The sequence below is a fragment of the Paeniglutamicibacter sp. MACA_103 genome, from assembly GCF_045798555.1.
GTDB lineage: Bacteria > Actinomycetota > Actinomycetes > Actinomycetales > Micrococcaceae > Paeniglutamicibacter.
Genome location: NZ_JBIXLN010000014.1, coordinates 54882 through 97862, shown reverse-complemented (window position 1 = coordinate 97862; position 42981 = coordinate 54882). Strand labels below are relative to the sequence as shown.

38 protein-coding genes (1 of these 38 cut by a window edge) are annotated in these 42981 nt (G+C 64.3%); 10 read left to right on the top strand and 28 right to left on the bottom strand.

All coding sequences use genetic code 11. The features are described 5' to 3' along the window. Positions 1-46 precede the first annotated feature (46 nt). The 16 genes from ACIPVK_RS08995 to ACIPVK_RS08920 form a co-directional block, all read right to left on the bottom strand. Positions 47-1912 carry a PEP-utilizing enzyme gene (locus ACIPVK_RS08995; protein WP_407611628.1) on the bottom strand — a complete coding sequence of 622 codons (1866 nt, stop codon included), beginning with the start codon at positions 1910-1912 and terminating at the stop codon, positions 47-49. A 63-nt stretch (positions 1913-1975) separates the two neighbouring features. Further along, positions 1976-3076, bottom strand: a complete 1101-nt coding sequence (locus ACIPVK_RS08990; RefSeq protein WP_407611627.1) for a PEP/pyruvate-binding domain-containing protein — start codon at positions 3074-3076, stop codon at positions 1976-1978. Beyond that, complete coding sequence (locus ACIPVK_RS08985; RefSeq protein ID WP_407611626.1) at positions 3073-4359, bottom strand: cytochrome P450; 1287 nt, start codon at positions 4357-4359, stop codon at positions 3073-3075. Before ACIPVK_RS08985 ends, ACIPVK_RS08990 begins: the two co-directional genes overlap by 4 nt. Positions 4360-4486: 127 nt before the next feature. Beyond that, positions 4487-5305 carry an IclR family transcriptional regulator gene (locus tag ACIPVK_RS08980; RefSeq protein WP_407611625.1) on the bottom strand — a complete coding sequence of 273 codons (819 nt, stop codon included), beginning with the start codon at positions 5303-5305 and terminating at the stop codon, positions 4487-4489. Between the two features lie 107 nt (positions 5306-5412). After that, a complete protein-coding gene (locus ACIPVK_RS08975) occupies positions 5413-6099 on the bottom strand; it encodes an HD domain-containing protein (protein ID WP_407611624.1) in 687 nt (228 codons plus the stop codon). Between the two features lie 615 nt (positions 6100-6714). Further along, positions 6715-8763, bottom strand: a complete 2049-nt coding sequence (locus ACIPVK_RS08970) for a beta-galactosidase (RefSeq protein ID WP_407611623.1) — start codon at positions 8761-8763, stop codon at positions 6715-6717. 123 nt (positions 8764-8886) lie between these two features. Then, positions 8887-10632 carry an amylo-alpha-1,6-glucosidase gene (locus ACIPVK_RS08965; RefSeq protein ID WP_407611622.1) on the bottom strand — a complete coding sequence of 582 codons (1746 nt, stop codon included), beginning with the start codon at positions 10630-10632 and terminating at the stop codon, positions 8887-8889. Positions 10633-10635: 3 nt separating this feature from the next. Next, the gene (locus ACIPVK_RS08960) at positions 10636-11538 is read right to left on the bottom strand and encodes a carbohydrate ABC transporter permease (protein ID WP_407611621.1); all 903 of its coding nucleotides are present in this window, start codon (positions 11536-11538) and stop codon (positions 10636-10638) included. Further along, a complete protein-coding gene (locus ACIPVK_RS08955; protein WP_407611620.1) occupies positions 11535-12506 on the bottom strand; it encodes a carbohydrate ABC transporter permease in 972 nt (323 codons plus the stop codon). The genes ACIPVK_RS08960 and ACIPVK_RS08955 overlap by 4 nt, the downstream gene beginning before the upstream one ends. After that, a complete protein-coding gene (locus ACIPVK_RS08950) occupies positions 12503-13819 on the bottom strand; it encodes an ABC transporter substrate-binding protein (RefSeq protein WP_407611619.1) in 1317 nt (438 codons plus the stop codon). The genes ACIPVK_RS08955 and ACIPVK_RS08950 overlap by 4 nt, the downstream gene beginning before the upstream one ends. Before the next feature lie 598 nt (positions 13820-14417). Continuing rightward, a complete protein-coding gene (locus ACIPVK_RS08945) occupies positions 14418-15173 on the bottom strand; it encodes an SDR family NAD(P)-dependent oxidoreductase (RefSeq protein ID WP_407611618.1) in 756 nt (251 codons plus the stop codon). A gap of 6 nt (positions 15174-15179) precedes the next feature. Further along, entirely contained in the window at positions 15180-15986 is an 807-nt protein-coding gene (locus ACIPVK_RS08940) for an amino acid ABC transporter ATP-binding protein (protein ID WP_407611617.1), read from the bottom strand. Further along, positions 15983-16957 (bottom strand): amino acid ABC transporter permease, encoded by a 975-nt coding sequence (locus ACIPVK_RS08935; RefSeq protein WP_407611616.1) that lies wholly within the window; start codon positions 16955-16957, stop codon positions 15983-15985. Before ACIPVK_RS08935 ends, ACIPVK_RS08940 begins: the two co-directional genes overlap by 4 nt. Positions 16958-16960: 3 nt before the next feature. Beyond that, a complete protein-coding gene (locus ACIPVK_RS08930; protein ID WP_407611615.1) occupies positions 16961-17917 on the bottom strand; it encodes an ABC transporter substrate-binding protein in 957 nt (318 codons plus the stop codon). A 15-nt stretch (positions 17918-17932) separates the two neighbouring features. Then, positions 17933-19522: an amidohydrolase gene (locus ACIPVK_RS08925; protein ID WP_407611614.1), complete on the bottom strand. Its 1590-nt coding sequence runs from the start codon at positions 19520-19522 to the stop codon at positions 17933-17935. 240 nt (positions 19523-19762) lie between these two features. Continuing rightward, complete coding sequence (locus ACIPVK_RS08920) at positions 19763-20428, bottom strand: GntR family transcriptional regulator (protein ID WP_407611613.1); 666 nt, start codon at positions 20426-20428, stop codon at positions 19763-19765. 107 nt (positions 20429-20535) lie between these two features. On the opposite strand from ACIPVK_RS08920, the gene ACIPVK_RS08915 reads away from it, so the two are divergent. Beyond that, positions 20536-21684 (top strand): ATP-NAD kinase family protein, encoded by a 1149-nt coding sequence (locus tag ACIPVK_RS08915; RefSeq protein ID WP_407611612.1) that lies wholly within the window; start codon positions 20536-20538, stop codon positions 21682-21684. A 20-nt stretch (positions 21685-21704) separates the two neighbouring features. Then, on the top strand, positions 21705-22463 hold the full coding sequence (locus ACIPVK_RS08910) for an SDR family NAD(P)-dependent oxidoreductase (RefSeq protein WP_407611611.1): 759 nt from the start codon (positions 21705-21707) through the stop codon (positions 22461-22463). A 149-nt stretch (positions 22464-22612) separates the two neighbouring features. On the opposite strand, the gene gcvPB is transcribed toward ACIPVK_RS08910, so the two are convergent. Then, positions 22613-24214 (bottom strand): aminomethyl-transferring glycine dehydrogenase subunit GcvPB, encoded by a 1602-nt coding sequence (gene gcvPB, locus ACIPVK_RS08905; RefSeq protein ID WP_407611610.1) that lies wholly within the window; start codon positions 24212-24214, stop codon positions 22613-22615. Between the two features lie 2 nt (positions 24215-24216). Next, positions 24217-25587 (bottom strand): aminomethyl-transferring glycine dehydrogenase subunit GcvPA, encoded by a 1371-nt coding sequence (gene gcvPA, locus ACIPVK_RS08900; RefSeq protein WP_407611609.1) that lies wholly within the window; start codon positions 25585-25587, stop codon positions 24217-24219. A 308-nt stretch (positions 25588-25895) separates the two neighbouring features. Between gcvPA and ACIPVK_RS08895 the strand changes: the two genes are divergently transcribed. Genes ACIPVK_RS08895 through ACIPVK_RS08885 form a run of 3 tightly spaced genes read left to right on the top strand, consistent with a single transcriptional unit; the run spans position 25896 to position 28965 of the window. Continuing rightward, positions 25896-27203, top strand: a complete 1308-nt coding sequence (locus ACIPVK_RS08895) for an ABC transporter substrate-binding protein (protein ID WP_407611608.1) — start codon at positions 25896-25898, stop codon at positions 27201-27203. 2 nt (positions 27204-27205) lie between these two features. Continuing rightward, positions 27206-28147 (top strand): carbohydrate ABC transporter permease, encoded by a 942-nt coding sequence (locus ACIPVK_RS08890; RefSeq protein WP_407611607.1) that lies wholly within the window; start codon positions 27206-27208, stop codon positions 28145-28147. Then, the gene (locus ACIPVK_RS08885; RefSeq protein ID WP_407611634.1) at positions 28147-28965 is read left to right on the top strand and encodes a carbohydrate ABC transporter permease; all 819 of its coding nucleotides are present in this window, start codon (positions 28147-28149) and stop codon (positions 28963-28965) included. Before ACIPVK_RS08890 ends, ACIPVK_RS08885 begins: the two co-directional genes overlap by 1 nt. Positions 28966-29031: 66 nt before the next feature. On the opposite strand, the gene ACIPVK_RS08880 is transcribed toward ACIPVK_RS08885, so the two are convergent. Then, on the bottom strand, positions 29032-30261 hold the full coding sequence (locus tag ACIPVK_RS08880; protein ID WP_407611633.1) for a CynX/NimT family MFS transporter: 1230 nt from the start codon (positions 30259-30261) through the stop codon (positions 29032-29034). Between the two features lie 223 nt (positions 30262-30484). Between ACIPVK_RS08880 and ACIPVK_RS08875 the strand changes: the two genes are divergently transcribed. Next, on the top strand, positions 30485-31018 hold the full coding sequence (locus tag ACIPVK_RS08875) for a VOC family protein (RefSeq protein WP_407611606.1): 534 nt from the start codon (positions 30485-30487) through the stop codon (positions 31016-31018). Positions 31019-31032: 14 nt separating this feature from the next. Here the strand turns inward: ACIPVK_RS08875 and ACIPVK_RS08870 are convergent, their stop codons facing one another. After that, a complete protein-coding gene (locus ACIPVK_RS08870; protein WP_407611605.1) occupies positions 31033-31851 on the bottom strand; it encodes a helix-turn-helix domain-containing protein in 819 nt (272 codons plus the stop codon). An 82-nt stretch (positions 31852-31933) separates the two neighbouring features. Here ACIPVK_RS08870 and ACIPVK_RS08865 point away from each other — a divergent pair, with 82 nt between their 5' ends. Further along, entirely contained in the window at positions 31934-32584 is a 651-nt protein-coding gene (locus ACIPVK_RS08865; RefSeq protein ID WP_407611604.1) for a hypothetical protein, read from the top strand. Between the two features lie 75 nt (positions 32585-32659). Here the strand turns inward: ACIPVK_RS08865 and ACIPVK_RS08860 are convergent, their stop codons facing one another. Beyond that, complete coding sequence (locus tag ACIPVK_RS08860) at positions 32660-34021, bottom strand: MFS transporter (protein ID WP_407611603.1); 1362 nt, start codon at positions 34019-34021, stop codon at positions 32660-32662. 166 nt (positions 34022-34187) lie between these two features. Here ACIPVK_RS08860 and ACIPVK_RS08855 point away from each other — a divergent pair, with 166 nt between their 5' ends. From ACIPVK_RS08855 to ACIPVK_RS08845, 3 genes are read left to right on the top strand one after another with little or no spacing between them, the layout of a single operon-like run. After that, a complete protein-coding gene (locus ACIPVK_RS08855; RefSeq protein ID WP_407611602.1) occupies positions 34188-35060 on the top strand; it encodes a shikimate dehydrogenase in 873 nt (290 codons plus the stop codon). Beyond that, positions 35060-36901: a bifunctional sugar phosphate isomerase/epimerase/4-hydroxyphenylpyruvate dioxygenase family protein gene (locus tag ACIPVK_RS08850; protein WP_407611601.1), complete on the top strand. Its 1842-nt coding sequence runs from the start codon at positions 35060-35062 to the stop codon at positions 36899-36901. Before ACIPVK_RS08855 ends, ACIPVK_RS08850 begins: the two co-directional genes overlap by 1 nt. Positions 36902-36926: 25 nt before the next feature. Then, positions 36927-37706, top strand: coding sequence for an IclR family transcriptional regulator C-terminal domain-containing protein (locus ACIPVK_RS08845; RefSeq protein WP_407611600.1), 780 nt, complete (start codon positions 36927-36929; stop codon positions 37704-37706). 52 nt (positions 37707-37758) lie between these two features. On the opposite strand, the gene ACIPVK_RS08840 is transcribed toward ACIPVK_RS08845, so the two are convergent. The 7 genes from ACIPVK_RS08840 to ACIPVK_RS08810 all read right to left on the bottom strand — a co-directional run. Next, positions 37759-38070 carry a flavodoxin gene (locus tag ACIPVK_RS08840; protein WP_407611599.1) on the bottom strand — a complete coding sequence of 104 codons (312 nt, stop codon included), beginning with the start codon at positions 38068-38070 and terminating at the stop codon, positions 37759-37761. Between the two features lie 2 nt (positions 38071-38072). Next, positions 38073-38843: an enoyl-CoA hydratase/isomerase family protein gene (locus ACIPVK_RS08835; RefSeq protein WP_407611598.1), complete on the bottom strand. Its 771-nt coding sequence runs from the start codon at positions 38841-38843 to the stop codon at positions 38073-38075. Positions 38844-38917: 74 nt separating this feature from the next. Then, positions 38918-40102 carry a thiolase family protein gene (locus ACIPVK_RS08830; RefSeq protein WP_407611597.1) on the bottom strand — a complete coding sequence of 395 codons (1185 nt, stop codon included), beginning with the start codon at positions 40100-40102 and terminating at the stop codon, positions 38918-38920. Between the two features lie 36 nt (positions 40103-40138). Next, a complete protein-coding gene (locus ACIPVK_RS08825) occupies positions 40139-41008 on the bottom strand; it encodes a cytochrome b/b6 domain-containing protein (protein ID WP_407611632.1) in 870 nt (289 codons plus the stop codon). 56 nt (positions 41009-41064) lie between these two features. Then, positions 41065-42036 (bottom strand): electron transfer flavoprotein subunit alpha/FixB family protein, encoded by a 972-nt coding sequence (locus ACIPVK_RS08820; RefSeq protein ID WP_407611596.1) that lies wholly within the window; start codon positions 42034-42036, stop codon positions 41065-41067. 17 nt (positions 42037-42053) lie between these two features. After that, positions 42054-42821 (bottom strand): electron transfer flavoprotein subunit beta/FixA family protein, encoded by a 768-nt coding sequence (locus ACIPVK_RS08815; RefSeq protein WP_407611595.1) that lies wholly within the window; start codon positions 42819-42821, stop codon positions 42054-42056. A 66-nt stretch (positions 42822-42887) separates the two neighbouring features. Next, a protein-coding gene (locus tag ACIPVK_RS08810) for an acyl-CoA dehydrogenase family protein (RefSeq protein WP_407611594.1) crosses the window boundary here: on the bottom strand, positions 42888-42981 show its 3' portion. The gene runs 1064 nt beyond the window's last position; 94 of the gene's 1158 nt are visible here — the last part of the coding sequence; its start codon lies off the right edge, out of view; the stop codon is at positions 42888-42890.

The window sequence follows — 42981 nt, the reverse complement described above, 5'->3', positions numbered from 1 at the left end:
CCCCCGCCCACCTTCGGATGTCTAGGACCGCTAGGGGGGAGCGGTCCTAGACGTGCGTGTGGGAGTGTGCCCCGGGTCCGGTGACCACGGGCGACTCCTCAAGGATTTCCACGGTGCCCTTGGTGCCATCCACGCGCAGCATCTGGCCGGTGCGGATGGTGGTGGAGGCGTTTCCGGTTCCGGTGACGGCCGGGAGCCCGTACTCGCGGCAGACAATGGCCGCGTGGCTCATCATCCCGCCGATGTCGGTGACGGTGGCCTTGATCTTGCCGAAGATCGGTCCCCAGCTCGGGGCGGTGATCGGGGCGACCAGGATCTCGCCGGCCTGCACGTCCGAGAGGTCATCGGCGTGCATGACGACGCGGGCCACGCCCTCGACCAGGCCCGGGGAGGCCGCCATGCCCTTGAGCACGCCCGACTCGCCTTCCTCGTCGCCGGCCAGCCACTGCTGGACCTGCTCGGTGGTGATGCCCCAGAGCATCCGGGTGAACGGTTCGGTGATGGCTGCGGGCGGGGTGTTCAGCGCCGGGGCCGGGCGGGCGGTCTTCAGGGCGTCGACGATGCCGCGGCGGCGCTCAATTTCCGCCGGCCACACCACGTTGCCGATCGGCGCGCCGGAGCCGACGCCCCAGGAGGTGACCAGGTCGAAGAGCACGTCGCGGACCTCGTTGCGGCCCAGATAGAGCATGTCCTCGGGCTCGTTCCACAGGCCCTGGGCGTGGAGCATGCGGCTCAGCTCGCGCACCTTGCGCCAGAACACGCCCATGGTCCAGTGCTCGATGTAGAAGTTGTGGTTCTCCACGTACGGGTAGGCGGTGGCGGCCAGGGTGCGCTTGGCATCGAAGATCTCCCGGACCTCGGGGTCCAACAGGTCCCGGTACTCCTCGACGATGCGGTCCTTCTCCGCGATCAGCTTCTCGGTGGGGCGCAGGATGTTGGCCCCGCCCTGCAGGCGGTGGATGTAGTCGGCGATGAAGCCGAGCGGGATCTCCTGGTGTTCGATCCAGTACTTGTCGTGCCCGTAGAAGCCGTTGCCGATGGTGAAGTTGAACCACGGGTCCTTGGCTTCCTCCCAGCGTGCCAGCCAGCGCTCCCCGGTGGGTGACGCCGCAATGGCCGCCAGCGTGGCCGCGGGGTCATCAGTGTTTGAGAACGCACCGGTAAGATCCAGCTCCACGGCCAGTGCGGCAAGCTCCTTGAGCTCGTCGTCGGGCTTGAACAATTCCATGTCCACGCCCTGGACCATGGTGGCGATCGACTGGTCGGGGATGTTGGGGAAGACTTCCTTGCAGAAGTTGAAGAAGTCCAGGTAGGCGATGTAGCCCAGGTTCAGGAACTCGAAGTGGTACTGCCAGTTTTGGTAGCAGAGCTGGATCAGCCGGTCGTAGTTTTCCAGCAGCACTTCGGAGCCGTCCTTGGCCTTGCCGGAGAGGATGTCTTCCATCGGCACCTGGTCGGGCAGGGCATTGAAGGTGAGGGTTTCCATTTCGGCAATGGTCCCCTTGACCTTCACGTGCCAGGCCTTCAGCAGCTCTTCCCAGTTGGCGAAGTAGTGCCCGATGCGGGCCTCGAAGTCCGGGACGCGTGCGGCGATCTGCTCGTCGGGCACCGGCAGCGGGGACATATAGAGGTAGCCCAGGTGGATGCGGAAATCGATGCCGTTGGCGTTGGGGATCATCAGGTGGCGGGCGTTGTACTGGCCCAGGCACTTGACGGCGAATTCCCCGCCGATGGTCTCAAACGGCTTGAAGACGGTGGGCCAGTGCTGCGAGTCGCAGAACCAGAACTTCTCGTCTTCCTCCTTCTTGAGGGCGTCCTGGAAGACCAGGTAGTACGGGTAGAGCTCCTCCCAGCCCTCGGCGCCCGGGGGAACCTGGAGATCGGAAGGCTTGGGAAAGGATTTCATGCTCATGGTGGTGGATGCCTTTCAGAAGTTGCTGCGGAGTTGGGAGAAGCGATGAAAAGGATGGATGTACTAGGAAGCGGTGTTCATCAGTGAGGAAGTGATGGAGGAGAAATTGAAGCCCGAGCCGGAGCCCAAGCCCAGGGACGAGGCGTACCCGCCTCCGGTCGGCTTGACGGTGGCCTTGGAGGAGTGCACGGTCTCCGGTCGGGACTGGAGCAGCAATAGGTTTTCGCCTGCGGGCAAATCCGCATCCAGCGCCCACTCGATGTCCTGCGGGCAGCCGTAGTGCTTCTCGGCGCGCTTGGCCAGCTGCGCGACCAGCGCCAGGTCGGCGTCGGAGAGGCACCGCACCGCGCGGCGCTCCTCGCTGACCTCGACCTCCACCAGGGAATTGGTGGCCGGATCCGGGATCAACTCGGCGTGCTTGGCTCCGATATGTTCGGTGATGACGGCCAAGGTGACTTTGTCCAGCTGGATGTTGTCCGGGGTGACGGTGCCCGAGACGACCATTTCGCCGACCCCATAGGAGGCATCGATGGTGATCTTGGAGCGGTCGCCATTGGTGGGATCCAGGGTCATGGCCACGCCCGAGGCCGCGGAGTTGACCATCTTCTGCACGACCACGGCCATGGACAGGCCCTCGTCGGGGATGTTGTTCTTCAACCGGTACAGGATGGCCCGCGAGGTGTAGAGCGAGGCCCAGCAGGCACGGATGTGTTCGGTGACCGAGTCGTAGCCGTTGAGCCACAGGTAGGTGTCTTGCTGCCCGGCGAACGATGCGTCGGGCAGGTCCTCGGCGGTGGCCGAGGAACGCACCGCCAACGGCACCTCCGCTGCGAAGTTGGCCTGCAGCGCGGCGAAGGCGTCGCGGGTGACTTCGCGCAGGGCAGCGGGCACCGGGCGCTGGGTGATCATCAGCCGGATCGAGGCGCTCGCCGCGTCCACCGCCTTGACGTCCTCGGGGTCGAGCTCGGTGAGCAGCGCGTTGATTTCGGCAGTGATGCCGCCGTCCATGAAGGCGTCGAACGCGGCAGTGGTGACGACGAAGCCGGGAGGCACCGGCATCCCCGCGGCGGTCATGGTGACCAGTGAGGCGCCCTTGCCTCCGAGGTTTTCCAGCTTCGGCTCGGCACCGCCGTCGAAGAATTCGATGAAGTCGTTGTTGCTCATGCCTGGGATTCCTTCCAGCTCACGTTGACGTATTCGGGGACGCGGAAGGAGAGGTTCTTGCGGAACTCGATGCCCTCACCGTCCAGTAGCTCAAGGCTCGGGATCCTGGCGGTCAATTCCTCCAGGGCGATCTTGGCCTGCAGCTTGGCGAGCATGTTGCCCAGGCAATAGTGGATGCCGAAGCCGAAGGAGAGGTGCTCGCGGGCGTTAGCCCGGGTGATGTCGAAGGCCTCGGCGTCCTCGAAGCGGTCTTCGTCGCGGTTGGCCGCGCCCATCAAGAGCAGGAGCTCGGCGCCCGCCGGGATCTTGACCCCGGCGACCTCGGTGTCCTTCAGTGCCTTGCGGCGCCAGCCGACGATGGACCCGGCGTAGCGCAGAACCTCGTCGATCGCCGCGGGGATGGCCTTGGGGTTTTGAACGACCTGTTCCCAGGCCTCGCGGTGGGCCAGCAGCACGCGCACGCAATTGGAGATCAGCGTGGTCGTGGTTTCGTGGCCGGCGAAAAGCAGGGAGTAGAGCAGCGATGCGATCTCGTGGTCGGTGATTTCCGCGCCCTCGGACTGGGCCTTGACCAGGTCGGCGGTGAGGTTGTCTCCGCCGAATTCGTGGGCGTGGGCCACGAGGCGCTGGCATTCGGCCCAGTAATCCACGAGGTTGTGGGCGTGCGGGACCTGCTCCTCGTCGCTCAAGTCTCCCCATGTCATGGCCGCGCGGGAGTCGCTCCAGCGCTTGTAGGTGTCGACCTGGGAGATGTCGGCGCCGATGAGGGTGAGGATAGTGATGGTCGGGATGGCATAGGCCAGGTCCTTGACGATGTCGCCCTGGCCGGATTCGCGGGCCAGCATTTCCTCGATGGAGGACACGACGTTGGCGCGGATGGAAGGCTCCAGGGCCTTGAAGCGGCGCGGGGTGAAGGCCTTCTGCGCAATGGCCCGGATGCGGGTGTGCTCGGGCGGGCGGCGGGCCGAGAGCCCGGAGTAGGTGGTGAAGCCGCCGTCATTCATGATCTTGGTGGCCTGCGGGCCGCGCTTGCGGACCGGGGCCTGCGCGTTTTCCGAGGAGAAGGTTTCCCAGTCCTCGAAGACGGCCTTGACGTCGTCGTAGCGGGTGACAACGTAGAGACCGACGCGTTCGTCGAACATCACGGGTTGTTCGTTGCGGAGGTTCGAGTAGGAGGGGAACGGGTTCTCCATGGTGAACGGTTCATAACCGTGGTGGTCGGCCGGTGCCGTGGCGCCATGGCCCATGGGACAAACCCCGGAGGCAACATTGCTGCTGGACATGGAACGAACTCCTTGAGAAAAAGGTGGGCTGCGGCCGCAGTGTGAGCGGCGCAACATTCATTGACTCAAGTGTTACCCATGGCACATCGAAAGGGTATGGGATATTTCCCACTCAGTGGAAGGCGGTTTAGGGCTGCGATTCCGCTGGGGGCAACGGGGTGCCGCCGGTGATGCTGCCAAGCAGGGTCTCCAGCGGGATGTGTGCCGTGGCCGCCTCGATGCGTTGGGAGATGCCTTTCAGCACGGGCAGGTGCCGGGTCATGGTGGCGGCATTGGCGGAGGAAACCACCAGTCCGATCGAGCAGCCAAGCCGGCCGGTGTGGAAGACCGGAACGGCAATGGAGCATGAGCCGATGATGACTTCTTCCTGGGTCGTTGCGTATCCCTGTTCCCGCACCTGGGCCAGTTCCGCACGCAAGCGGGTCGGATTGACGTGGGTGTGCCCGGTGACGTTGGCCAAGGGGTGGCTGAGGTACGCATCGGTGACCCAGTCCTCGGAGTATGCCAGGATCACCTTGCCCACCGCGGTGGCATGCAGCGGCAGTCGGCCGCCGACCCGCGAGGCGCGCGGAACCCGCTTGGAGCCGTACACCCGGTCGATGTACAGAGCCATGTTGCCGTCTCTGACCGCAAGCTGGCTGGTCTCGCCAGTCAGGGAGAACATGTCCTGGACGAAGGGGCGGGCAGTGTCGCGCAGCTGACGGCCTGCGTTCTGGGCAATGGCCCAGAGCCGCAGCCCCAATTGAATCCCGCCGTTGGGCCCGCGGCTGAGCATGCCCCACTCGACCAGCTCACCCACCAGTCGATGGGTGGTGCTGAGGGGAACGCCCGAGGCCTCGGCGATTTCGCTGAGGCTCAGCGCCCTGCGCGAGGTTTCAAAGACTTCCATGATGGCAAGGACCTTGGAGGTCACGGTGCTCCCGGGCACTCGGTTTCCGCCGGCCATCACCTGGCTCCTCTCCGTCGGCGGCACCTGTCCGCCGCGCATTCCTTGAGTGTAGGCGAGCATCCTCGGAAGGGAGTGGATAGAATCTGGAGGCGCCGACGGTTTCTCTAGCGGCTGGGCTGAAGTTCCCGACTCCTCGGCCAGAGGTTCGCCTGCTCCAGGGCGATCAATCCGTGGGCCATGACGGTGGCCTCGGGGGTAAAGAGCTTGCCCATTACCCGCGAGGCACACAGACGCAGGGCCTGGCCGCGGTGAAGGCCAAACCAGTCCATGACGGTGTCCAACCCGTGCGGGGTCAAACGCCACAGCTTGTCCGCGTCCTTGACGATTTCGTCGTCGGGATTCAGGGCATGGGAGCGGGAGTCATGGCCGTCGATGATCGCGGCAACCTGTTCGATCACCAGCGAATCCACCCCGAGGGATTCGAGGATTTCCGTGGACAGCCGGGCACCTTCCTGTTCGTGCTGCAAGATCAGGTCCGGGCGTCCACCGCCGGGGGCAATGGCAGCAAGCACCAGTCCGGGTTCCACTTTCGACCAGCCGATGTCGTGCAACATCATCGCCGGCAGCACCACTCCGGGGTCTGCCTGCGGCCGTTGATCGAGCAGTGCGGCGGCCAGGGAGAGGGAATAGAGCGTGTGGGCGTCGTTGTCGCGCACTGCGAGGAGGGATCGTGCTCGTCCCCAGATCTCGCCCAGAAGCGGGTGCGTTTCGAAGAGGTCCGGTGAAGGCAGCGGGGTGTGCTCGGAGGTGTCTAGGCCATAGTGGTTGGCTTGCGGATGCACTTTAATCATGGGCACATGCTTGCACCAACACACTCGATTCCCAAGGGTTGTTTCCCGGGCAGTGGAAACGGCTCTGTCGCGAAGTTGCTGCGCCTGTTTGCAGGGAAGCCGATCGGGCGCGACTTAGTGGGTTAAATGGGTGAGCACCGGCCGGAAGATTATGGGGGCAATTCTTCCGACCGGTGCTCTCATCACTCGCACCTTCAAGAGGTATCTAAAACAATAAGGAACTATTCTGGGCATTTTCTGGGCAAAAGCATCGCATTTCATGTGACCTATGGAAACCATGAGCACTTTCAGGCGATCGCGCGGAACGCACCCCGAGCTTTTCAAGCGCCCAAACGCGGTGGTCGATTTATGTGAGCCCAGGGTGCCGTGTCCATTCGACGATGTCTAGGCTCACGTAGTTGACCAACCGTTCGCGGCCGTTCACCAGGACGACACGGCCGGACGGAACGTCATCGGTCGCGTTTTCCTGGAACGACTTGCTTTCTCAATGGGTGGCCCAATTCGATGCAGAATCTCCGTTATGGATCGGAGATTCTGCATCGACTGGGGCCATGACCGAACGAGCGAAGTTGGCTCGTCCGCTCAACGACTAGCTATCCGCATCAAGCATGTGTATCAGGCCCTTTGAATAAACGGGACAGAATCTGCCCTGGCCGATGCCAGGACAGCAACGCCGTAGCGCGGCAAAATCATGACGCCGTCGGCATGCGCGGTTCCCAACAGGTCGACGGAATTCCGAGGGACGGCAACCTTCAGCGGCTCGGTCCCGTGGTTCAGCACGAAGGTGTAATCGGTGTCCTCTCCGCTGCGGGTCACGACCTCAAGGGTGGTGTCGGAAGCCGCGCGTGAGGGAAGCCCCGCTGCGTCAAGAACCCGGCGGAAGAGTGCGTCCAACCCGGCGGCCTCTGGAACCACACCCACGTACCACGCGGCACCCGTGGTTGATCCGATGCGCCGGGTCACGGCGGCGCGTCCGGCCAGCTCGCCGGTGGTGTGGGCACCGAGAACCTCGGTTCCCTGCAGGAGTTCTAGCCATTCGCTCCAGTTGGACATGGTGAACGTTTCACCGGCAACCTCAAGCTTTTCGTGGATGCCGTCGGGAATCGGCCAGTGCTCGTCAACCTCGACGCCGAGGAGTTCTCGCAGCGGGCCCGGGGCCCCTCCGGTGTGGACCTTCTCGGTCTCATCGACAACGCCACTGAACGGACCGACGACCAGCTGGCCACCGCGCTCGACGAACGAGGTGAGCGCGGCCGCCTGCTTGTTGCTGGCGATGTAGAGATTCGGGACCACTATGACGTCGTATCCCTCAAAGGAATCGGTAGCGCGCACCGTGTCCACTGGATGCCCAAGGCGGAAAAAGGCAGCGTTCCAGGCGCGTGCCTGGGCCGCGTAGTTCAGCCGCTGGGAGGGCAAGGACTCGGTGGCGGAGGAACCCCACCAGGAATCCCAGTCCACGACAAGACCCACTGAGGCACGCACCCGCGTTCCACGGACCGGCTCAAGGTTCTTGAGTTCGGCGCCGAGGGCCTTGGTTTCCTTGAAGCTGCGAGATTGTTCCCCGCGGTGCCCGAGCATCGCCGAGTGGAACTTTTCCTGGCCGAACTTGGCCTGGCGCCATTGGAAGAACATGGCCCCGTCCGATCCGTGGGCAATGGCCTGCATCGAATCGATGCGCATTTGGCCCGGGGCCTTGGGTACATTCACGTCGCGCCAGCTCACCGCGCTTGCGGACTGTTCGAGCAGTAACCATGGCCGGCCACCCTTCAGTGAACGCATCAACCCGTAGTTCAGTGCCGCCGAAACGTGGGCCAAGGGGTCCGCCGGATCCGGGTAGGCGTCGTCCGTGACCAGGTCCTCGACGGCGGCGAAGTCCCAGTAATTCAGGTCGCGCAGCAGCGACATGAAGTTGGTGGTGACGGCAACCTCAGGGGTGACCTCGCGCAGGACGTCGATCTCCACCTGGAAGAGCTCCAGCAGCGCGTCCGAGGAGAAACGCTCGAAGTCCAGCAGCTGGGTCGGGTTTATGGGCCCGGTTGCGGTGCGCGGCGGCTCGATGTGTTCCCACTGGGTGTAGCGCTGGCCCCATACACCCACGCCCCAGGCGTTGTTCAGGCCCTCGAGCGTGCCGTAGCGCGTGAGCAGCCACCTCCTGAAATGCACTGCGGAGGCAGGGCACCAGCACCGGGAAACGTGGTCGCCGTACTCGTTGGACACGTGCCAAAGGGCCAGGGCCGGATGCTCGCCGTAGCGTTCGGCCATGGCCCGGGTCATCCGGGCGACGTGTTCGCGCCAGATCGGCGAGCTCGGGCAATAGGCCTGGCGCGAACCGAACTCCAGCCTCTGGCCGTCCACGTTGTGCGGCAACATCTCCGGGTGCTGGCGGATGAGCCAGGACGGCGGGGTGGCCGTCGCCGTTGCAAGGTCTACCTTGATCCCCGCATCCCAGAGCACCTTGATGACCCGGTCCAGCCAACCCCAGTTGTACACGCCCGGGGTTGGCTCTAGCTGCGGCCAGGAGAAGACCGGAAGGCTGACTATGTTGACGCCGGCCTCAACCATGAGCCGGGCATCGTCCAGCCAGGTCTCCTCCGACCACTGGTCGGGGTTGTAGTCCCCGCCGTAGGCAAGGGCGTCAAGCCTGATTGACCGGGGTTCGAGCATGTCCGTTCCTTTCTGTGGCGACAATTGCCGCCCAGGTATTTGGCCGGGGGATCGGATCCCTTCCGGTGTGCCGGCCCGGAATGGGGCTGGCGCTGTCATGGTTCTGTCCCCGTTCCGGGGGACCTACCAGGTGTGGTCGTTCGAAAGCTGGACCGCCAGGTCGATGAACAGGGCGGCGGACCAGCCGAACGCGGTGGTGGCCGTCTTGGCCTTCTGCCCGGTGGCGGGATTGAAGTACTCGTGCGGCCCGCCGCCGTGGATGACCAGCTTCACCGTCTGCTCCGCCAGTGTGCGGGCGCGTTCGGGCTCGCCCGAGTTGCGAAGCCCCTCGATGACCAGTGAGTTGGTGTTGATCCACACGGGTCCGCGCCACATGCGCTCGGTCGAGAAGTCCGCATCGTTGGCGGCGACGGTGGGGACTGACCACGGGGTACCGAACTTTTCGGGATCATCCAAGTCACCGAGCATCCTCTCCTTGATGGAAGAAGGCAGAGAACCTGTCAGCAGCGGCATCAGGCTGACCACCGCGTAACTGGGCACCGGTTCCCCGGCAGCCCGGGCACGGAAGTACCCTGACTGCTCGTCCCACATCCCCAGGAGCAGCTCTTGGGTGCAGGCGGCCCTGGCACGGTGGGCCCGTGCCAATTCCTGCGCCCCATCATGACCCAGGCGTTCGGCGAATCCCGCCAACTCAAGGTCCTGCAGCATCAGGTAGGCGCCCAGGTCCGGCGAGGTGGTGGGAAGCGGCCCGTCAAAGATCGGGCTGTCATCGAGCCCCGAAGAATACGGGTGGCCGTATTCGGGCATGCCGTCCCCGTCCAGGTCAGATTCAGCAAACCACCAATCCTGCGAGCGGCGCAGGGTTATCAGATGCGCATCCACCCAGTCTTCGCCGCCGAACTCGGATGCGGGCTGGACCTCGAGAACCTTGCGCAGTGCCCAAGCCGCCAATGGCGGCTTGGTCAGCGGCACCGGGGCGGCGGGGTCGGCAATCGAGGATCCCGCGCGGCGCAGGGTCTCGCGGTCGGAAGCCGGCAAGTCATCGCTGTTGGCCAGGATACCGAGCTCATGGACCACATCGGGGAGTTGTCCTTCGGTTCCGGGGAAGCCGAATGCCAGGGAAAGTTGTTCACGGGCCAGCTCCGGATCGCCATGGCGCAAGCCCACGGCGATGAAATACGCATCCCATTGCCACAGACCCACATAGCCGATCTTTGAGGGAACCACCGCGCGGGCCGAACCAAGGGCTGGCATTTCCACGATGTTCGCGCCCAGCACCCACCAACAGAAGGCAACCATGTCCCGAAGGTCCTCGCGGACCGGCGGGCACTTGGCAAACCAATGAAGCCAGACTGCCTCGGTCGCGGACACGTGGGTCGCATGTTGGTCGGAGGCCAGCGCTTCGGCTCGGCGGTCGGTTTCGACGGCAAATATGATTGAATCGGAAGATCGTTCCCCGGTGGGCTGTGCGCCGACAACCACCGAATGTGTCAGGCCATCGGGGGTTTCCCAGTGGATTGACGCCGGCCCCTCATGGAACGGCCCCAGGCCGATGCTCAGGCCCGAGGGGCCGGCAAAGGTCAAGGTGAGGGCACCGTCTCCGAACTCGATGAGGTGGGGCAGTACGCGGGTGATACCCAAGGTGGCACCCCGAGCATCGCTCGCCCAAAGGTTTTCGAAGACCACGCAGTCCGTCAACCGCTTTTCGTATTCGGAGGTGCACACGCGCAGGCCCTCGCCCTGCGCGAAGAGAATCAAGCGCGAACGCGGCAGGGTGAACGGGGCCTGGATGAGGTCCAAGTGCCCGCCCGCGGCCTCGAGGTTTGCCCGGGCTCCGGTGTCCACTGGCGTGTCGATTGGCAGTGACATGGGTTATTTTCCTCCCAGGCCGGATGCGGCCATGCTGTTCAGGATGCGGCGCTGGCCGATTACAAATGCAATGAGGATCGGGATGGTGGCGATGGCCGATGCGGCCATGACCAGGCCGTAGTTGACCGAACCAAACTGGCTGGTGAAGCTGGCCAGCAACAACGGCACGGTGTAGAGCTCGGGGGAATTCAACAGCACGAGCGGGAACAGGAAGGAATTCCACACACTCAGCGCGGTGATGATCACCAGCACGCCGAGGCCCGGCTTGAGGTTGGGCAGGATGACGCTCCAGAAGATGCGCCAGCGGTTTGCCCCGTCGATGACGGCAGCCTCCTCGAGTTCTTTGGGCAGGGCCAGAACGAACTGGCGCATCAAGAACACCGCGAAGGGGTTGACCATCATGGCCGGAACGATCAGCGCCAGGTGGGAATCGATCCACCCCATCTTGCTCATGAGTAGGTAGAAGGGCACCAGGGTGACCTGTGAGGGGATCATCTGCGTGGCCAGGAAGATGATGAAGATGGACCTGGAACCACGGAACTTGATTCTGGCGAATGCGTAGCCCGCCATTGAGGCGGTGATCAAGGTGCCGAGAATCGACAGGACAGCGATGTAGAGGCTGTTGAGGTAGGCCTGCCCGAACGGCACCGCATTCCAGGCGTCGGCGAAATTGGAGAACGTCCACGGCTCCGGCCAGAAGCTCAGCGGATCCTGCAGCAGTTGCGGCAGCCCCTTGAGCGAGGTGACGATCATCCACAGAAACGGGAAGACCATGGCCAGGCCGGCAATGACGAGCACCAGGTGCAGCGCGGAGGAAAGGCCCAGGGAGGCCAGCTTCTCCTGCTTGAGCCGTTGCTCCCCGGTCTGCGCGGTGGCCGGCTTGGTGTCGAGATCCAGGGTGCTCATGCTGCATCATCCTCGTAGTGAACGAACTTCTTCTGGGCACCGAACTGGATGGCGGTGATGATCAGCGTCATGACCAGCAGGATGACCGCCGCGGCGCTGGAGGGGCCGAACTCGAAACGCCCGAAGCCCAGGTCGTAGATGTGGTAGACGATGGTTCGGGTGGCATTGTCCGGTCCGGCGTTCTGGGTCAGGATGAACACCGTGTCAAAGGTCTGCAGCGAGGAAATGAACGCCACGATCGAGGAGAAGAAGATGATCGGGGAGAGCAGCGGCAGACGGATCTTGGTGAAGAGCTTCAACGCCCCGGCCCCGTCGATGCGTGCCGCCTCGACGACCGAAGGGGAGATGTTCTGCAGCCCGGCCATGAAGATGATGACGTTCAAGCCCAGCGATGACCAGATCGACACGATGCAGACGGCAAGCAATGCCAGCTTCGGATCACCCAACCAGTCCGGCGGGGTGATGCCGAAGACCTTCCCGATGGTGGCGCTGAAGATTCCGTCGGCGCGGAACATCTGCTGCCAGATCATGGCAACCGCCACCGTGCTTGTCACCACCGGGGCAAAGAACAGGATCAGGTACAGGGTCCTGGTCTTGAGCTTCTCCAAGGCCACGGCGATCACGATCGCCAGCCCCAGACCCACCGGCACCGTGATGACGGCCAGCAACAGGGTGTTGACGATTGACTTTAGCAGCAGCGGGTCTTGCAGCTGGTCGGCAAAATTTTTGAATCCGACCCAAGTCAGGTCTGTAAGCCCGTCCCACGACGCGAAGGCCAGAACAAGGCTCGCGGCAAACGGGATGAGCACGAATAGCGCCATGCCGATGACCTGCGGGCCGATGAAGACGTAACCCCAGGCGCGGTCGTGCTTGCGCCAGGAGGCCTCCTTGCGAAGTCCCCCCGGATCGCTGGACGGAGTTGCCCTGTCGCTCACCCGCGTTGGCTTCTCCGCGAGTGAGGCACTCATTTGCCGGTCTTCGATTCGATCAGTGCAGCAACCTTGTCCAGGGTGCCGCGGGCGTCGTTCTTGCCTTGGTAGAGCTCGAGGAACAGATCGGAAATGTCGGTGGACAGAGCGGGGACGGCGGCTTCTGTGGCGTAGTTGGCGAAGCCGATGTCACGCATGTCCAGGAAAGTCTGGGCGTGGGCCGGGTAGTTGTCCTCGAGCACGACTTCGTCGGCGCCCTTGATGGAAGGGACCGCGTTGCCGCCGCCTGTCAGGCGGAAATTCTGGCCTTCGGCGCTCAGGAACTCGGTCCAGAAGGTGAAGGCCGCATCCTTGTTCTTGGTGTCGGCGTTTACGGCCAAGTAGGAGGCCGCGATGCCCGTGGGGGCGGGCTTACCGTCCGGGGTCGGCCAGTCGACGACGTCGTAGTCGGCCTCGACCCCGGCTCCCTTCAGGGTGCCGATGGTGTAGCGACCCTGGGCGAAGAAGCCGGCCTTGTGGGTTACGAACTTGCTATCCGCGCCGGCACCGTCGGGCAGGGTGTCAGCGGCGATGAACTTCTTGTCCTGGAAGTACTTGCCCAATGTCTCCACCGCCGCCAAGGTCTTGGGGTCGGAGTTGCCAACGAACGTGCCCGAGGCGTCGTAGGCCGTTCCGCCCTGCGCCGAGATCCAGCCGTAGTGAGTGGCCCAGTAGTTCCAAAACATGGATCCGGTCAGTCCCGCGGCTGCGATCTTGTCGTTCATTTCCAGGTACTTCTCGGTGGTCCATTTGCCATCGGCGGCGAGGGTCGCCGGGTCTTCTGTGATGCCCGCCGTGGCCAGGACCTTCTTGTCGTACCAGAGGGCATCGTTGTTCACGTCGTTCGGGGCCGCGTAGGTCACACCGTCCTGCTGGGCTGCACCGAAGGTGCCCGGGAAGAAGTCCTCCTTCTTGGTCTTGCTGGCAGGCGAGGCGATCATCTCGTCCAGCGGCATGAGTCGCTTCGAGCTGACGAACTGCCCGAGCTTGTCGTCGCCCACGTAGAACACGTCGGGTGCGGTGTTGCTGGTCAGCTGAGCCAGGAGCTTGGAGTGGTACTCCCCGTAGCTGGCCACTGGCTGAAGTTTGACCTTGATGTCCGGGTGGCGTTCCATGAACTGCTTGTTGAATTCGTTGAATCGGGTGAGCTCGTCCGGGGTGCCCCAGGTGCTCCACACAATCGAGCTGTTACCTCCCGCGGCCGGGGCCGGCGCCCCGGAACTGCCGCTGCATGCGGTCAGCGCTACGGCCGAAACGGCGGCCGCGCCGATGGCCAGGATGCTTCTTCTTGAAATGTTCTCTGAACGCCACATGCCAAATACCTCTTTCGATGGAAAACGAACAGTTGCTGTCGGTCGGTGACCGGGAACGGACTAGCCGCTTCAATGAACAAGAGTGAGCAGCACCACAACAACACACTGTATTCTGTATACAACAATGGCGACGTGTCAAGTGTCATGCTGTTTGTTTTTGTTCGAAAGTGATTTTCGGACCGCAACTTACTGGCGCGTAGCCGGCGGCTTGGTGTCACGGTTTTACTGGTCGCTTCGGCGGGAACTGTCTTGTGAATAATCATTTGAGTCGACGCCGATGTTCGAAATTGAGTGCTGGGTTCCATTGGGTCGCGGCGACCCCGGGGAACCGTGCGCGGAGAATCCAGTGCAGGATCGAGTCGGTCGATTTCCGCTTGATGGCCCGCGAATCTTCCTATTCTGCTAAAGCTCAAATCTCCGTAAGGACGCGCAAAAGCCGTCGCCGGGTATGGCAACATGCATGCAGCCATACCGGCGACGGCTCGAGGCATTTGCACATGTCCGACATCGATTCGGCGCATCCGACGTCGACGAAAGGGTAGCGGTGGTTGGCCCGGGCGGCAACTGAGCTTGGCAGGGCCTCAGCAAATCGGACTGTCTACTGAGTTCGGTAGGCCGAAGCGGTTCCGCCAGCCAGCTCCCCGCCGTCGACGATCAGCTGTTGCCCCGTGATGAATCGGGCCTGGTCCGAGGCGAGGAAGTGAAACGCGTCGGCAATCTCCGTTGGATCGGCGTGCCGGCGCATCGGGATTCGTTCGTTGACTTCCGTCAGCATTTCGTTCGTGTATTCGCTGCGCTGCATCGGGGTCAGTACGTAACCCGGGCTGACGCAGGCGGTGCGGACTCGTGGCGCGAGTTCCAATGCCACGCTGCGGCACAAGGCCAGGACCCCCGCCTTGGAAGCGTTGTAGTCCGCATACCAGGGATACCCGGCGGACCCGTTCGTGGAGGCCGTGGCCAGCAGGGTGCCGGAGCCTGCCTCGAACATGACCCGGCCCGCGGATTGCCAGAGGTTGATCACTCCGAAGAGGTTGATCTCAAGCAATCGGCGGATGTCTGCTGGCTTCATCTCGAGGAAGGCGTGGCGTGTGCTGATGCCCGCGTTGGCGATGGCGGTATCGATGCGGCCTTCGTCGGAGGCGATCTGCTCGACCACGGTGCGAACCATGTCCGCATCCGTGACGTCGCATTCACGCCACGCCACGCCCTCGGCGATATTCGCCGGTGGCTGCCTGTCCAGGTTGATTACTCTTGCACCGGAGGACGCAAAGCGGTGGGCGGTGGCCTCGCCGATTCCGGAGGATGCTCCGGTCACCAGGACCACCCGGGTCTGGTTTGTCGTGGATGTATTCATGATCGCTCACAGCACCTTGGAGAGGAACTGCTGGGTCCTTTCGTGTTGCGGGTTGGCAATAAGCTCGCGGGGATTTCCCTTTTCGACCACGACTCCGCCGTCGATGAAGGCCAACGAATCGGCGACCTCGCGGGCAAATCCGATTTCGTGGGTCACCAGCACCATCGTCATGCCGCCGACGGCCAGGGACTTCATGACCTCTAGCACCTCGTCGACCAGCTCCGGGTCCAACGCCGAGGTCGGTTCGTCGAACAGCATGACCTGCGGGTCCATGGCGAGGGAACGGGCAATGGCGACGCGTTGCTGCTGGCCGCCAGAGAGCTTCATTGGGTATTTATGGCCGTGGCCAGCCAAGCCGACTCGGTCCAGTAGCTCCTCGGCGCGGGCCAAGGCGAGCTTCTTTGGTTCGCCCTTGACCCTGGCGGGGCCGCAGGCAATGTTTTCGAGGGCCGTCATGTTGGCAAAAAGGTTGAAGCGCTGGAAGACCATGCCGACATTGAGACGGAACTTGGCGTACTCGGCGGAGTTCCATTCGTGGAATTTGCCCTTGCGGTAGTTGTATCCCACGTCTTCACCGTCGATCCTGATGCGGCCGCCGTTGGGCTTTTCAAGCGCATTGAGGCAGCGCAGGAACGTGGACTTGCCCGAGCCCGAGGGGCCGATGATACAGGCGACTTCTCCCGACTCGACTGAGAAGTCGATGCCGGAGTGGACCTCATGGGTGCCGAAGTTCTTGGTGACCTGTTCGGCCAGGACCAGCGGAAGCAGGACTTCGGTGTCGGTCTCCAATGTTGGGGCCGCCATGCTGCTCATGGGGTGCTCCTTAGCGGTTCGGTGCGCAGGCGCTGGCCGAGCAAGGCCAGGTTGTTGCGGGAAATGTACGGCTTGGAGAACTTCCGACGTTTGCCGGTGATGGGTCGATCGGCGGTGCCGAACTTCTTTTCGAGCTTGCCCTGGAAATACGTGGCGATGACTGTCATGGCCATGTACCAGATGCTGGCAACGATCAGCAGTTCCATGATCTTTCCGTTTTGCTTGTAGACCTGGCTGGCGTTGGTCATCAAATCGTTGCCCGCAACCACGTAGACAAGCGAAGTGGTCTTGAGCATGGAAATGAATTCGTTGCCGATCGGCGGGATGATGATGCGCGTGGCCTGAGGAAGCACCACGACCCACATCCGCTTGAACGGCGTCATGCCGATTGATGCGGCGGCCTCGGCCTGCCCTGGGTCGACGGCCTGGATGCCGGCCCGCACAGTCTCAGCGGCATAGGCGCCCAGGTTCAGTCCTAGTCCCAGCATTGCGGCGGTGAAGCCGGTCATGACCACGTTGGTGTCCCACATGTATCCGATGGTCGTGAAGGGGATCTTGATGACCAGCTGTGGGAACAAGAAGGCCAAGTTGAACCAGAAGATCAACTGCACCAGCACCGGGGTGCCACGGAAGAACCAGATGTAGAGATTGCTGATCCACACGGCAACGGGATTGGCCGAGAGTTTCATGATGGCCAGGGCCACGCCAATGGCCAGGCCCATGATGGTGGCCAGGATGGAAAGCTGGATGGTGACGAGCACACCGTCCAGAATCTTGGGGAACGTCAGGTAATACAGGACGTCTTTCCAGCTGATGTGGTCATTGGTGGCCAACACCCAGATGAACCAAGTGATGCCGGCGAGACATAGCAATGCCACGACGACGCGTGCCGGGTGGCGCAGCCTGACGGTGTTTCCTGCCTCGGGTTGTTCCACCCGACTCAGCGGTGCGGCGACCTGTTCCTCGACCATGGCTTACTTGCCCTGGTTGATGGTGGCCGCAGGCAGCGCCATCTGGTCCAGGCCCCAAGCACCGAGGATTTCGGTGTAAGTGCCGTTCTCGATGAGCTTGTTCATGGTGTCCTGGACCAGTTTCACCAGCTCCTCGTTTTTCGGGTCGATGGCGATGCCGAACAGGGAGTTGCCCGGGATCTCGATGGCCTCAAGCGCCCCGCTGGATTCCTTGGCGCGGAAGACCGCCACGGGGTAGTCATTCAGGCCCGCGGCGGCGCGGCCGTTTTGCACCTGCAGTAGGGCCTCTGGGTCGTTGGCGAAGCCCAGGATCTTGATGGGCTTCTCGTCCTTGGCCTCGCAGTCCTTGCTGAACTGTTCGGCCAACTGCATGTAGTAGCCGTTATCGAGCACGGCCATGGTCTCGCCGCAGAGGTCCGCCGGGGATTTCACGCCCTGGGGATTGCCTTTGGCGACCATGATCGAGCCCGAGGACTTGGCGTAGTCGACGAATGAGACCTTTTCCCGGCGTTCGGCGGTGTCGTTGAATCCTGACATCAACACGTCGAACCGGCCCGAGACAACCCCGGGCATCATGCCCGATACATCCGAATTGCTTATCTTGGCCTCGACGCCCAGAAGGTTGCCCATGGCGCGGGCAAGGGACATGTCCACGCCGACCATGGTCTTGCCGTCGGCATCGAACATTTCCATGGGCGGGTAACCTTCTGCCGCGGCGATCTTCAGGCCCTCCGACTTGATGGCGGCCGGCACCCGGGCCGAAAGTTCGGGATCGATGCCGACCGCCGCGATGTAGGAGGCTGCGAGGTCACCGGAGGGCGCCTCGTTCTTGAAGGCACCTGCCGCCGCGGCTCCCGAGGACGCGGGGGTTTCGGCAAGCGATTGGCCGCCGCAACCAGTGAGGGCCACTGAACCGATGGTGAGAACAGCAAACAGGATTCCTCGTTTGAACGATTTCATGGGTTTCTCCTTGCGTTAGTCGGACCAGTGGATGCGGCCGTCGATGACTGTCATTAGTGTGTATGTCGAGTGAAGATCATGGGGTGGGCAGGTCGTGGGGTCCCTGTCCACGACGATGAAATCCGCCAACTTTCCGGTTTCCAGGGTTCCCTTGAGGTGCCCCTCGCCGGTGGCCAGAGCGTGGGAGGTTGCTGCCGCATGCAGGGCCTGCGGACGGGTGAGGATTTCCTCTGGCTGCCAGCCGCCGGCCGGGAAGCCGTCGGGCCGCTGGCGGGTGGTCCCGGCGTGGAGGCCATGGAAGGGATTGGTTTCCTCCACCGGTGCATCGGAACTGAAGGACACGGCTCCTCCCGCGTTCAGGATGCTGGCCCAGGCGTAGGAGAGCACGTCGTGGTCTCCGAGGAGGGAATTGACCAGCTCGATATCCGAGGTGCAGGAGGCGGGCTGCATGCAGGCCAATGCGCCGCTGGCGGCGAGCCGGGGCAGGTCGCGGCGGGCAATGTGCTGGACGTGTTCGATCCTGTTGCTGCCGGCCGGCATCGAGGGGTGGTTTCCCGCCGCCTGTTCGAAGGCATCCAAGGCGTTGGAGACCGCGCGATCGCCAATGGCATGGACCGCGGCGGTCAATCCGTTATGGTTGGCGAGCTTGACCAGACGGTTCAGCTCCTCGGGCGCCGTCACGGCCAGGCCCTCGGAGCTGGAATGGCCGTAGGGTGCATGCATGAGGCAGGTGCCGGAGGAGAGGGAGCCGTCGGAAAAGATCTTCACACCGCCGCGGCGCAGCCATTTATCCCCCTGCCCGGTGCGCACGCCCTGTTCAATGATCCGATCAAGCACCGCGACGGGCATGATCTTGTTGACCCGCAGGGGCAACGCACGCCGTTCGTGGAGATCCGAGAAAGCGTCCCAGGCATCCATACCGTCGATGTCGTGGATGGACGTGATGCCCTGGCGCACCAGGGCGCGTAGCGTGGAAGGCAGCAGCGTTGCCAGGTCGTCCCGCGTGACTTCCTCCAAGACGCGACCGGCGTTGAATCCAGCTGCCTCCAGCAGGATTCCCGTTACGGCCCCCGATGCGTCACGGACGATGGTCCCGCCGGCCGGATCGGCGGTTGCGGCGTCAATGCCGAGGTAGCCCAGTGCCGCGGAGTTCAGCCAATAGGTGTGCAAGTCGGCGTGGTGCAATGCGGTGGGGTGAGACCCCGTCACGGCGTCCAGTTCCCGGCGGCCCGGAAGTTCCGGGTGGGTCCACCCATGGTGGTTCCAGCGTCCGCCGAAGATCCAACTGGTGGTATCGCCGGGTTCGAGTTGTGCGATGTGCTCTGCGACCAGTGCGACGACAGCGGTACTCGAGGTGGCGGGGGAGAGGTCGACTTCCGCTTGGCGCAGCGCCAGTTGGGCGGTGTGGATGTGACTGTCGGCGAATCCTGGCATCGCATGGGCTCCGCCCAGATCGACGCGATGTGCCCGCGGGGCAAATTTCCGGGCAGCTTCGACGGTTCCCAAGAAGCGGATCTGCCCCTCGCTCGTGACCAAGGAAGAAGCCGTGGGGTTCTTCGGATCCAGGGTGTGGAAAACGGCATTTTCATACACCGTGAACGTCATATGACCCCCATCATGCGTTGAGTATTCACCACTCGAAGCTTCTGTGCATCGAATACGTTGTACTGTATACGGCATACATTGTGCGTTCAAGACTTTTTGTGCTCCATTATTCAAATGGCGGGATGCGGCATTTGCGTGGTGACTTGAAGTCTCGAGGGTCTGGCTTGGGACATGAAAAAGCCGCGCCCCATTCCGCCCTCCGGAGCGGGTGGATTGGGGCGCGGATTGGCCGGGCGTGGGTTAGCTCGCGGCTTTGGCACTTTCCTTGTTGGCCAACGCCTTGGCGATCCGGGAAGTGCTGTTGAGCCAGTTGGCACTCAGGGCCGCCCGCGCTGCCGGAAGGTCCTGGTCGATGAGTGCCTGGGCAATGGTCGAGTGTTCGGTGGCCGCGCGTTCAATGCGGTCGGTGGCGCTGACGAAGAATTTCTCATATCTCCGCAAGGCCACCTTGTGGGAGGCGATGGTCTCGATCAAGCGCCGGTTGGGGCACCTGGAAGTTAGCAGCGCGTGGAAAACGTCGTCATGGCTGTCGACTTCCTGGGCGGGGGCCTCCGTGGCGGTGAAGGAATTGGCCATATCAAGGACCTTCGGGGCTATGGCCACCAGGTCCGATGTCGGACTGAGGTCCAGCGCAAGGCATTCGAGGGCCGCGATAATCTGCACGGCCTCGGTGTAGTCCCTCTCGCTGATGGGGGCCCACCGGAAGCCCTTGCCGGAAACCCGGGTAATGACGCCCTGTTGGGCGAGTGAGATGAGAGCCTCTCGCAACGGGGTGCGGCTGACGCCGAGTTCGGAGGAGAGCGTTACTTCATTGATGCTCTCGCCCATGTCGAACTCACCCGCGCCAACGCGGTTCATGATTTCGGTTTCTATCTGTTCGCGTAGTGATTGACGCTGGATGGCCACTGCCGCCCCCTGATTCTAGGTTGATGACGTGCGGTTCCCGGAATAACTATTGTACTCGGGGCTGGGCTCAGTATACTGTATACAGAAATGTGAGAGGAAGTCCTCAAGTGAGTATATGTATTGGCCTGATCGTCAATCCCGTGGCCGGCCTTGGCGGGCCCACCGCCCAAAAGGGAAGCGACGCCGGAGATATCCGGGAGTTGGCGCGGGCCGCAGGCATCAACTCACTGGCGCCGGAACGCGCCCGTCTCGCGATTCAACACCTGCGCGAAAGCCTTGCGGGATCGGGGACCCCGTTGAGAATCCTGGCGGGCGCAACTGAAATGGGCGCCGACGCGCTGGGTTGTGACATCGCCCATGAGACGGTGGCTGCCGGCAACGTGCTTCCCGGATCCACAACATCATCCGACACAAAATTGATGGCCCGCCGATTGGTCGAAGCCGGCGTGGATCTCCTGCTTTTTGCCGGCGGAGACGGCACCGCGCGTGATGTCATGGATGCGGTAGGTTCCACGGTTCCGGTCCTGGGTATACCGGCCGGGGTGAAGATCTATTCGGCCGTCTTCGGAATGACGCCCGCAGAGACCGGAAGGCTGGCTGCCGGCTGGCTGTCCTCCAGCGAGAGGCCAACAGTCGAGCGAGAAGTGGTGGACATCGACGAGGAGGAATTGCGCCGTGGCTCCGCAAACCCAAGCTTGTACGGTGCGCTGCGGGTGCCGGAGGACTCTCGCCGGCTTCAACCGCGCAAGGCCGCCAGTCCCGCTTCAGATGCCAACGCGGTCCTTTCCCTGGGCAGGGCCTTTGCCGCCATCATGCTTCCTGACCGCTACTACGTGCTTGGCCCAGGCGGAACGACGTTGGCCATTGGCCATGCCTTGGGTCTGGCGCTGACACGGCTGGGCGTGGACGTGGTGTGCAACGGACAACTCGTGGCCCAGGACGTGGACGCGGAATCGCTCAACAACCTGATCCCGGACGAGGGCGCCACGGTCGTGGTCACCCCGCTGGGGCAGCAGGGATTCGTTATCGGGCGCGGCAACCAACAGATCGACTACCGCTTGCTGCGGCGCAGCGAGCTGAAGATCGTGGCCACGCCCTCCAAGATCATCTCCTTGGGCGGGCGACCGCTCTGGGTTGATTCGGGTCATCCCGAGATTGATGCCACCCTATGTGGCTTTGCCAAGGTCTTCACGGGACCGAATGCCGAAGTAATCTACCCCATCAGCAACACTGCTGATGGACTCGTCTCCGCCTAATACACACCAAGGAGCAGTACATGCGTTTGAAGGACAAGTCAGCCATCATCACCGGCGGCGGATCCGGCATCGGCCGGGCCACTGCACTGGCCATGGCCGCCGAGGGCGCCAACGTCGCCATCTTCGACATCAACGAGGAAGCCGCGCTGGCCGTGGCCGCCGAGGCGTCGGCACTCGGCGTGAAGGCATTGGGCCTGTCGGTCAACGTGGCATCCGACGAGGATGTGCAGCGCGGCGTCGCCGCCGCGGCAGCCGAATTCGGGACGGTCAACGTGCTGTTCAACAACGCGGGCATCATCCGCCGCGCCAACGTTATCGACACCACCCTTGAGCAGTGGGACCAGGTGATGGGCGTGAACGTGCGCGGACCCTTCCTGCTGTGCAAGTACGTCGTCCCGCTGATGATCGAGGCCGGCGGCGGAGCGATCGTCAACACCGGTTCGGGCTGGGGCCTCAAGGGCGGCGGCGACGCGCTGTCCTATTGCACCTCCAAAGCCGCGGTGGTGAACATGACCCGCGCCCTGGCCATCGACCACGGCCCGGACAATATTCGTGTTAATTCGGTGAACCCCGGCGACACCAACACTCCGATGCTGCGCGAGGAGGCCCGCCAGCTTTCCCAGGCCGAAGCCAGCTTCCTCGAGGAGTCCAACGACCGCCCGCTTAAGCGCATGGGCACTCCGGAGGAAATCGCCGAGGCCGTCGTGTGGCTGGCCAGCGACGCCAGCAGCTACGTCACCGGGACGGCACTGGTTGTCGACGGTGGCGGCATCGCCTAATCGGAGCAGGCGCAAAAAGTCCCGCCGTGGGAAGCCAGGCTTCGCACGGCGGGACTTTTTGTCTCGGTCGCCGGTCGGAATCGGCGCAAACAAATGGGGCCCTCGCCGGTGATCCCGGCGACGACCCCATTGGTTAGTGATATGGCGGGTTAGCCCACCGAGATCGGTTCTTCAGCCAACCGTGCATCGGCGTCGGTGAAGTACTTCTTCCGGTAGGAGCGCCACGTGATGGCCCAGCGTTCCGGATCATCCAGGTCATCGTGGTCGATCTGGTGCACGGTTTGGTTGTGCGGGGCCGAACGCACCAGCTCGGGGTTCTCCCGGGCCTCGGTGGCGACCTGTGCCAGCGCCGCGACATACTCGTCGATTTCGGTTTTGGAGTACGACTCGGTCGGTTCCAGGGTGAACGGCTGCGGCACCAGGTATGGGTGATGGCTCGTCCAGTAGTGCATGCCGTAATCGCTCATCCGGATGCCGATTTCCTCGGAGGTGATGCCGGTGTCCTCAAACAATTCCTGCCACGAATAGCGGACCTGTTCGATGCGGTGCTTGCCCTCGGCGTACGGTGCGCTGGCGCCGGGGATTTGCCGGACCAAAGCCAACAAGTAGTTGTTGTTCAGCACGGCGATTTCCGCGACCTGGCGCAGGCCCGAGGCCCCCAGCGCCATGATCCAGGCATAGGCGCGGACCACATTCGGGGCAACGCCGAAGAACGGCGCGACTTTGCCGATCGACTTCTCACCGTTGTAGTTCACGGTGAAACCCGCATCGGTCTTTTCGATGCGCGGGTTGGGTAAGAACGGGGCAAGGCGTTCAGAGACGGCGCTGGCGCCGGCACCCGGCCCGCCGCTGGCGTGCGGGGTGGAGAAGGTCTTGTGCAGGTTGAAGTGGCACAGGTCGAACCCGGCGTCCGAGGCGCGGGTGATCCCCAGGATGCCGTTGGCATTGGCCTGGTCGTAGGCGGCCAGGCCGCCGGCCTCGTGGATGATCTGCACGAATTCGCGGATCTTGTCGTTGTAGATCCCGGTGTCTTCCGGGTTGGTGATCATCAAGGCGGCGGTGCGCGGGGAAACCGCGGCGCGCAGCGCCTCGATGTCCGGGTAGCCGTTGGCGTCCGGCATCAGGGTGATGACCTTGTAGCCGGCTGCCTTGGCGCAGGCGGCGTTGGACGGGTGGGAGAAGATCGTGGTGATGACCTCGTCGCGCACCTGGCCCTCGCCGTTGGACTCGTGGAAGGCGCGGATCATGGAGATGTTGGCCCAGATCGCAGCGGAGCCGCCCTGGGTCTGCAGGCTCACCGAGTGCATGCCGGAGATCTCGGCGATCGCCTGCTCGGTGCGCCAGAAGATCTCCAGCACGCCCTGCAGCGAGGCCTCGTCCTGCATCGGGTGCAGTTCGGCGAGCTTCGGGGTGCGGATGATCGTCTCGTTGACCTTGGGGCTGTACTTCATGGTGCAGGTTCCCTGACCGATGTCGACGTTGAAGTCGGCACCCAGGTTCTCCTGGCTGATGCGCAGGTAGTGGCGCACCACGCGCATCTGGGCAAGCTCGGGAAGCGCGGGGGCGCTGGAGCGGCGCAGCGAGGACAGTTGGTTCTCGATGCCGGCCAGGGCCTGGACGGCTGGCGGCTCGGCCTGCGACACCAGGATGCCGCGCTCGCCCGGGGTGCTGAGTTCAAAGATGATCGGCTCATCCCAACGGGCCTGGTGGAACCGGCGGTGGGCTGGCTTGGGGCTGACTGGAAGGGCCATGGTTACTTCTCCTTCAGGAAATCGGTGAGGGCTGAGGCCAGGGAATCGATGTGGGCCGTGGTGATGCGTTCGGTGACGCAGACCAGCAGATTGTGTTCGCCGATGACCACGCCCGGCTCGATGTCGCGTGCGCGCAGGGCCGTCGCGACCTCGGCGGCGGTCTTTCCGGAGGCCGAGAGGTCGAGCACGAATTCGCGGAAATGCGCGGCCGAGTCGCCCAGTGCCACGCCATCGATGGCGGCGAGCTGCTGCTGGGCGTAGGCGGTGCGTGCCAGGACGGTGTTGCCCAGGTCTGACATGCCGTTCGGGCCCATCGAGGCCAGGTAGACGCCGGCGGCGATGCCCCAGAGTGCGGCGGCGGTGCCCACCCATTCCTTGCCTTCTTCGCGCAGGGCGAAGGAAGTGCGGTCCCAGGCCACGTCGCCGAAGCCGTACTCGCCCTCGACGGAAGTGCTGGCCAGGCCGAAGAGGCGCGACGGCATCTCCATGACGAACTTCGGGTCGTCGTGCACGGCGATGAAGCCGCCGCGGCCGCCGCCGAACCACTGGTGGATGCCCAGGGACTGGATGTCACCGCAGACGATGTCCGCTCCCCAGTCGGCCGGGGGAGTGAGGCTGCCGTAGGCGATCGGGTCGGTGCCCACGACCAGCAGCGCGCCGGCCTCGTGCGCCAGATCGGCAATGGCTTGGCCGGAGGTCTCCAGCACTCCGTGGAAGCTGGGGGTCTGGATCCAAACTGCCGAGGTCTGGGCGTCGACCGCTGCTGCAAGTGCTGCGGTGTCTACTAGGCCGTTGACCGTGGGCACGAACACGAGCTCGGTGTGGCTGCGCACGTAGTCGGTGACCTTGGAGACCAAGTCGGTGTTCGTGTCGGAGGCGACGATGATTTTCGAGCGACCGGTGATGCGTCCGGCCATGGCCAGCGCCGTGGCGGTGGCCTGCATGCCGTCGTAGGTCGGCACGTTGACCACGTCCATGTTGAGCATTTCGCCCATCATGGAGGTGTACTCGAACAGGGCCTGGAAGCGGCCGTGGTCCTCGTATGGTTCGCCCGCGTAGGCGGTGAGAAATTCGCTACGGTTGATGACCTCGTCCACGACGGACGGAACGTAGTGGTTGTAAACGCCGGCGCCCAGAAAGCTGATGACCTCCCGGGTGCTGCGGTTCTTGTTCAGCAGCCCGGTGACGTGTTCTTCCAGCTCGGCCTCGGCAAGGAACGGCTCCGGCAGATTCAACATGCCTTTGACGCGCAGTCTCCGGGGAATGTCTTCGTAGAATTCCTCGATGCTGGATGCCCCGGTGACCGCGAGCATTTCCTCGATGACCGAAGGAACCGTGTTGGGAATGTAGGGGTGAACTGTGGAATTTTGCATGGAATGTCGCCTCCTGCTGTTGTCATGGCCCGACGCATTTCCTGGAGAAGCACGGGATAACTTTGGTGAAATTCTGTATACAGTGCACATTATGCGGATTTGGCATAAGAGTCAATTGTGATCCAGATCGCCTTTTGGGCGGGTCGGCCGTCGCGGGCAGCGCCGTTGCGGGGGTGCGGATCGAGGGATGCTTCACGTCATTTTGTTTGGTCTTGATGGAAAAAGTTCGAAAGTTATCCCAAATGTTCTGAATACTGTGTACAGTTTCGTCCATCATCGAGGTCTTAGCGACGACAAGGAGCTCCACAATGTTCAAGCCCATGAAGCTGGCCGTACCAGCCATAGCCCTCGCCCTGTTGACGGGCTGCGCCGGCGGCGGGGTCCCCGCGCAGAGCGGCGCGACGCTCAAGCCGGACGCGGACGTGTCGGGCGAGATCACAGTGTGGAGCTGGGATGTCGCCGCAACTGCACTGAAGCGGCTGGCCACCTCCTACTCGTCCGAACATCCGGGCACCACCGTCAAGGTCGTGGACATCGGATATGACAACGCCTACGACAAGATGTCGGTTTCCCTGCAGGCCAACAGCGGGCTGCCCGACGTCGTCACCGTCGAAACCGACCGGATGCCGGCCTACATCGCGCAGTTTCCCAAGGGTTTCACCGACCTGGCGCCGCTGATCGACAATGCCAGCAAGGACTTCGATCCCTCGAAGATCGCGGCTTCTTCGGACAAGGACGGGCGCCTGTTGTCCCTGCCATGGGACTCGGGAACCGTCGGATTGTTCGTTCGCACCGACTACTTCGCCGAGGTCGGCATTGATCCGGCCTCGATCAAGACCTGGGACGAACTGGTTACTGCCGGCGAAGCCATCAAGAAGAAGACCGGCCACACGCTGATCTCCACCGACCTGTCTGGCGGCGGAATCTTCTCCATGCTGCTTCAACAACAGGGCAAGGGCATTTTCAACACCGCAGGAGACATCGACTTGAACTCACCTGAAGCAGTGCAGGCACTGACCCTGATGAAGACCATGAACGAGAAGGGCCTGATTCACAACGTCAAGGGCTGGGATGGGCAAGTCACGGCTGCCAAAGACGGCAAGTCGGCAGTCAACCCCGAGGCAGTCTGGTGGATCGGCACCCTGACCGGAGAAGCCCCCGAGCTTTCCGGGAAGTACGGCGTGCTTCCGCTGCCGGCGTTCACCCCTGGAGGCGGAACCACCTCCAACAACGGCGGCTCGACGCTGGCCGTTCCCACCCAGGCAAAGAACCCCGAACTGGCCGGATCATTCGTCAAATACGTGCTGGCCAACAAGGACAGCCAGGTCTCGATGATGAAGGACGAGGGCTTGTTCCCGTCCTACCTGCCGGCCTTCACCGACCCGCTCTTCGCCGAACCGCAGGAGTACTTCGGCGGCGAGAAGGTCTATCAGCTTTTCGCCGAGCAAACGGCCAAGATCCCCGCCGGAACCACCAACGCCGACAGCGCCAAGGCCGGGGATATCGTGGCCAACGCGGTCGTCTCCACCGTGCTCAACGACGCAGACCCTGCCACCGAGCTGAAGTCCGCCGCCGAGCAGATCGCCACCGCCACCGACCGCAAGATCGCGCAGTAATCATGACCGCCACGCTGATGCGGCCCTCCACACCGAAGGAGGGCCGCTCCACGGCTCGCGCGGTAGCAAGCGAGGCGGCACGGCGGGCCTCCCGCCGCCATCGTCCCGGCTACGTCTTCATCCTGCCCGCGCTCGCCCTGTTCGCCCTGTTCTTCATCTACCCGTTGGTTTCCTCGTTCATCCAGAGCTTCCAGACGATCTCCGGCGGGGAAACCAGCTGGGTAGGGCTGGCCCAGTACCAGCGCCTGTTCGACGATCCGCTCGTGGCCCAAAGCCTCTTCAACGTCTTCTTGGTCCTGATGATCCAGGTGCCGCTGATGGTTTGCATCGCGATCGGGCTGGCCTACGTCCTGAACCAAAGCTGGGTTCGTTTCCGGACAGGGTTCCGGGCCATTTACTTCCTGCCCGCGGTGACCACGCTGGTGGCCTACTCGCTGGTCTTCCGGGTCATGCTGGCCACCGACGGGGGAGCGGCGAACCAGATGCTGGGAATGATCGGGATGGACCCGATCGACTGGCTCAATTCCGAGGGCTGGGCTCGGGTGGCGCTGATCGCCTCCATCACCTGGCGCTGGACCGGCTACAACATGATCATCATCCTGGCTGGCCTGCAGGCGATTCCGGCGGAGCAATACGAGGCGGCACGGATCGACGGGGCCGGGCGCTGGGCGGTGTTCTCCAGGATCGTCGTGCCGCAGCTGCGCCCGGTGATCCTGTTCAGCAGCATCACCTCGACCATCGGCGCGCTGCAGCTCTTCGACGAGAACTTCATCCTGACCGGGGGAGGCCCCAACAACGCGACCCTGACCCCGGTGCTGTACCTGTACAAGGTTGGCTTCCAGCAATTCGACTTCGGCTACGCCTCGGCGATCGCCTGGCTGGTCGTGGCCATCATTGCCGTCATCTCGCTCATCCAATTCCGAATCATGAGGGAAAAATCGTGATGCAGACCCTCCGCCGTTCCCCGCTCTACGTGCTGTTGGCGCTTGGCGCTGCGGTGAGCCTGGTCCCGTTCCTGTGGATGGTCATCGCCTCGACGCACACCACCGCAGAGATATTTTCCACGCCCATGCCCCTCCTGCCCGGGGGCGAGCTGTGGAACAACCTTTCCCGGCTACAGGCCGAGACCGGCTTTGCACGGGTCATGCTCAACAGCGTGCTGGTGGCCGTGCTCTACACAGTCTTCTCCTGCATCGTCAGCGCGATGTGCGGGTACGGGTTGGCCAAGTACCGGTTCCGCGGGCGGGGCCTCATGCTTGGCGGTGTTCTGCTGACCATGATGATTCCCGGGCAGGTGCTGCTGGTACCGCTGTTCCAGATGATGGCCAGCGTCGGGTGGATCAACAGCTTCCAAGCGCTGATCCTGCCGTTCCTGGCCAACGCGTTTGGCATTTTCCTGATGCGCCAGGCCTTCCTCGATTTCCCCGATAGCCTGATCGAATCGGCGCGGATCGACGGTGCCAGCGAGATCAGGACGTTCTACCGGATCGTGCTGCCGGTGGCCCGGCCGCAGCTTGCCGCCCTGGTGATCTACACCTTCATCAGCCAATGGAACTCCTTCATCTGGCCACTGCTGATGCTCAACAGCGAGGAGAAGTACACATTGCCGGTGGCACTGAACACCATGGTGGGGCTCTCCCGCGTCGATTACTCGGGGCTGATGCTCGGTTCGTTGCTGGCAACGCTGCCGCTGCTCATCGTCTTCCTGCTCTTCCAGAAGCAGTTCATCTCCGGGCTCATGGGCGGAGCCGTCAAGGGGTAGCAAGCGGTTGCCCTCGGGCCGAAGGTCGACTGGCAGGCATGGGTGGCCTGTGGGGACGATGCGGATCTAGGCGTGGGAGAAATGCATGCCACTTCGCCGCCGGACCAGGACCGCGGACAGGACGATGCCCAGGACGGCGAAGCCACTGGTCATCCACCAGGTGGATGACCAGCCGCCGGTGCTCATGGCCAGCCATGCCACGATCATCGGGCCGGTGAAGTTTCCGACGTTGTAGATCTGCTGCATCAATCCCATGGCCGCCGGGGCTGAACCGCCCTCCGGCGCCAGGTCCACGGCCATCCGCGTCATGGTCGCCGGGATCATTGCCCCGGACAGGGAGAAGAACCCGACACAGGCGACCTGCCAGGCCAGGCCGCCGGGAACCGGCGACCAGTCAATGGCGAACGTGAGCATGCCGGCTGCGGCCATCAACACGAAGGACAGGAACAACAGGGCACGGGCCGGGGCGCCGCGCTGCAGCAGTATGCCGGTGACGATGGCACCGATGCCGTTGAGCCCGCCGACAATGGCCGACAGGATCCCGGCGTGTGTGCCGCTGAGGCCGCTGTCCCCGTAGAGCGTGGGCAGGAATCCCACCACGGCCATCCACTGGACCGTGTAGCACCCGAAGACCAACCCGGCGATCCACACCTTGGAGGATCGGGCGGTGATGCCGATTCGTCCGGCTGCCGCCTTGGCTCCGCCGGTACCGGCGGGGTGGTCCCTGGGAACCATGCGCAACACCAGCGGGATCGGGATCAGCGTGATCGCGGCCATGACCCACCACCACATCTGCCATGTGCCAACCTGCAGGAAGTAGGCGCTCGCGATCAGGCCCACGAAGGTGGCCGTGCCCTGGTAGGCGCTCCAGCAGCCGACGGCCATGTTTACCCGGCGAAACGGTGCATGGCGGCGGATCAGGCCCGGCCCGACCACGGTGGCGACGATGAACCCGACACCCTCGACGGCCCGCGAGGCCAGCAGGGTGTTCGGGCCGATCGACAGGGCGCCAAAGATCGAACCGGCACTCAGGAATAGCAGCCCCAACAGCAGGGTCCGGCGCTCGCCGATGACCTCGGCCAACAACGACACCGCCAGGCCGCCGACCAAGCCGGCCACTTGCACGATGCCCAACAACACCCCGGCGGCAAGCAGGGACAGGCCCAGGTCTTCCTGGATCAGAGGGAGCGCGGCGGGAAGCTTCCAGATATGCAGCGCAGCGCTGATGCCCGCAACCACCACCACGATCCAGGCGGCGTTGCCGCTGGCCGTGCGTTGGAGGTTCGGTTGGGTCATGGTCACGGCAGATGGTCCTTCGTTGGGCAGTTGATCGGATTCTTCCATGCCAGTGATCCGGAACACGAAGATGTGTCGCTGCGGGGAGTGGCTGCGGGTTTCGGGCCGGAGCAAGATCCGGGTCTGCACACAGGGGTGTCGGATTCCTTCAAGACCCCGAGCGCATGCGGGGCGTTCAATGGAAGGACAACCAACCATCCACTCCGAATAAAGGATGCTGACCATGACCAAGGAACCAACAACCCAGGGCGCAACCGGCGAGCATACGACCCATGGAGTGCCGCACGGCTACACGGCGCTGACGCCGTTCATCGTCGTTGACCCGGCGCACAAGGCCATCGAGTTTTACCGCGACGTCTTCGGCGCCACCGTGCTCTCCGTGCTGCCCGGTGCCCCGCGGGAGGACGGCAGCGCCACGGTCTCGCATGCCGAGCTCGACTTCGGCAATGGCGTCCTGCAGCTCTCGGACCCGCAGCCGGGATACGGGCTGGTCGCGGCCGATGCCCAGCACACGAACAATTCCATCGCCATCTACGTCGAGGACGTTGATGCGGCCTTTGCGAAGGGGCTGGAACACGGAGCCACCGCGGTGGAGCAACCGGCCGATTTTGTGTCCGGGGACCGATTTGCCACCTTCGTGGATCCGTTCGGGCGGCGCTGGAACGTGATGACGCGTGTGGAGGATCTTTCCCGGGAGGAATCAGAACGCCGGGTCGCCGCCTGGCTTGAGACCTTCAATGCCACGGGCACGGAATAGGCCCGGCGCATCTCTCAGTTGCTGGCGGGACCGGCCTGGACCTGCCGCACGTATTCGCCGGGGCTCATCCCGGTGACGGAGGCGAAATCCCGGGTGAAATGCGCCTGGTCTGCATAGCCCAGCGCATGGGCCAGGCGCGCCAGGTTCGGGCCCGCGCCCCGGCCCATCAGCTGTGCAGCCTCCTGGAGGCGGTGGCGTTGCAACAGCCACTTCGGGGTGATGCCCATGCGCGTTCGCACCAGCCGTTGCAGGCTGCGCTCGCCGATCTGCCAGCGCTCACAGAGCTGCGCAACGCGCTGGAGCCCGGGCGTGGATTCAATGTCCGCACAGATCCGGTTCAGCAGCAGTCCTTCTTCATCCAGCCCATCCGGGAGCCGCTGGGCCAGCCAGTCCTCGAAGATCTTGATGGCCGCCCCATGTTGTTGTTCGGTGGTTCCTTCCGCGTACAGGGCCGCTTGGATGTGTTCCGCACAGTCCAGGCCGCAATTGCTGGCAGCGACCGAGCCGTCAACCAGCTCCGGGACGGGAATCGTGCTGAGCAGCGCACCGGTGCCCGGCCGCAACAGCACCCCGAACGCGCGGCCGGAACCCGAAAGCCGCTTGGTCGACAACCGCGTGACCGGTCCATAGAGCGTCCCGATGCCGTCCTCGATGGCAAGGTTGCAGCCGGGATAGGAGAGGATCCGCTGTTCGTGGCTGGCCCCCGCCGGAATCTGCCACGTGGGCAGCCAGTAGTGGACCACGAGCTCGCGCAGCGCCGCCGACGGGTTGAGGCGTGCGACGTGCGCCGTTCCCTCGCCTGTCGGCAGCAACGGTCCGCGCGGAGTGTCCATGGCTGCCATTATGTCGCCCCGGTACGGCGAATGCCGAGGACCGGGGCGACATAAGCCGGAGGCCGGTGCGCCGGGGCTCCCCGTGTTCGCCGCACCTGCGGTCCCGGTCATGCCTTTCGAGGCGCCACGCGCCATGGGCTCGATCCTGTGGTGGATCAACGCCTGCGATGGCGCGGGCCTGCCGCTGACCGCGGCCGGCTACCTGTCACCGTCCGTGATCCCGGAGGTGATCGCGGGGATCGGCTGGGAGCACGAGGACTTCGTGCAATTCGGCGGCAAGACCGAGGTGCACCTGCACGGCATCCATGACTTCCGGTTGATGCTCATGGACCTCGGCCTGCTCAAGGCCCAGGGCAAGAAGCTGGTTGCCACGGCCGCCGCGCTGCGCGTGGCCAAGGATCCCGCGAAGCTGTGGGCGCACCTGGTCAAGCGCGCCCGCAATTCCGCGCGGGACAAGGTCGTCTACGACGCCACGATGCTCGCCCTCATGGCGGCCGCCGGGCCCGGGGACGCGACGAGGAAAACCCTCGTGGCCCGCACCAACAAGGGCATGCGCCTGCTGGAGTACGTCCACCACGACGGGCGCAGGATCGAGGACGGCGACTTCAACAGGCTCGGCGATCGGTACGACGCCATCACCAAGGAGTTCCGCATGGCGGTCCTTGAAAACGGCAACAGAGGCCGTGCCGTCGAGATCGAGCGCGCCTTCGCCGTGGCCGTGCTGCGCTCCTGATTGCCTGCCGGCACGCCAAGGCCCCGGCGCCTCCCGCTTATCGGGAAGCCCCGGGGCCTCGGTCATTTTCCGGGATTACTGCAGGTGGGCGCCCGAAGCGCTCTCGACCTTGTGAGCCGTGCGGCCCAAAAGGTGCGTGGGCACCTTGTAGGTTTCCTTAGCGGTCAGTGCGGAGACCGAGGCGATCAGCGCGATCACGACGGTGAAGATGCTGATGACCACCCAGCCGCCGGGCTGCAGGCCGCCGAGGGCAGCGACGATTGACGGGGCGAAGCCTGCCATCAGGAAGCCAAGCTGGGTGCCGATGGCCAGGCCGGAGAAGCGGACCTGGGAGGAGAACATCTCGGCGTAGAAGGACGGCCAGACGGCATTGGCCGCCGCGTAGGCGCAGGAGAAGACCAGCAGCGAGAGCGCGAACTGCAACACGGTGTTGCTGGTTTCCATGGAGCGCAGGTAGAACGGCATGAACGCGGCCGACCCCAGGGCACCGTAGATGAACACCGGCTTGCGGCCGATCTTGTCCGCCAGCTTGCCGAAGAACGGTTGGGTGAACAGGGCGCCGACGTTGCCGGCCACCACCAGCCACAGGGTGATCGACGCATCGATGTGGCCGATGTTCTTGCCGTAGGAAATGGCCAGGGTGCCGTAGACGGTGGAGACCGCGGCGATGAAGGCGCAGAAGACCACGCGCAGCACGTCGCGCCAGTGGAAGCGGATCAGCACGCCCAGGGGCAGCTTGGCGATCTCGTTGTTCTTCTTGGCTTCCTCGAACTCCGGGGTCTCGTGCAGCGAACGGCGGATGAAGAAGGTGACGATGACGACCACCGCGGAGAGCCAGAACGGGATGCGCCAGCCGATGCCGAACTTGAACTCGTCGGGCATCGCAACCACGGGAATGAAGATCAGTGCGGCGAGGATCTGGCCGCCCTGGGTGCCGGTCAGCGTCCAGGAGGTGAAGAAGGAGCGGCGGTCATCCGGCGCGTGTTCCAGGGTCAGCGAGGAGGCGCCTGCCTGCTCGCCGGCGGCGGAGAGTCCCTGCAACAGGCGCGCGAGCACCAGCAGGGCCGGGGCCAGCCAGCCGACCTGGTCGAAGGTGGGCAGGCAGCCGATCATGAAGGTCGCCGCTCCCATGAGCACCAGGGTGAACATCAGGACCTTTTGCCGCCCGATGCGGTCGCCGAAGTGGCCCAGGATGACCGCGCCGATGGGGCGCGCGACGTAGGCGAACCCGAAGGTCGCCAGGGACATGACGGCGGCATTGGCGCCCGCGTCGGGGAAGAACACGTGCGGGAAGATCAGGGCCGCGGCGGAGCCGAAGATGAAGAAGTCGTAGTATTCCACGGCGCTGCCCATGAAGCTGGCCAGGGCCGCTTTGACCGGCGTCCTGCCCCCGGTGCCGGGCGCGTCTTGCGCCGGTTGGTTGTCGGTGTTTGGCATCGGGTACTCCTAGGTATGACGGGATAATTGAGGGGGAACTCAACGTGTCTGCGAGGTCTGTGTGCGCAAAGCGTACAGTTGTACGAATTGCGTACAACCATTAGAGTAGAGCTAAATCACATCCAAGACAATCCTCACGCGAAAAATCTCAAGGACTGGAACATTCATGAGCACCAGCACGCAGTCGTACCTTGTAGGCCTCATCGGGGACGGGGTCATGCCATCGCTGACCCCGCCTATGCACGAGGCCGAGGCTGACGCCCACGGAATGCGCTACCTCTACCGCCCCATCGACCTGGCCGAGATCGGCAAGGACGCCACCGAGGTCGGTGAGCTGTTGCGTGCCGGGGCAATGCTGGGATTCAACGCCTTCAACATCACACACCCCTGCAAGCAGCTGGTGCTCGAGCACCTCGACGACATCAGCGAAGAGGCCCGCGCCATCGGCGCGGTGAACACGGTAGTCATCAAGGACGGCAAGTTCCACGGCTACAACACCGACGCCTCCGGTTTCTCCTGGGCCCTGGCCAACGGACTTCCCGGGGCCACGCTGGATTCGGTGCTGCAGCTGGGTGTCGGCGGGGCCGGCTCCGCGGTGGCCTACGCGCTGCTGGACTCCGGGGTCAAGGAGTTGCTGCTGGTGGACCCCGAGGCCACCCGCGCCGCCGAACGCGCAGCGACCCTGGCCATGCAGTTCCCCGACCGCACCATCCTGGCCTGCGACTTCGACCAGGTCCCGGCCCTGCTGCCGCGCGTGAACGGCGTGCTCAACGCCAGCCCCGTGGGCATGCACCACCACCCCGGGCTGCCCTTCGACATTGCCGGGCTCACGCCCGAACACTGGGTGGCCGACGTGGTCTACCGTCCGGTGGACACGGAGCTGATCACCGCGGCGAAGGCCCTGGGCTGCCGCACCCTCGACGGCGGGCACATGGCCGTGGGCCAGGCGGTCGACGCCTTTGGCATCATCACGGGAACCACCCCGGACACCGCCCGGATGCGCAACCACCTGCTCGACATGCTGGAGGCGGGCCTCTAATGCGCACCTCCATCGCCACCGTCTGCATCTCCGGCACCCTCGAGCAGAAGATGCTCGCCTGCGCCAAGGCCGGCTTCGACGGCATCGAGGTCTTCGAACAAGACCTCACCGTCTCGCCCATGTCCCCGGAGGAAGTCCGCGCCCTGGCCGACCGCCTGGGGCTGACCCTGGACCTCTTCCAGCCCTTCCGCGACTTCGAGGGCGTGGACGAGGCGACCTTCCGGGCCAACCTGGCGCGCGCCGAGGCCAAGTTCAAGCTCATGAACCGGCTGGGCATCGACACCATGCTGCTGTGCTCCAACGTGGGCACCGCGACCATCGACGACGACGAACTCTTCGCCAGCCAGATCCGCGCCCTGGCCGAACTCGCCGCCGAGCACGGGGTGAAGATCGCCTACGAGGCCCTGGCCTGGGGCAAGTTCGTGAACACCTACCTGCACTCCTACCGGATCGTCGAGCTGGTGGACCACCCCAACGTGGGACTCTGCCTGGATTCCTTCCACATCCTCTCGCGCGGGGACGACCCGTCGGGCATCGCGGACATCCCGGCGGAAAAGATCTTCTTCGTCCAGCTGGCCGACGCCCCGGTGCTCTCCATGGACGTGCTCTCCTGGTCGCGGCACTATCGGGTGTTTCCCGGAGAGGGCGGCTTCGAGCTGGACGCCTTCATGGGGCACCTGGTCCGCTCGGGCTACGACGGCATCGTCTCGCTGGAGATCTTCAACGACGTCTTCCGCCAGTCCAACGTCGAGCGCACCGCCGTGGACGGGATGCGCTCGCTGATCTGGCTGCAGGACCAGACCGCCGCGCACCTGGGTGCGGGCGCACTTGACTACCCGTTGGGGCTCGCCGCCCTGCCCGGCGCCCAGGAGCCTTCGGGCTTCGACTACGCCGAGATCCGCACCGAGGACCCGGAGGTCGTGGCGGGCATGCTGGCCCAGCTGGGATTCACCTTCCGCGGACAGCACCGACGCAAGCCGGTCACGCTCTGGAGCGCGGGGGACGCGCGGATCATCATCAACACCCAGCGCAGCCGCGGGATCACCGCCGAGGTCTCCGGCTTCGGCATCCAGGTTCCCGACGCTGCCCTGGGCACCCGGCGCGCCACAGCGCTGAAGGCACCCGCCGTCCCGCGCCACCACACCGTGGGCGAGCAGCCGCTGCACGGATTCACCGCACCGGATGCCACCGAGGTGTTCTTCGGGACCACGGCGGACGAGCCGGCCTGGGCCGCCGAATTCGGCGACGGCACCATGCCCGAGGACACCGGGGCCATCACCGGCATCGACCACGTCAACCTGGCCCAGCCCTGGCAGGCCTTCGACGAATCGGTCCTCTTCTACACCTCCACGCTGAACCTTTCCGCCCGTCCGGGCACCGAGGTCCCCAGCCCCATGGGGCTGGTCCGCTCGCAGGTGCTGCGCACGGAAGACGGCGCCGTGCGCCTGGCGCTGAACATTGTGCCGCACGGACTGGAAGACACCCGCGACCGCGCCCCGGGCTATCCCGAGCACATTGCGGTGCACACCGATGACATCATCGCCCTGGCCCGCCGCGCGGTGGCCGCGGGCATGGAATTCCTGGCCGTGCCGAACAACTATTATGAAGACCTGGCGGCACGGTTCGGGCTCGACGGGGAAACCCTGGCACGGTTGCAGGAACTGAACCTGCTCTACGACCGCGACGAGCACGGCGAGTTCCTGCATTTCTACACCGAAACCGTGGGCTCGATGTTCCTTGAGGTCGTGCAGCGCCGCGGCGGCTACGACGGCTACGGGGCACCCAATGCGCCGGTCCGGCTGGCCGCGCAATTCGAACGCAACCGCTTGACGAAGTACTAGGGAAGAACAAGGGGAGTGGTGAGCCATGGCCGAGCAGCCTGACTACTATGTGAAGTCGGCGGAAAAGACGCTGGCGGTGTTGCTGGCCTTCGACGCCGCGCACCCGTTGCTGACCGTGACCCAGGTGGCCGAGGCCATCAACGTCTCGCGTGCCGCGGCCCGCCGCTTCCTGCTCACCCTGGTGGACCTGGGCTACCTGGAATCCGACGGGAACGCCTTCCGGCAGACTCCGCGGGTGATGGACATCGGTGCCTCCTACCTCTCCGGGCTCACCCTGCCCCAGGTCGCGCGCCCGCACTTGCAGTCCCTGGCCGCGGAGCTCTCCGAGACCACGGCCCTGTGCGTGCTCGATGACCAGGACATCCTCTACGTGGAGCGCATCGCCGCCCCGCGCATGCACTCGATGAACGTGTCCATCGGCAACCGGCTCCCGGCCTGGGCCACCTCCATGGGTCGGGTGCTGGTCGCCGAGCTGCCGGAGGCGGCGCGCGAGGAGTTCCTGCGCAACGCCAAGCTGACCCACTTCACCTCCAAGACCGTGGCCGGCATCGATGAATTGCGCATCGAGCTCGAGACCGTGCGGGCCCAGGGCTGGTCGCTGGTCGCACAGGAACTCGACGAAGGGCTGCGCGGGCTGGCGGTTCCCGTCTACCGCGGCGCGCAGCTGCTCGGTGCGCTGAATGTCTCGGTGCAGCCCGGGCGCATCGGCTCCACCTCGATCACCGATGAGATGGTGCCGCTGATGCGCCGGGTCGCCCAGGACATCGCCGATGACTTCGGCGGGCGCACCTCGGCGCGGAACTGACGTCGTCCCACCCAATCGCCGCCTGATCCCACCGAACCCTCCGGAGGGTGTCTTACCGGATGAGCCGTGTTTGCCTCAGCGAGTCCTCGAGGACCGGTGCGGCCGTGGAGGCCTCCTCGCCGCGCACTGCCAACCCGGGCCTGAGCTCGGAAGTCGGAAGTGAACCCCGATAGCCGTCCTGGACGTTGCCCATGCCGCTGACCGCGTAGGTGACGAAGGGAGTGATCGTTTTGCCGGCGAGGTCGACACCCTCGAGGAAGGCGGAGATGGTCATTTGTGCCCGTACGTTCCAGACGGGCGGCGGGGAGGTGCCACAACTCGTGCTTTCACGATCACCCACGTGCCGGTGCTCCGCGCTCCTCATACCTATCGCGTACTGCGGGCCAGGAACTCCCCGATGCGCCGCCGGGTGTCGGCCAGGGAAATCATGGCAGAAATGGTTTCGGCCTCGTCGTCCAAGTGCCTGGCGTAGCCTTCGAGGGTGCCCGCCGACAACAGTTTCTTGGTGGGGCCGAGCATCTGGGTGGCACCCGTTCCCAAGGATTCGCCCAGGTCACGGGCGCGCGCAACAAGATCGCCCTGCGCAACGACTTCGGTGACAAGCCCCCAGGCCAGCCCTTCGTCCGCGTTGACCGCACGTCCCAGCAAGGCCATGTGTGCTGCCCGGCGCGGACCGACAACCTGCGGGAGCAGGTAGGAGACACCGCAATCCGGAGTCAGGCCGATGGTTCCATAGGCGCTGAGGAAACCTGCCCTTTCCGAAGCCAACACCACGTCGGCATTCAGCACCAGTCCCAACCCCGCGCCGGCCGCATAGCCGTCGACGGCGGCAATGGTTATCAGCCTGGATCTCGCCAGTCGCAGCAGCCCCAGGTGCATGGTTTCGGCCAGCTCCTTCAGGAACGCCGCGGGATCATCTGCCGCGTCCATCATGGCAACGTCTCCGCCGGCACAGAAGAACCTGCCATTGCCTTGCAAGATGACGACGTGGATCGCGGGATCCCGCTCGGCCTGGTCGATCGCCGCGCAGAATTCCTGTCCCATGGCGATGCTAATGGCGTTGGCTTCGGTGGGCCGGTTCAACGTCAGCCACATCAACGGGCCTTCGAAACGGACCAAGATGTTCTCGAATGACATATCCATCCTCACAATGAAAGTTGCGGCGTACACGACATGTGTCGCACACCGGCTTGGACGTTCATGGCCGCCGGTCAGGATGCGCGGCGGAACAAGGCCGCCAGGGCCTGGCCTCCGCCGATGCACATCGTGACAACACCGAATTCCAGGTCACGGCGCACCAGGTCCTTGGCGACTCGCAGGCTCAACATGGCGCCCGTGGCCCCCACGGGATGGCCCAACGCGATGGCACCTCCATACGGGTTGGTCTTCTCCGGATCCAGTTTCGCGTCGCGCATGACGGCGACGGCCTGGGCGGCAAAGGCCTCGTTGAGTTCCACGATGTCGATGTCCGCCGGCGTCATCCCCGTTTGCTCGAAGAGCTTGTGCAGGGCCAGCGTCGGGGCATAGCCCATCAGCGCCGGATCCAGTGCCGCGGTGGTCACTGCCTCCAGAGTCGCGAGCCCCTTCAAGCCGCGCTCGGCGGCCGCGCCGACGCGGGCAAGCACCAGGGCTGCCCCGCCGTCGTTGATCCCGGAGGCATTGCCCGCGGTGACGGTTCCGCCGCGCGCAAACACCGGCCGCAGGGCGGCAAGCATCTGGGCGGTGGTGTGGGGCCGCGGGTGTTCATCAACGGAAACGGTGTGTGGCTTGCGCCCGCCAACATAGACAGGCGCGATCTCTTCGGCGAACACCGCCCGCGCGGCAACCGTGGCGGCCCGGCGTTGGGACTCCAACGCGAATTCATCCTGGTCCTGGCGGGACACCCCGTAGCCCCGGGCCACGTTCTCGGCCGTGACGCCCATGTGGATGTTGTTGAACGGATCCGTCAGCATCGCTGCCGTTCCATCCACCAATCTTCGGTCGCCTATGCGGTAGCCCGCCCTGGCATCAAAATCGTAGAACGGCATGCGGGTCATTGACTCATTGCCGCCGGCGACGGTGAATTCCAGGTGTCCCCAGCGCATCTGCATCGCGGCCGACCACACAGCCTGCAACCCACTGCCGCACAGCCTGTTGACGGTGTAGGCGGGCGTGGACTCGGGCAACCCCGCGGCAATAGCCACCCTTCGGGCATTGTAGGCATCGGCACCGACCTGCCCGATGCACCCCATGACAACTTCCTCGACGTCGTTGCCGTCGATCCCTGCACGTTGGATCGCGGCGCGGGTGGCCACGGCGCCGAGCTCATGCGCCTCGACGTCCTTCAGGGAGCCGCCGAAGCTGCCAATGGGCGTTCGCGCCCCCTCGAGGACCACGATTTTGTCTGTGTCTTTCATGCTTCCGCCTTCTCGAAAAGATTCGCCAGACGCCACTTAGCGGCTGACCTTGCCGGTCAGCGCCGCAACGGGGCGCAGAAACAGGGGGCGGGCCAGCAGCCAACCGGCCGCCATGGCGGCGAGCGACAGTGCAAACACCGTCACCCCGGCCCAGCCGCCGTCGTTCCGTCCCGCATACATGTGGTTGAGGTTTGCCATGGCCCCGGTGGCCAGCACCAGGCCCACGTGCACCACGACAAATGCCACGAAGTAGAACATGACCGGCAAGTGGATTGCGCGGGCCGCCTCGATTGGAAAGGCCACGTTCAGCCGCCGGGTGTTTTTCGGCCAGGCCGGCGACATCCTCAGACCCGAGGCAAGTGCCAGCGGCGCCGCAACAAACACCGTCAGGAAGTAGGCCAAGACCTGCAGGGCGTTGTAGTTCACCCACCCGCTTTCCACCGGCCAGTCCAGCGAGGCGTATTGCAGCAGCGCCGAGGCTGCGTGGGGGAAAATTTCCCAGCTGGTCGGGACGATCCGCATCCATTGGCCCGTGGCCAGCAACAACACCATAAACACCAGCCCGTTCAGTACCCACAGCGCGTCCAGACTCAGGTGGAACCACAAGTCGAGACTGATTTTCCGGGGCGCGCCCTGGGTGCGGAACAGGCCCTTGTTGTTCCGGGTCCAGTAGCCGGCCGGCCGGGTGGTGGTGCGTACCAGCCACCCGGTGCGCACCATCAGCAGCAGGAAAAAACCATTGAGGAAGTGCTGCCAACCCAGCCAAGCCGGTAGCCCCACCGGCGCTCCTTCGGGCAACGCCGAATGCCCGGTGTACTCCGCCAGGAATTCTTGTACTCCCTCGAATCCACGCAACCACTTGGCGGCAAAGACCAGCAGGGCCAGCAGTGCCAGGGCTGCACCCATCGCGAGCGCGGTCCGCACCCTCCCGTCGTTTCCGGCGGGGCGGGCCTTGAGCATCGTCATGAGTCGGCATGCGCGTCGAGCGCACTGATCAGCTGCGGCACCACGGTGAAAACGTCGCCGACGATGCCGAAGTCGGCCACGTCGAAGATGGGCGCGCCGGCATCGGAGTTGATCGCCACGATGGTCTTGGCCGTCTGCATGCCGGCCCGGTGCTGGATGGCCCCCGAGATGCCCAACGCGATGTAGAGCTGCGGGGACACGCTTACCCCGGTCTGGCCCACCTGGGCGCCCTGCTCCACGTAACCGGCATCCACGGCTGCCCGCGAGGCGCCGACGGCCGCGCCCAGCGCGTCCGCCAGGTCCTCAACGAGCGTGAAGTTCTCCATCGAGCCAAGGCCCCTTCCTCCGGCGACCACGCGTTCGGCGCCGCGCAACTCCGGGCGGTTGCCCGCGGATGACTCCACCGTGGCGGAAAGAATGGTTGCCGCCGCGCTTTCGGGCTCGACCTGCATTGTCATCGACGTTGGCGTGGCCGCGGTGGCAACGTCCTTGATGGCGCCCTGGCGGACGGTAATGACCGCAGGGCCCGAAGTAACGGTTGCCCGAACGGTGTAGTCGCCTCCCAGGACGGAATGGGTTGCCACGATGGCGTCCCCGTCCACGGTCACGTCAACGACGTCCGCCAGGAGTCCTGCCCCGGCGCGAACGGCGAACCTGGCTGCCGCGTCGCGTCCGGCCACCGAGTTCGCTGCAATTACTGCCACCGGATTGAGCTCGCGGGCCGCGGCCGAGAGCGCCTCGAGTTCCGGGGCAACCAGCAGGCTCCCGACTCCTTCGCACTCGGCAAGGACCACGTGGGTGGCGCCGAAGGCACCGAGCTGCCCCACTAGCCCCGCGCCGCAGCCCGGGGCCACGGCCACCACAGCGACGGGATTGCCGATCTTGGCCGCCGCGCCCAGCAGGCCCGCGGCGGAGTTGCCCAGCTCCCCCGAGTCGCTCGTTTCAATGAGTGTCAAGACATTTTTCATGATGCTCCCTCGTCCTTCTAGATCAAGCGGTCGGAGCGCAGGAACTCCGCCAACTCTTTGCCGGCATTTCCTTCATCGACGATCCGTCGCCCCGCCGTGCGAGCCGGGCTACGCAGCGTGGAGACGATGCTCGTCAGGGCCTGGTCGCCGGGCAACGACCCCAGCTGGGCGACCGACAACACCGTCAGCGGTTTGCGCTTGGCCGTCATGATCCCCTTGAAGCTGGGGAATCGGGCCTCCGCGGAGCGCTCGGTGACAGAGATGACCGCCGGAAGCGGTGCGCTGGCCCGCATCGAACCGGTCTCGGTGCTGCGGTGCCCCGAAACCTCGTTTTCGGACAGCTCCACCGTGTCCATGGCACTGAGCAACGGCAACGACAGATGCTCGGCGACCATGGCCGGGACCACGCCGCCACGCCCGTCCGTGGATTCGTTGCCGGCCACCACCAGGCCGGCCGCAACCGAACGCACGGCGGCGGCCAAGACGGCTGCCGTGCGCCCGGCATCGGCGCCGACTAACGTGTCGTCGAGGACGTGAACGGCAGCGTCGGCACCCATCGAGAGGGCCTTCCGAAGCCCCTTGGTGAGCGTGTCTGGCCCCATGGAAATGACAACCACCTCCGTTCCCTTGTTTGCGTCCCGATAACGCAAGGCCACTTCGAGGGCACGTTCATTGATCTCGTCGAGCACGCTCTCCCCGCCGCGATCCACCAACCCCGTTGCGGGATCCAGTTTGCGCTGCTCACCCGTGTCCGGCACCTGCTTCACCAACACTGCAATCTTCACGTTTCTTTTCCTTGTCTTTGTTTTCCAATGGCCGGGCTCCGGCGTCGAAACCTTGAACTGACAGTGTTAGAGGTTGCGGGAAATCACCAGGCGCATGATGTCCGAGGTGCCTTCCTCGATTTCCTCGAGTTTGACGTCGCGCATCCACTGCTCCACCGGG

Excerpts from the sequence above, each read along its gene's own strand:
- ACIPVK_RS08945 (WP_407611618.1), bottom strand. The coding sequence starts at position 15,173 with ATGAATACATCCACGACAAACCAGACCCGGGTGGTCCTGGTGACCGGA.
- ACIPVK_RS08965 (WP_407611622.1), bottom strand. The coding sequence starts at position 10,632 with ATGTCACTGCCAATCGACACGCCAGTGGACACCGGAGCCCGGGCAAAC.
- ACIPVK_RS08930 (WP_407611615.1), bottom strand. The coding sequence starts at position 17,917 with ATGAAATCGTTCAAACGAGGAATCCTGTTTGCTGTTCTCACCATCGGT.
- ACIPVK_RS08870 (WP_407611605.1), bottom strand. The coding sequence starts at position 31,851 with ATGGACACTCCGCGCGGACCGTTGCTGCCGACAGGCGAGGGAACGGCG.
- ACIPVK_RS08960 (WP_407611621.1), bottom strand. The coding sequence starts at position 11,538 with ATGAGCACCCTGGATCTCGACACCAAGCCGGCCACCGCGCAGACCGGG.
- ACIPVK_RS08890 (WP_407611607.1), top strand. The coding sequence starts at position 27,206 with ATGACCGCCACGCTGATGCGGCCCTCCACACCGAAGGAGGGCCGCTCC.
- ACIPVK_RS08835 (WP_407611598.1), bottom strand. The coding sequence starts at position 38,843 with ATGTCATTCGAGAACATCTTGGTCCGTTTCGAAGGCCCGTTGATGTGG.
- ACIPVK_RS08850 (WP_407611601.1), top strand. The coding sequence starts at position 35,060 with ATGCGCACCTCCATCGCCACCGTCTGCATCTCCGGCACCCTCGAGCAG.
- ACIPVK_RS08895 (WP_407611608.1), top strand. The coding sequence starts at position 25,896 with ATGTTCAAGCCCATGAAGCTGGCCGTACCAGCCATAGCCCTCGCCCTG.
- ACIPVK_RS08875 (WP_407611606.1), top strand. The coding sequence starts at position 30,485 with ATGACCAAGGAACCAACAACCCAGGGCGCAACCGGCGAGCATACGACC.
- ACIPVK_RS08975 (WP_407611624.1), bottom strand. The coding sequence starts at position 6,099 with ATGATTAAAGTGCATCCGCAAGCCAACCACTATGGCCTAGACACCTCC.
- ACIPVK_RS08855 (WP_407611602.1), top strand. The coding sequence starts at position 34,188 with ATGAGCACCAGCACGCAGTCGTACCTTGTAGGCCTCATCGGGGACGGG.
- ACIPVK_RS08845 (WP_407611600.1), top strand. The coding sequence starts at position 36,927 with ATGGCCGAGCAGCCTGACTACTATGTGAAGTCGGCGGAAAAGACGCTG.
- ACIPVK_RS08985 (WP_407611626.1), bottom strand. The coding sequence starts at position 4,359 with ATGTCCAGCAGCAATGTTGCCTCCGGGGTTTGTCCCATGGGCCATGGC.
- ACIPVK_RS08830 (WP_407611597.1), bottom strand. The coding sequence starts at position 40,102 with ATGAAAGACACAGACAAAATCGTGGTCCTCGAGGGGGCGCGAACGCCC.
- ACIPVK_RS08880 (WP_407611633.1), bottom strand. The coding sequence starts at position 30,261 with ATGACCCAACCGAACCTCCAACGCACGGCCAGCGGCAACGCCGCCTGG.
- ACIPVK_RS08980 (WP_407611625.1), bottom strand. The coding sequence starts at position 5,305 with ATGGCCGGCGGAAACCGAGTGCCCGGGAGCACCGTGACCTCCAAGGTC.
- ACIPVK_RS08925 (WP_407611614.1), bottom strand. The coding sequence starts at position 19,522 with ATGACGTTCACGGTGTATGAAAATGCCGTTTTCCACACCCTGGATCCG.
- ACIPVK_RS08955 (WP_407611620.1), bottom strand. The coding sequence starts at position 12,506 with ATGAGTGCCTCACTCGCGGAGAAGCCAACGCGGGTGAGCGACAGGGCA.
- ACIPVK_RS08935 (WP_407611616.1), bottom strand. The coding sequence starts at position 16,957 with ATGGTCGAGGAACAGGTCGCCGCACCGCTGAGTCGGGTGGAACAACCC.
- ACIPVK_RS08990 (WP_407611627.1), bottom strand. The coding sequence starts at position 3,076 with ATGAGCAACAACGACTTCATCGAATTCTTCGACGGCGGTGCCGAGCCG.
- ACIPVK_RS08995 (WP_407611628.1), bottom strand. The coding sequence starts at position 1,912 with ATGAGCATGAAATCCTTTCCCAAGCCTTCCGATCTCCAGGTTCCCCCG.
- ACIPVK_RS08910 (WP_407611611.1), top strand. The coding sequence starts at position 21,705 with ATGCGTTTGAAGGACAAGTCAGCCATCATCACCGGCGGCGGATCCGGC.
- ACIPVK_RS08940 (WP_407611617.1), bottom strand. The coding sequence starts at position 15,986 with ATGAGCAGCATGGCGGCCCCAACATTGGAGACCGACACCGAAGTCCTG.
- ACIPVK_RS08860 (WP_407611603.1), bottom strand. The coding sequence starts at position 34,021 with ATGCCAAACACCGACAACCAACCGGCGCAAGACGCGCCCGGCACCGGG.
- ACIPVK_RS08970 (WP_407611623.1), bottom strand. The coding sequence starts at position 8,763 with ATGCTCGAACCCCGGTCAATCAGGCTTGACGCCCTTGCCTACGGCGGG.
- gcvPA (WP_407611609.1), bottom strand. The coding sequence starts at position 25,587 with ATGCAAAATTCCACAGTTCACCCCTACATTCCCAACACGGTTCCTTCG.
- ACIPVK_RS08950 (WP_407611619.1), bottom strand. The coding sequence starts at position 13,819 with ATGTGGCGTTCAGAGAACATTTCAAGAAGAAGCATCCTGGCCATCGGC.
- ACIPVK_RS08820 (WP_407611596.1), bottom strand. The coding sequence starts at position 42,036 with ATGAAAAATGTCTTGACACTCATTGAAACGAGCGACTCGGGGGAGCTG.
- ACIPVK_RS08825 (WP_407611632.1), bottom strand. The coding sequence starts at position 41,008 with ATGGGTGCAGCCCTGGCACTGCTGGCCCTGCTGGTCTTTGCCGCCAAG.
- ACIPVK_RS08840 (WP_407611599.1), bottom strand. The coding sequence starts at position 38,070 with ATGAGGAGCGCGGAGCACCGGCACGTGGGTGATCGTGAAAGCACGAGT.
- ACIPVK_RS08885 (WP_407611634.1), top strand. The coding sequence starts at position 28,147 with ATGCAGACCCTCCGCCGTTCCCCGCTCTACGTGCTGTTGGCGCTTGGC.
- gcvPB (WP_407611610.1), bottom strand. The coding sequence starts at position 24,214 with ATGGCCCTTCCAGTCAGCCCCAAGCCAGCCCACCGCCGGTTCCACCAG.